This is a genomic window from Pseudarthrobacter sp. H2, from assembly GCF_050157045.1.
In the GTDB taxonomy this organism is placed as follows: Bacteria; Actinomycetota; Actinomycetes; order Actinomycetales; family Micrococcaceae; genus Arthrobacter.
In genome coordinates this window covers 56,620-114,153 of sequence record NZ_CP189594.1, presented here as the reverse complement: position 1 = coordinate 114,153, position 57,534 = coordinate 56,620, and the positions used below count along the sequence as shown (strand labels likewise).

Below are 57,534 nucleotides of genomic sequence, written 5' to 3'. Positions count from 1 at the left end.
GGGATCGTGCCAAAACGGTCCTCCTCCTCCTCCTGCACATCCTGCGCAGGAGGACCGCGTCGGAGTCGAAGAAGTCCGGTAAGGCATTCGAGACGCGCTCCGGCCTGTTTCAGTCGCCGCTGCCACCGCCGTGGCCACCGCTGCCCTCGCGTGGCCCGGACGCCTTCCGAAGCGCGCCCTAGTCGTCACCTGGTCGTTGCGGCGTGGTGCGAAGCGCGCTTTTGCCGGCCTCTATCCCGCCGTTATCGCCCGGATCATGCGAACCGAAGGGCGACCGGCAGGTCGGAATGCTGGTGGGACGGCCCGGCGGACGGAGGGTTTTGGCCGCCGGGCCGCCGGTCCAATTCAGGGCCAGGCAGGCGTCGAGTCGACCTTGTTTCCGGTCGCGGCCGCGGTCCTCGTGCTGAGAACTGTGATCTTGATGGGGTGCGGGGTTGACACTCAGGGGTGGTCGCCTGCCACACGATCGGGGGCGGTTTCGGCGTCGCGGAGTCCCGGTCGACGGTCTGTGCCGGACAGCCGTCCACTGGTCGTTTCAACCGTTGTTCTCTCATGACAATTCCTTCGCTAAATTCTGCGCCGAATACTCTCAGAAGGCCCTGACCTGGTCGATAAAGGTGTTGGGCTAAGGTTCCCCATTTGCCGCGGAACATGCCATGGGACCTTGGTCCTACGACGTCAAAGCCGTTATAGGCGACCTTGGTCCTACGCGACGGAGGATCCATTTCGACGTTGGTCCTAGGACTGCCCGCGGCCGGTCGGGTGCGCTCAATGCCCCCGCACACCGGCCCCAGTGTGCTGCTGCCCACCGGCGCGGAGCGGGCAGTCCCTGCAAGTGCTGCTGGGCTCCTAGGTTTGCACAGGGTCGCTGATGAACCCTGTGAGAGACGAAGTCAGGTATTTGACTGGAGGGTCTGCGATGGCAAGTTCGCGTGGGGAGGCTCGACGCTCCGTCCGTGGAACTGATGCCGGTGCCCGTCGACGAGCCCTGAGTCGGCCGTCCCTGCCTCTGGCCAGACCTCGCGGTCGAAGGAGTACGTGGTGAACGCGCCATTGCAGGTTCCAGCCCGTACGGAGTGTCTGCGGAGCGTGTCTGTGGCGAAGGCTGTTTCGGCGTTCCTGGTTGCCGGCCTGGTCGTGCTCACCGCCGTCGGCTTCGTGTTGGCGCTGGCCCTGCGGCAGACCGCAACCGCAGAGGCCATCGAGCAGGCTCGCCAGTTGACCAGTTTGTCCGGAACGTAAGCAATGACAGAGTCGGGATGCTCGCCGGCGGCGTGCAGTGTTAGCGGATGCTTCTGCTGGTATGCAGGAGTTGCCGGGCGAGGACGCCGTTGGGTGGGTACGAGTGAACTACCACCAACGCGCGGTTGAGACGCCGTGCCAACGGCGCTTCCTCTCTCATTTTAGCATTGTCCGCTGACCGATCTCCCTCCCGGCAGTCCCGCGGCCGGGGGCAGCACTGCTCCTTACATTTGCCTGAAGCTACGCGCGGCTACCCGTCCTGCAAACGGCTAGGCAGGTCCCACGGACGCTCATATCCCCCAGTCCTAACAACGGAGCGGGCCGAATAGCGCTGCGAAAACAGAGCCAAATACCGCTGCGATTCACATTCGACACTCCTGACGCCATGTGAAAAACGGCATGACCGTCTCAGTAATCGATCGTATTTGAGGTGCCCGGGGTGCGGGCCGGCCGTCCATACGTCTCGTCCATAGACGCCGGTTCTGATACATGGATAGCGGACTCGTGTGAATCGCAACGGCATCTGGCGCTCATCTAATAACGCCATTTGCCGCAACCAGTACTGTAGGCTCCGATGCGAACCTTGGGGGACTGATGCTGAACTACTTTCGCGAGGCGCAAGAGGCAAGATTCGCGACCTCTGCGAATCTATGGCTATGTCTCTGCTGGCTTCGTGGTTGCAGCCGGACTATGGGTGTTTGCCGGACTTGCGCCGGTATGGATTTCCTGGACGATCCTCGCCGTTTCTTGCGTTGTGGACGCTTTCCTGACCAGAAGGTGGATCAGAGACCACGCACTCAAAGCTTATCGAGGCGTCCTGCCCGGCTGACTTCGCTCCGGGCAGAGGGCTCCCGGGCAACGGGCAGTGCAAGGACAGTGGCTGCCGCGGCCGCCATGGAGACAAACGGGGGAAGCTATGAACAACCGTCCTGCAGGCCGCACGGGGAAGCCATCGGCACTGTCTGTCGTCCATCTTGTCCTCAGCCTCGGCGCCTTGGTTACAATAAGCTTCGCGGCCATACTGTGGAATCCGATCGACGAAGAATTCGTCAATCGCGCCGACGACGCGGGTTGGGATACGACTATGCTCCTACCTCACCAAATGGAACTCTCGCTATTCGTCAACGCGTCAGTTCTTGCAACTTTAGCCGTCGTCGTGACCTCTTTCTTTGGCGTGATGGCCTCACGCCGGCGGGCCAAAGTCGCCCACGGAGCAAATCCTCTGGCCACCGTCTGACCTGTCCTGCCCGCGGAGCAGTCGCTCTCTGTCCCCTGCCAACGGAGATATAGGATGGCGGCCGTCATCTGAATGCGACGGCCGTACAGGTCGAGCCCGAGTCGCTCTTCAACTTCCGCCTGGTGTTTGTGGAAGTCGGTGGCCGACCCCGTTTCGACGAATCCTGCGCGCGCATAGAAAGGCTTGTTCCAGGGGACGTCGGCGTAGCTTCAGGTTGTGCGTAAACGGTCGTTCATGCGAGGGCCGAAAGGGCACTTCTCCATGTATCGTTGACTATCGTTGTATATCGTTCACCGTTCACGGTTCAGGTTCACGGAGGAGAGCATGATGCGTAATTCATACCCGGCGGGCGGATTCGGGGGCCCCAACATCGACGGCATGTGGCAGGCCGTTGAGGAGCTGCGTTCAAGGTTTGAGAAGCGCTCGGGCACCCGCGCGGGTCGAGGCGAGGTGCGGTCGGCGATACTGGCTCTGCTCGCGGAGCGGCCAATGCACGGCTACCAGATCATCCGTGAAATCGAGGAGCGCAGCAGTGGCAGCTGGAAGCCGAGTGCCGGCTCCGTCTACCCAACGCTTCAGCTGCTGGCCGATGAGGGGTTCATCAGTGCCGAGGAATCCAACGGCCGCAAGATCTACTCGCTGACCGAAGCAGGCCGGGAAGAGGTGGCGGGTGCCGATGCGTCAGCGCCATGGGAGTCAACGGGTCCGGGGTCAGGCACAGGGTTCGCGGCGCTGCCCAAGGCTGGCATCGAGCTCGCGCAGGCCGCGTCCCAGGTGGGTCGCACAGGCTCCCCGAAGCAGGTGCAGGAGGCCGTAAAGGTGCTCGACGAGGCACGTCGTCGGCTGTACTCGATCCTCGCCCAGGACTGACGAGGGTGACGTCGGTTCGCCGGGACCGGGCAGATCCGGTAACCGGCGCCGGGAACACCCGTGCCCGTTACCGTCGCATCCTGCGTTTCGCCGCGTGGCATCTCGCGGTGACGTGGTGGTTTGAGCTGTTCCTGCCTCGCATCGGGCTGGCCGGGATTGCCGAACGCGCCCGGGCCAAGAGGATGCGGCGCTTCGCGCAGCGCTTCCATGTGCTCGCAGTGGACCTTGGCGGTCTAATGATCAAGGTTGGTCAGTTCCTGTCGTCCAGGCTCGATGTGCTCCCGCCGGAGATCACCGCTGAACTGGAAGGGCTGCAGGACGAGGCGCCCCCCGTCCCGTTCCCAGCAATCCGTGCCCTTGCCGAGGCGGAGCTGGGTGCGCCTTTGGACCGGGTGTTCGCCTCGGTGGATGAGACGCCAATCGCCGCCGCATCCCTCGGGCAGGCGCACCGGACCCAACTTCTTCGCACCGATGCCGCCGACACCGGTCTCGAAAATGTAGTGTTGAAGGTGCAGCGACCGGGCATCGACGTGATTGTCGACGTCGATCTGGCCGCGTTACGCAAAGTTGGCGGCTGGCTCAGCCGCGTGCGCCTCGTGTCCGATCGTGCTGACATTCCCGCACTGGTCGAAGAGTTTGCGCAGACCAGCCTCGAGGAAATCGACTACCTCCATGAAGCGGCGAATGCAGAGCGCTTTGCCGCTGATTTCGACGACGACGACAGAGTGATCGTGCCTGACGTCGTCTGGGAGCGGAGCAGCCGCCGCGTGCTCACCCTGGAAGATGTTACGGCGATCAAGATCACGGACTTGGCGGCCCTTGTTGCGGCTGGCATCGATCCCGTGCAGGTTGCCCCGGTCTTCGCGTCGGTGATGTTCGACCAGATATTCACGACGGGCTTCTTCCACGCCGATCCGCATCCCGGCAATATCTTTGTCACTCCGAATGCCGATTCATCCGCACAGCGCCCATGGAAGCTGACGTTCATCGACTTCGGCATGATGGGAGAGGTGCCGCCCAAGACACGCAGTGGCCTGCGGAAGCTGCTGATCGCAGCCGCCGCGCGTGACGGTAAGGGGTTGGTGACAGCGATCAGAGACGTGGGTGTGCTGGTGCCGTCGGCCGACACGGTCGAGCTTGAGCGGGCCATGACGCACCTCTTCGCCAGGTTTGGCGGGATGGGCTTCGCCGAGCTTCGTGAGGTGGACCCCCGGGAGTTCCGTGACTTTGCACTGGAGTTCGGTGACGTGGTTCGCTCGTTGCCCTTTCAGTTGCCGGAGAACTTCCTGCTCATCATCCGCGCGATGTCACTGACGTCGGGTGTGTGCAGCTCGCTGGACGCCCGGTTCAATCTGTGGGACTCGGTCGAACCCTATGCGGCGCAGCTGCTGCGCGACGAGCGCGGCAACATCGTGCAGGACGCTGTTCAGCAAGCGCTCGACGCCGCCGGCGTCGCCTTGCGTCTGCCGAAACGATTGGATGGGCTTCTCACCCGAATCGAGGACGGTTCGCTATCGGTGGCCAACCCGCGCCTCGAACGGCAGGTGGCACGGCTTAGCCGCATGGCGCAGCGGTCGGTATCGGCGCTGGTGTTCGGAGCCCTGCTCATCGCAGGTTCCCTGGTCCGAGCGGACGACACGGTGCTCGGCAGCGTGCTGATGATCGCGTCGGTGGTTCCTCTGCTGCATGGCCTGTGGGTAGGGCGCCGCGGCCTCTAAATGAGCCGGTGAGCCGAAACCCGGCTAGCCCAGCGTCAAAAACGCTCCCCCACGCCCGTTGACCAACTTTGATATCGACTTCGAGTTCAGACTGCCAGAGCCAAGTTTTCGCCCGTAGCGCCACTGTTCGGCACTCCGGCGCCCAACGACCAGCCTCTACGACCTAACTCCGTCAGCTCTGGCTAATAAGCTGCCGTCGCGCAGGACGGCACTGCAGAGCGGGCGTCCAACTCATTTTCATCGCGACCAATTCCGCCTCCGGCGACCCGGGCATAGCCAAAGCCATCAAAGACTGGAAAGCCTGTATGAACGAAACGCCATACTCCTCTTACAGGCCTCCGATGCAGGAAAAGCCGCGGGGGCAGGAGGAGTTTAGGATCGCCGTGACCGACGCTGTCTGCCGGGACAGGACCGGGTTCCACCCCGCGCTCGACAAAATCCTGGAAAGATACCTGACGCGCATGCAGCAACTTGCACCGGAAATCGAGAAGGTCCAAGAGATCCGGCGCAACGCCGCCGCAAACGCGTCAGCACTCGGCGCCGCCGCATCCAAATAGCGCGCTGCGGCGAAATACCGACGGCGTCCTGTCAGATTGGGGTGACAAGACGCCGTCCGGCCGAGAGCTGGGTCGCTGCACCCCCCAACCTGCAGCGCATAGCGTTTGAGGTCGACGATCTGATCCGGGTGGAGACCCAGGCGCAATCGATGCGATGCGCCGTCATATGGACCTTCTCCCTTCTCAAAACCCGATTCAGGACCCTCGGTCGACTGCACCTATTCGAGAACCATTTGTGAGAGTCATGAAGCATGGTGTTTTTCCATGAGCCGCATGGCTGTGAATCGCGACGGTAAATGGCGTCGTTTTAGCTGCGGTAAATGGCATCCAGTGGCGCAGGGCCGGATGCCCGACGCTTTGCTGTCGATCGAAACACCGCGACCGCTTGTTGGGCGGCTGGGCTGAGCCTGCGGTTGGCGAGGTTGGCAAGCAGGATCCTGCGCTTGGGGGAGCCGGCGAGGGGGACGGCAACGACGTCGGCGCGGAGCGCGCTCAGTGCCAACTGCGGGGCTAAGGCGATACCGATGCCGATGCCGGCGGCAACCATGCCCTGCGTCTCCTGGTAGTCGTTAGCAGCGAAAGCGATGCGCGGCTCGAAGCCGGCGTCATGGCAGACGCGGCGGAGGACATCCGCCACAGGGTGTTCGTCGCGCACTACCCATTCCTGGTCCCTCAAGGTATCGATCCGTACGGATTGCCGCTTCGCAATGGGGTGATCGCGTTGCACGAGCAGCACTGTGGGGTCGTACATCAGCCTGACCAGGGTCAAATTTTCATCCTCGATCTGTTGCCAGGGGTAGTCCCACAGCAGTGTCAGTTCGATGTCCCGCCGGTACAGCCGGTCCAGCAGGCCGTCCCGACGGGCACTGATGAAGGCCGGAGGGGCGAAGTCAGAGGAACGGTGTGCCGCTCACCGTTCCGCAAACGGAACCGCAGAACCGCCATTTCAGGCTGCGATTTAACCGCCAAACGAAGTTAACAGTCACAACGGTATGCCGCTCACCGTTCCGCAAACGGAACCGCAGAACCGCCATTTCAGGCTGCGATTTAACCGCCAAACGAAGTTAACAGTCACAACGCCACCCTTTACATGACTTAGAATAAATCACGGGTTAAGTGACATCTTCAGTTTCCAGCGGGATTCGGAATCACGCTGTCACTTAAACGAACGTATAAATAACAGAGGAGAACTCCTGTGCTCGTCGGATACATGCGCGTCTCGAAGGCCGACGGGTCCCAGACCACGGACCTGCAGCGCGACGCACTCCTCGCCGCCGGGACCGATCCGGAGGCCATGTACGAAGACAGGGCCTCCGGGAAGAAGGATGACCGGCCGCAGCTGGCCGCCTGCCTCAAAGCCCTGCGGCACGGCGATTCCCTGGTCGTCTGGAAACTCGACCGGCTCGGCCGGGACCTTCGCCACCTGGTCAACATCGTCCACGACCTGACCGAACGTGGCATCGGGCTCAAGGTCCTCACCGGCCAGGGCGCAGCTATCGACACCACCACCGCCTCCGGCAAACTCGTCTTCGGAATCTTCGCCGCCCTCGCCGAGTTCGAACGCGAACTCATCTCCGAACGCACCCTCGCGGGCCTCGCCTCCGCCCGGGCCCGCGGCCGGAACGGCGGCCGCCCGTTCAAGATGACCGCGGCCAAGGTCCGGCTCGCCATGGCCTCCATGGGCCAGTCCGGTACCAAAGTCAGCGACCTCTGTCAGGAGCTGGGAATCACACGCCAGACCCTATACCGGCACGTATCACCCACCGGGGAACTGCGCCCGGACGGCGCAAAGCTGCTCTCCAAAAACTGAGCTGCCCTGGTGAAAAAGAAGGATCGGCGGGCGCTCTATCGGACTGAGTGAAAACGATTCGGTGCCCGGGTACGGCCGCCCAGCCGGGACTTCTGACGTGCGGGGCTAATTCTGAATCCGAGATCAGGAGTTCTCCTGCTACCTGATGTTGTGTTCTCCGGGGTTCGATAACCAAGGAGCTGAGACGACTGGTCTGGTTCTCGGGGAGCGGCGTTGCGGGCGGCCTGGCGTTCGGGATCTTGCGCTGCCCTGATCGGTCCCACGTTCCCGGGGACCACTGGCTCGGCCGTGCACTTCATCGACTATTCACCGGGTCCGGGGGGCGGTCGCTATGGGGCGTCGGAGTGGCCCGGCCGGTGAGGCGCGAGCGGTGCGATGTGCACCGTACAGTTGGCTGCGATTGCTTCTCTGTCCGCGGCGGGCACGTCGTCGGTGAGGATGACGTCTGTGAAATCGCTGACGGGGGCGAAGTGGTGCAGGGAGGTGCGGCCCACTTTGCTGCCGTCCATCATCAGAATCCGTCGCGTGCCGGCTTTGAGCATGGCGCGCTTCATGAAGACAATGTCCTGTTCCTGGTGGTAGGTCATCTCGGAGCCCATGGTCGAGGTTGACTGGAACACTATGTCCACGGCGTAGGAGTTCACCGAACTGTCGGTAGGCAGCCCGATAAACGAGTCGTGTGTCCGTGAGTACTGGCCGCCGATGACAATAAGACGGATGTCGTTGTTTTCTCGCAGTGCCTCGAGGGCCTGTCGGTAGTTCGTGAGGACAGTCAGGGGGCCGGTCTTGTTCAGCAGGCGCGCCAGCGCGAGAACGGTTGTGGAGTCGTCGAGCATGACGGACATGCCGGCCTCTACGAACTCCAGCGCCTTGTGGGCCAGCGCGGTCTTGGCCTGGGCCTGCATCTGCATGCGTATTTCGGAGCTGGCTTCGAACACCGTTGACGGCAGCGCGGAAACTCCTCCATGGACTTTACGCAGAACTCCGCGCCCGGCCAGGTCGTCGATGTCGCGGTGAACGGTCATGAGGCTGACGCCGGCGAGGGTTGCCAGTTCGGCGGCAGTGGCGAACCCCGCTCCGACCACGTGCTCGACGAGTTTCTGCTGGCGGCGTGCCCGGGGCTTCTTCAAAGCAGTCGTCTCGTTCATCGGCTCGCCTTCGCCTTGGATATCGTTCCCGGCCCCTGTCGGGGTTCATTGCGGCTGGGCATCCATTCAGGATATCCTGTCCGCCGCTGTGAAAAGCATACAGCTTTAGTGATCAAATTCACATTCTTTCTGTTACTCTTGTCACATCGCCAGCGGTCCGGGATGGTCGGCCGCCTCACAGCTCACCCCGAGAAAGGGAATTCAATGAAGAACTTCTACACCCGAGCCGCCGCCGTTGCTTTGGCGGCCATGGCAACCGTGGCGGCCCTGGCGGGCTGTTCCACACCCCAGGGCACGGGCGGCGCCGGCGGTGACGCCTCCAGCGCCAAGATCGCGTTCCTGATGCCGGACATCGCCTCGACCCGTTACGAACTGTTCGACAAGCCGCTGTTCGAGGCGAAGGTCAAGTCGCTGTGTTCGGGTTGTTCGGTCATCTATTCCAATGCCAATGCCAGCGCCGCGAAGCAGCAGGAGCAGGCGAACTCCGCCCTGGCCCAGGGGGTAAAGGCGATCGTGATCGACCCTGTTGACTCGGCGGCGGCGGCCACCATCGTCAACACCGCGAAGGCACAGAACGTCCCGGTCATCGCCTATGACAGGCCGATCCCTTCGGTTCCGGCCAGCTACTACGTGTCCTTTGACAACGAGAAGATCGGTTCCCTGATCGCCCAGTCCCTGGTGGACCACTTGAAGAAGACCAATGCCACGGGCGGGCTGCTTCAGGTCAACGGTTCCCCCACGGATGCGGCCGCAGGGTTGATCAAGAAGGGCATCCACACCGCGGTGGACGCCAGCGGTTTCAAGCTGCTGGCCGAATTTGACACCCCGGGCTGGGAACCTACCAAGGCGCAGGACTGGGTCAGCGGCCAGATCACCCAGTTCCCGGGAAAGATCGCCGGCGTTGTGGCTGCCAATGACGGTACCGGCGGCGGCGCGATTGCCGCGTTCAAGGCCGCCGGGCTCAACCCGGTACCGCCCGTGACGGGCAACGACGCCGAGCTTGCAGCGGCCCAGCGGATCATCGCCGGGGATCAGTACAACACCATCTCCAAGCCGATCAAGATCGTTGCCGAAGCGGCCGCGGACATCGCCTACAAGTTTGCCAAGGGTGAAAAGCCCGAGGGCAAGGCCACGTTGTTTGACACCCCGTCGGAGCTGTTCGTCCCGACCGTGGTCACGATCGACAACCTCAACGAGGCCCTGGTGACCAGCGGCATCCTGAAGGTCTCCGACCTCTGCACGCCGACCTACGCTGCAGCCTGCGCCAAGGCCGGCATCAAATAACAGGGAAATGGTGCCCCGCCCGTTCGGCGGGGCACCCATCCGCCGAACGCACCACGATTACTGCTTAGAGGATCACATGTCTTCAACACCCACCACACCCGGCGACGGGGCCGGAACGCCGCTTCTGTCTTTGCGCGGCATCAACAAATCCTTCGGCGCCGTCGCCGCGCTCATGGAAATCGATCTGGACGTGGCCGCAGGGGAGGTCGTCGCCATCGTCGGGGACAACGGTGCCGGCAAATCAACGCTGGTCAAAGTGCTCTCCGGAGTGCATGCCCCCGACTCCGGGACCATCGCCTTCGAGGGCAACGACGTAACCATCCCCACCCCGATGGCCGCCCTGCACCTGGGCATCGCCACCGTCTTCCAGGACCTTGCCCTCTGCGACAACCTCACCGTCGTCGACAACCTCTTCCTTGGCCGCGAAATCTCACCGCTGCGGCTGAACGAAGTCGAAATGGAAACCCGGTCCTGGGAACTGCTGAAGCAGCTCTCCGCCAAGATTCCCTCGCTGCGCACGCAGGTCGCCTCCCTCTCGGGCGGGCAACGCCAGACCGTGGCCATCGCACGGTCCCTGCTCGGGGAGCCCAAAATCGTCATTCTGGACGAACCCACCGCCGCCCTCGGCGTAGCCCAGACCGCTGAAGTGCTGAACCTGGTGGAGCGGCTGCGCGAAAGAGGGCACGGCGTCATCATGATCAGTCACAACATGGCCGATGTGCAGGCCGTCGCCGACCGCGTCGCCGTGCTCAGGCTTGGCCGCAACAACGGCGTCTTCAACGTCAGTGACGTCTCAGCGGAAGACCTCATCGCCGCCATTACCGGGGCGACGGACAACGTCGTTTCCCGCCGGTCCGCCACACGCGGGGCACCCGGAACTTCCACACCCAGCGAGGAGAACCTGGCACAATGAACAGCAAAACCGCACCCACGCCCCAGATCCGGCCGCTGGACCTGCAGGACGAACGGCTTCAGGACCGCACCGGACTCAAGGGACAACTCAAGGCCTTCGTGGACAGAACCCGCTCCGGCGACCTCGGCGTCCTGCCCGTCGTGGCGGGGCTCATCGTTATCTGGGCCGTCCTTCAAAGCCTGAACCCCATCTTCCTCTCCAGTGCCAACCTCGTGAACCTCGCCATGGAAAGCTCCGCGGTCGGAATCATCGCCCTCGGCATCGTCGGCGTCCTCCTCGTCGCGCAGATCGACCTGTCCGTCGGTTCCGTCAGCGGCCTGTCCGCGGCCGTCGTCGCCGTGACCGTCGTCAACCTGGGCTGGCCCGTCTGGCTCTCCGTCCTGGCCACGGTGGCCCTGGGCGCGGTCATCGGCTGGGTCTACGGACAGATCTTCAACCGCTTCGGTGTGCCCAGCTTCGTCATCACCCTCGCCGGCCTGCTGGGATTCCTTGGCCTGCAGCTGTACGTTCTCGGAGCCAAGGGCTCCATCAACCTTCCCTTCGATTCGGCCCTGGTCTACTTCGCCCAGCTCGCCTTCGTGCCGCCGTGGCTTTCCTATATCCTCGTCCTCGCCGCAGCCGGCGGACTGTTCGCCACCGACTACCTCCACGCCCGGGCCCGCCGCACCGCAGGGCTGTCATCCATGTCACTGCAGAGCATGATCCCCCGCAGCGTCCTGTTGCTGCTGGTCCTGGGCTTGGTCGTCTGGTACCTGAACCAGACCCGCGGCGTGGGCTGGATGTTCGTCTTCTTTATCGCCCTGATACTGGCCATGAACTACCTGCTGAAGCGGACCAAATGGGGCCGGTCCGTCTACGCGGTCGGAGGCAACGCCGAAGCGGCCCGCCGTGCCGGCATCAACGTCAAAGCCGTGTACACCTCGGTCTTCGTCACCTGCTCCACCCTGGCCGCGGTCGGCGGACTGCTGGCCGCCGCACGCCTGGCCGCGGCCAACCAGGGCAGCGGCGGCGGAGACGTCAACCTGAACGCCATCGCCGCCGCCGTCATCGGCGGCACCAGCCTCTTCGGCGGCCGGGGAAGCGCCTTCTCCGCCCTCCTGGGCATCGTCGTCATCCAGTCAATCTCCAGCGGACTGACCCTGCTGAACCTGGACTCCTCGTTCCGGTTCATGGTCACCGGCGTCGTGCTGCTGCTGGCCGTCATGCTCGACTCCGTCTCCCGCCGCTCCCGCACCTCGCACGGCAGGGCGTGACCCCGCAATCCGCGGGCAACACATCGACAGCACGAAGGAAGGTTCGGACATGGCGGTCATCTGCGTTGACGCCGGTACCACGATGATCAAAGCCGTCGGGTACGACGAGGACGGGACCGAGGTCGTGGTCCTCCGCCAGGCCACAGCCTTGGCCCGCCCCCGGCCCGGGTGGGCGGAGCAGGACATGCTTTCGGTCTGGGACGCCGTGGTCTTCACCGTCCGCGGCGTCGCCGCCCGGCTCCAGTCCGAGGTCGACTATCTGGCCATCACCGCCCAGGGCGACGGCGCGTGGCTCGTCGACTCCCACGGGGCGCCCACCGGTCCGGCCATCCTGTGGAACGACGGCCGCGGCGTGGACATCCTCTCCGCCTGGACACATGCCGGGGTCCTTGAGCGGGCCTTCCCCATCAACGGCTCGCTGACATCCTCGGGAATGCCCAACGTCATCCTCAGCTGGCTGCGGCAAAACGATCCGGACAGGCTCGACCGCTCGCACGCGTCCCTGACCTGCGGAGGATGGGTCTTCGCCCAAATGACCGGCGAATTCGCGGTCGACGAGTCCGACGCGGCCGCCCCCTTCATGGACATCCGCACCCGCCAGTACTCCCCGGAGCTGCTGCGCCTCTACGACATGGAATGGGCACAGGCGTTGCTGCCGCCCATCCGCGACGACCGCCACCGGGTGGCGGAGCTCACCGCTCACGCCGGGGCCCTTCTCGGTCTTCCGGCCGGGCTGCCGGTCGTGATGTCCTCATATGACATAGCCTCCACCGCTATCGGCGTCGGCGCCGTCACTCCCGGCCAGGCCTGCTGCATCCTGGGCACAACACTGTGCACCGAAATCATCACCGACCAGCTCCGGATCAGCGACCCGGCCGCCGGCCTGAACATTGCCCCGGGACTGCCGGGACTGATCCTGCGCTCCTTCCCCACACTCGCCGGCGGCGAGGTCATCCAGTGGGCCTGTGAGCTGCTGGGAATCGAGGACCCTGACGCGCTCACGCACCTCGCCTCGACGTGCGGGCCCGGCGCGGGGGGTCTGATGTTCCTGCCGTACTTTTCCCCCGCGGGTGAGCGGGCGCCGTTCCTGGATCCGCTGGCGCGCGGGACGTTCCTGGGGATGTCCTTCGAGCACCGGCGCGAACACATCGCCAGGGCTGTTCTGGAAGGACTCACCCTGGTCATCCGGGACTGCCTCACCGCCTCCGGAGACTCCCCCACGGAACTGCGGGTCTGCGGCGGAGGAGCAGCCAGCGCGCTGTGGCTGCAGATGATCGCCGACGTCACCGGCATCCCGGTGCTGCGGTCCACGGACACCGAGGTCGGAGCCAAAGGAGCATTCCTGATCGGACTCGTCGCCACCGGCCGCGCCGGCAGCGTGCAGGAAGCAGCCCCCTCGTATATACGGATCCGGGACACTTTCGCACCGGACCCGTCCCGGGCGGCCTTCTACAGCGGACTCTACGAAGACTTCCTGGCCCTGCGGCACGTGACCAGGCAGGCCTGGCCCCGCCTGGCCATGATGCGGCAGCACTCCACGGAAAACAGCCGGCCGGACACGGTCCCGGCCCACAACCCAGCGCCAGCTGCCGACGCCCCGGGTGGCCCGCCGTCTCCCGGCGCCGCGCCGCGAACCAGCCACGGGCCAGAGAGAAGCATATGAACGACCAGCCAAACTCCATCGACGACGTGTGGGTGGGAATCGATCTGGGGACCCAAAGCGTCCGCGTCCTTGCTGTCACCGGCACCGGCGAGGTGATCGGTTCCGGCAGCCGCCCGCTGACCAGCCACCGGGACGGCGCCCGCCACGAGCAGAACCCGGAACAATGGTGGGAGGCGGTCGCCGGAGCAGCCAACGACGCCCTCCGGGATGTCCCCGCCGCGGCGGTACGGGGGGTCGCCGTCGACGCGACCTCCGGCACGATCCTGCTCATGGACCGGGACGGCCGGCCCCTGACGCCGGGGCTCATGTACGACGACGGACGCGCCGCAACGGAGGCCGCCCGCGTCAACGATGCCGGGGCCGACGTCTGGGGCGAACTGGGCTACCAGCGGATGCAGCCGGCCTGGGCCCTGCCGAAGCTTCTCTGGCTGCTGCGCGAGCATCAGGACAAGGTCCCCGGCGCCCGGCTGGCCCATCAGAACGACTTCATCAACCGGCAGCTCACGGGCCATGATGTCCCCACCGACCTGAGCAATGCCCTCAAAACAGGGGCACACCTGATTCAGGAAAAGTGGCCCGAGGAACTCATGCAGGACCTCGGGGTCCCGGCAGGGGTCCTTCCGGACCTCGTCCGCATGGGCACCCGGATCGGGTCCGTCAGCAGCGCGGCCGCCGCGGCCACCGGCATCCCCGCCGGCACCCCGGTCATCGCCGGTGCCACCGACGGCTGCGCCGCCCAGCTGGGCGCCGGGGCACTGAAAGCCGGCAGCTGGAACTCCGTACTCGGCACAACACTGGTGCTCAAAGGCGTCACCCGGGACCTGATCCAGGACCCCCTGGGCGTCGTCTATTCGCATAAGGCCCCCAACGGCGACTGGCTCCCCGGCGGCGCCTCCAGCACCGGAGCCGGCGCCATCACCCGGGACTTCTCCGGCCAGGACCTGGCCCGGCTTGAGCGTCAGGCCAGAGCCTATGAACCCGCCGGCGTCCTCGCCTACCCGCTCGTGTCCCGCGGTGAACGCTTCCCTTTCCTCGCCCCCGGCGCGGAAGGATTCATCCTCGGGACCCCCGCCACCGACGGCGAACGGTACGCCGCAGTCCTGCAGGGCATCGCCTACATTGAACGGCTCTGCTTCGACTACCTCGACCTCCTGGGCGCACCCCTGCACGGCGAGCTGATCCTGACCGGCGGAGCCACCAAAAGCGAGTACTGGTGCCAGCTGCGCGCAGACATCCTGGGCCGTCCCGTGACGTTGCCGCAGAACGCGGAGCCGGCGTTGGGCATGGCCGTCCTCGCGGCCTCCCCGGGGCGGCAGACCGCCGACGTGGCCGCGGAGATGGTGCGGATGCGGCGGAGAATCGATCCCCGGGACGGATCCACCGGCAGGTACGACGCCTCCTACCTGGACCTTGTGAAGGAGCTCGAACAACGCGGCTGGCTCCCGGAAGCCGTCGCCGCACACGCACGTGAAAGGACAAACGCATGACCGATCTCATCCTCGTCCGGCACGGCGAGACCATCTGGCACGCGGAAAACCGGTACGCCGGCCGCAGCGACATCGACCTGACGCCCCGCGGCCTGGAGCAGGCATCCCAACTCGCCCGCTGGGCAGAAACCGCGGGACTGACCGGCATCTGGGCCTCGGACCTTAGCCGGTCCCGCCGGACCGCCGAAGGCTGCGCCGAGGCCACAGGCCACGAACTGAGGATCGACCCGCGGCTGCGCGAGCTCGACTTCGGCGACGGGGAGGGCCTGACCGGCGCCGAGATGGAAGCCACATTCCCCAAGGCCCGCAAAGCCTTTCAAACCGATCCCGCCGCGTCCCCGCTGCCCGGCGGCGAAGACCCTTTCAAGGCCGCTGAACGGTTCGTGCAGTGTCTGTACGACATAGCGGAGGAACAGCCGGACGGCCGTGTCCTGGTCGTCGCCCACACCACCGCCATCCGGCTCACTCTGTGCCGGCTCCTGGGTATCCCCCTCGGCGGATACCGGCGGGTTTTCCCGTCCCTCCGCAACTGCGCCCTGACCACGATCCGTCTTCAGGGCCAACAGGCCGGCCTGCTCGAATACAACGCATCCGCCGGGCCGCTGACTGAACCATCCGCAGCCGGACCGCCTGCTGCGTCCCCGGCATCCTGACCAAACCAGACCTAGGAGTTCCACATGACAACCCGCATCCTCGCCGCAGGAGACCACTTCGTCCTGAACCGCCTCCTCATCGACGCCGTAGAACGCGAAGTAGCCGACGGCGTCGAATTCACCGAAATGACGCTCCCGTGGCCGCTGACCCCGTTTGGCCGGGTCGCCGAAGTGGACGAAGCCTCCGGAACCGAAGAACAGCTGATCGAGTCGCTCCGCGGCGTCGAAATCTGCATCACGCAGATGGCGCCGCTGACCGAAACGATCCTCCAGGCCTGCCCGGACCTGAAACTGTTCTGCATCAGCCGCGGCGGACCGGTCAACGCAAACCTGGAAGCAGCCACCCGCCACGGCGTCGCCGTCACCTCCGCACCCGGACGCAACGCCGCCGCCACCGCCGAACACACCCTGGGCATGATGCTGGCAGCCATCCGCCGCATCCCCCAGACCAACGCCGACCTGTCCGCCGGAACCTGGCGGGGCGACTACTACACATACGACAACGTCGGTCCCGAGCTTGAAGGCAGCACGATCGGCCTCGTTGGCTACGGTGCCATCGGCAGCCGCGTAGCGCGCATGCTCAAAGGATTCGGCGCTGAGGTCCTGGTCCACGACCCCTACGTCACCGCCGACCTTCTGGCAGGAAACGCCGAAAAGGTGGGACTGGACGAACTGCTCTCCCGCAGCCTGGTGGTAAGCCTGCACGCCCGCGTGACCCCGGAGACCACCAAAATGATCGGCGCCGCACAGATCGCCGCCATGCCCGCAGGATCCATCATCATCAACTGTGCCCGCGGGGCGCTGCTGGACTACGACGCCCTGTGCGACGCCCTCGACTCGGGCCACCTGTTCGGGGCCGCATTCGACGTATTTCCCGAAGAGCCCATCCCCGCAGGCTCGCGCCTCCTCACCACCCCCAACATCGTCATGACCCCCCACCTGGCCGGCGCCAGTAAACAAACGGCTGCCAAAGCCGCAACGATCATCGCCGGAGACGTCGGACGGTACCTCCGCGGGGAACCCCTGGCCCACTGCGCCAACCCCGACGCCCTCCGCCCAGCTAACAAATAACCGTCGTCGGCAGCGAGCCCGAGCACGCAGACGCTTTACAGCCGCAGCCGTCCGCACCAGGGCCGGCCTGGCCCTGGGCTGGAGGGAATTCGTCGGCGACGCCGGCCGCTCCGTCTCCCTCGAGCACTTCGGCGCCTCGGCGGACTACAAGCGCCTCTTCAAGGAATTCGGCATCACCGCGGAGGCAGTCGCCGCCGCCAAGGAATCCCTCGCCAGCCTCCCATCCTGATCCACCCGCGGGTCCACGTACCCCCTGTTCACGGACCCAGACTTCCAGGAGTTATGACATGACTACCACCCCCAGCTCTTCCCCCACTCAAAAGCTGTCCGACGCCGGCGTCTCCATCTGGCTCGATGACCTCTCCCGCAACCGCCTGAACACCGGCAGCCTGCGCAGGCTGATCGAAGAGAAGAACGTCGTGGGTGTCACCACGAACCCGAGCATCTTCCACGCCGCCATCACCACCGGCCACGACTACGACGCCAAGATCACGGAACTGGCAGCAGCCGGCGCCGACGTCGAGACGGCCGTCTTCGCGATCACCACGGCCGACGTCGCCGATGCCTGCGATCTCTTCGCCCCGGTGGCCGCCGCCACGAAGGGCGTCGACGGACGCGTTTCCATCGAGGTGGACCCCCGCCTCGCCTGGGACACCGAGGCCACCATTGCGGAGGCCAAGGAACTCCACGGCCAGGTCAACAAGGAAAACGTCCACATCAAGATCCCCGCCACCCTGGAAGGCCTGGGCGCCATCACCGCGACCCTGTCGGCCGGCATCAGCGTGAACGTCACCCTGATCTTCTCCCTTGAGCGGTACCGCGCCGTCATCAACGCCTTCCAGTCCGGCCTGGAGCAGGCCAAGGAAAACGGCCACGACCTCTCCCGGATCCACTCGGTGGCGTCCTTCTTCGTCTCCCGCGTGGACTCCGAAATCGACAAGCGCCTCGACGCGATCGGCACCGACGAGGCCCGGGCCCTGAAGGGCAAGGCCGGCGTCGCCAACGCCCGCCTGGCCTACCAGGTCTACGAGGAACAGTTCTCCACCGAGCGCTGGGCGCTCCTGGCCGACGCCGGCGCGCTCCCGCAGCGCCCGCTGTGGGCCTCGACCGGCGTGAAGGACCCGGCCTACCCGGACACCCTGTACGTCACCGAACTCGTGGCCCCCGGCGTCGTGAACACCATGCCGGAGAAGACCCTCGACGCGACGTTCGACCACGGTGTGGTCACGGGCGACACCGTCACCCGAGGCTACGACAACGCCAACGCCACACTCAACGCCCTCGACGCACTCGGCATCTCCTACAACGACGTTGTCGCGGTGCTGGAGGCCGAGGGCCTGGACAAGTTTGTGGCCAGCTGGAAGGAACTGCTGGGTGACGTCGAGACGGCACTCAATCAGGCCACGGCCGATGACTAAACCACGCAAGGCATCAGAAACTTCACTCGCCGGTGGCAGATGACAGCAGACCCAGCACATCTGTCCTGACAGATATGGCTGACAAACAAGCAACCTGGCGGCCGCCTCTGTGTTTTCGACACGGGCTATGCACTCATACCTAAGACGATCCTCTGTTCCATCACCTAGTGGAACACCGGGTGGTATTCACTCTCGTTGGCGACATCGCCGGCGGTGCAGAGGACTTTGGACATCCGTGCAGTCGACTTCGGAAAATGACATCGCCTTGTCTCGGGTCAACGTCTTGCAACCCTCATGTTGAAAGACCAGTGGGAGCAGATGCGGCGACCACTCCCTCGACGGCCCTTCGGACCAGGTTCGAGGCTTTCAGGTTCTGCCGACGAGGCTTCTGTCGTGTGGCGGCGGAGCTGCGCTGGGGTCGCCATCGATCGTGTACACGACCTTGGAGGTGTCGGTGAACTGGTCGATGTCTTCCAATGTGATGTTCAGGGCCGCGGAGCGGTTCCGCAGATGCTGGACAAGTTCCTTCTGGGGCCAGAACAGCTGGTCGATGTAGGAACCGAAGGTCCGCCCGCTGGCTTTCGTGTACTCCCTGATTGCTTTGGGGTCGGTGATGCGTCTTCCGTAGCTGAGTTCGACGTCGACATCTCCCAGCGGGTCGATGTCTTGTTGGAGGTAGCTGCCGAAGATGCGGATCTGGGCAATGAACAGTGGCTTGCTGCCGTCGGCGTTGTATTCGCTTGCGCGGTCGACCAGTCCGGCGACCAGGCGGTCGGCGGTCTTCCTGCTGATCGGCTTTCCGAAGCTGGCCATGGCCAAGGCATTTCCAAGGATGGTCGCCTCCCACCAGACGTAGCCGTGGTCATCAACCTGGACTTTTGCAAGGTAGCCGGCCTGCTCCAGCCGGGCGAAGACATTTTCGCCGTCTTCGATGCCGCTCTTGCGAAGCAGACTGTCAGCGACGTTCTCGACGAAGGTGCCACCGTGGAAGAGGCGGACGAGACTGCGGGCCACTTCGGCGGGCAAGCCGGCAATGGTGTCAGACTTGGCGACTCTCATGGAGAAAGCCTAAACTCCTGCATCCAGACCAGGTCCTGATTGGTCGGGGTTAATCGGTGTCCGTTTGGCCTGCTTCAGGTTCTGCCCATTCGAGCGCGGCGACGAGATGCCCTTCGTTGGGGAGGGCCTGTTGCTCGGCAGCGGGGAGCTTGTCGTAGGTGTAGGAGGCAACGGCCATGGGTGAGGTGGAGCGGCCCAGGCTGTAGCGGACGCTCCGGTCGTTCTTCGTCCCGCAGATCAGGATGCCGACGGTTTCATTGTGTTGCTCGCGCCGCAGCATGTCGTCGACGAGGGCAACGTAGAAGTTGAGTTTGCCGGCGTATTCGGGCTGGAACTTGCCCGTCTTCAGCTCGATGACCACATACCGGAGCTGTTCAATGTGGAAGAACAGCAGATCAACGTAGTAGTCGTCACCATCGACATCAAAATGGACCTGCCTGCCCACGAAGGAGAAGCCCGGACCCAGTTCCTGGAGGGTTTCGGTGATTCTGCCGGTGAGGGCATTCTCCAGGTCTCGTTCGGCGACTTCACCGGATAGGCCCAGGAATTCAAAGTTGTAGGGGTCTTTCGCCATTTGCTGGGCCAGTTCGGAATCCGGAGCAGCCAGCTGGCGGGTGAAGTTCGACGGTGCAGCGCCGGTGCGCTCCATCGAGCGGTTCATCATCATGTTCAGCAGCACGTTCCGGGACCACCCGTACTGGACTGCCGCGGCGGCGTACCAGTCCCGCTCCTCGCCGGTTGCCGCCTTGTCCAGAATGGTTCTGATGTGGCCCCACGGCAAATGTGCCACAACCTGTGGCACATTTTCATCCGTGCCCCAGGCCCGCACCATCGCCGTCATGTACTGCAGGTTCCGGGCGGACAGGCCCTTCATGTCCGGGAATGCGGACCGCAGGTCGTTGGCCAGCCGGTTAATGACGCCGCTCCCCCAGCCTTGCGTGTTCTGGCGGGCGAGAATGTCCTTGCCCAGGGACCAGTAGAGCTCGATGAGCAGGGCGTTGACGGTCCGTTGCGCCTGGATCCTTGCATTCGTGACGCGTGTCTTCAGGGCGTCCAGCAGGTCCGCGTAGTCTGCCGGCAGGGCGATATCTGAAGAGGTCATGCCTCAACCCTACCGATCCGGAATTGTGCCACAGACTGTGGCACAAATAAGCAGCAGGTCCCGGATCTGCTAGCGTTCGAGTCCGCCGCGTTCCAGTGTTTTTCCCTTGCCGGTCTGCTTGGCCATTTTCGATGTCCTGGCCAAGGAGGGCTTCTGCGCCACGGCCGCCGTCGCCGGCGCGCCCTGGTGTTTGTCCGCCAGGAGGCGGGAGTTGACCGCCTCGCGGTCACCTTTTCCTTCGAGGCTTTCGGCCAGCTGCTGACGCCGCTCCGGGGAGTCGTAGGCCGGTCCGGCCTGGCCATCTCGGGCGGCATCCTGCCTGTTGGCGCCGGCAACCGCAGCGCCGGCCACTGCCTCATCGGTGCGCGCAGCTGAGGCTTTGGTCCGTTCGCTTTCGGCCTCAACGCGGGCCTGCTGTGCCCGGGCGAGAGCTGCGGAAACGAAGGCCTCGTCGGCGCCGGTGTTGTTCACGTCGATGCCGTAACGGGCCTGCACCTGGACGCGGATCCGCTCTGACGCCTGGGCGGCCTCGGGGTCGTAGGCTTTCCATGCCGTGGCGCTCTCGTGGACACGTTCAATCATTTCCGGAGTTGCTTTGTCCCACCAGTCATCCCTGGCCACAGGTGCCAGCTGTGCACGGGCTGCGGCGCGCTGGGCGTCAAAGCGCTCCTGCAGTTGCCGGGCCCGGTGTTCCTCGGCTGCGGCGATGGTTCGCTGCTCTTCTTCCCGCATTCTGGCCAGCTGTTCGCCGATGCGGCTGGCAACCATCAGCCCGGTACGCATCGCACCGTCTACTGCATCGTCAATTCCGTCTGCTTCGCTCATGCTTTTCCCCTATCGCTCGATGCCTGGATTCGGATGCTGGTCCCGGTTGGGGTCTTGGGGTCGGCTGGCCCCGGCCTGCTGCAGTGTCTTCTCGGGGCGGGTGAGTGTCGTGGGGATGGGCGAGCCGCCCCGTGACCGTTCGGCGATGAGCCGTGCCCGGAGGGCTTCTTCACTGGCTTCCGGGTGCTGTCCGCGCAATGCTTCCATCGTCATCGGGTGTGCCGTGATGGTGTGTGATGTGGCGCTGGCTTCCACGGCCTTGCTGGCAGCGATAACAGCTGCTGCGAGGCCCCGGACTCGGCGGAGGTCGTCAGTGGCGTTGTGCATGTCGTGGATGGCGCGGGCGGTCTGGGCGAGCTGCCGGAACATCAGAGCATAGGCCGCGCGGTCGCTCTTGGACGTCGCGGCCAGGAGAATCATGGTGGCGCCGCGTGCCGACGGCAGAGCCACCACGGGCCGCTTCGGGTAGCGGCGGAGCTGGGCTGATTTCGCCAGCTCCCGCGCGGCGTCCGCCAGCGGTCCGGGGGTGGGTTCGATGCGTTTGGACCAGGCGCCGAAGGCGGCCGATGTTTCGCGGGCCGCCTGTGCCCAGGCAGCGTGGTCACCGTACGGAGTGGTGGCGAGTTTCTCGCGCAGTGCGTGGACGTCGTTGGCGTATTTGTTCCACAGTTCGGCCGAGGGCTGCTGCGTCTCCCTGCCGGGACTTACCGGTCTGCGGTGGCGGGCCGCGGCGTTCCATTCCGCGACGGCGGCAGTCGCGGATTCGGGGGTGCTCTCCCACTCGGCCCGGAGCTTGGGCAGTGCCAGGTCACGGCCCAGGGAGTTCCCGCCGAACCAGACGGCACGCTCACCCTTCCTCGGGCGTTCTGCCACGGAGTATCCAGTCACGACGTCGGTACGGCCGGCCGCGTACCGGGGGCGGACCAGCAGGCCTTCCTGGCGTGCCCGGCGGACGAACTCAGCTTCGTCGGTGGAGGCTGCCGCGCAGGTGCGGACCTTCCGGGTGAGGCTGTGGCGCTCCATCTCGGGCAGGCCCTGGCGGGCGGCCTTAGCCTGTTCCGCGGGAGTGAATCCGCGCTCGGCGCGGACCGCATCGAGCTGGTTGAGGCCGTACTTTTTCTCCAGTGCCCGAGCGACCTGCTGGGACTTGTATTTGCTCTTCCAGCCGTTCCATTTGGTGCCGTCGTCACGGACCATGCTGGCCACGATGTGGATGTGGTCGTTGCCGTTCTTGCTCAGTCCGTGCCGGACGGCAACCCACCGGGCCGGGGCCTTTCCGCCGTCCTCGGTGAAGTCCATGTCCTTCACGAAGTCATTCGCGATGGCATCCCACTGGCCGTCGGTGAGCTGGCCTTCTTCCGCGGCCAGGCTCAGGGAGCAGTGGAAGACGTGTCCGCCGTCCACCTCGGTCTTGAAGAACTGCTTAGCGCGGTCCAGGGCGTTGGCGATGTCCAGGGCCGCGTCCCGATTCAGTTCGTTGTCGTCATGCCAGGCCATGAACGAAGGGTCGCCGGCAACAAGGTGCGGTTCCTCGTGTTCGTTCGCGCGTCCCGGGCCTGCGAGGTACAGCATCAGGCCCGCCATGCGGTCGCCCTGGGTGATGTTCGGAATCACTCTTCGATCACCGGCCGGCCATGTCGGCGAGCTGCCGGTCGATCCGGATGATGACGCTCTTCGCATGGGCGATCGTTGCTGCGGCTTCCGGTGGCACTTCCCCTGTTGAGTTGGCGTGCCGTGCGATCTGGTTGATGTTGTTCGCCACGCTCCCGACGAGGCGCTGCAGGTTGGAAAGCTGCATGAACTGATCGCGCCGCTCCGAGGGGCTTTCGCTGTCTTCGTTGAGCGCCGCTTCGATCAGAAGCCGCGGGATCGTGACACGGTGCTTCTCCGCCAGGGCGAGAAGCCGGGCCTCCTCTTCGGGGCTTTAACCTTGATCCACCGATGTTGGTCGGGGCGCCGACGGCGGTTTAAACCGAGAATGCCCGTCTTTTCAAGGAAAATGGAGCTTGTCTAGAACCCTTTGACCACCGAAAAGAGAGGCATCTCGTAAGTGGAAGTTTCCCATAAACCGTCCGCGGTGTCAGTTTCCTTTGACGAGCCGAATCTCGTGTCGGCGGCAGGGCTGTTGCCGGTCATGACGTTGGCCCGGGACGCCGGGCTGCATGAGTTGGCCGATGAATGGCTGTCGGTCCCGACGGACAAGGGTGCGAACGCCGGGCTGAAGGTCGCGTCCCTGGTCGCCGGGATGGTCGCCGGCGCGGACAGCATCGATGACATGGCCCTGCTGCGCCACGGCGGAATGAAGCGGCTTTTCAAGGCCTGCTACGCGCCCTCGACGCTGGGTTCGTTTCTTCGGTCCTTCACGTTCGGTCACGTGCGGCAACTGGACGCTGTCGCGTCCCGTTTCCTGGCCAACCTGGGGACCCGGGCCCCGCTGCTCGGGCGTCCCGGGGTGGAGGACTTCGTGTTCGTCGATGTCGATGACACGATCATCGAGGTCCACGGCTACGCCAAGCAGGGCTCCGGCTACGGATACTCGGGAGTCCGCGGGCTGAACGCCCTGCTGGCCACGGTCTCCACCAAGGACACCGCCCCCGTGGTCGCCGCCCAGCGGCTGCGCAAGGGCGCGGCGAACTCGGCCCGCGGAGCCAAACGCCTGATCACCGACGCCCTGTCCACGCTCAAGCGCGTCCACACCGGCGGGCGGGTGCTCTGCCGTTTCGATTCGGCCTTCTACGGCCATGCCGCGGTGTCCGCAGCGCTGGCCGGCGGGGCGGAGGTCTCGGTGACCGCGCGCATGGACCCGGCCCGTCAAACGCGCCATCGCCGGGATCCCGGAGACGGCGTGGGAAACAATCGAATACACCGACGCGGTCTTCGACGAGACCACCAACACCTGGGTCTCGAAGGCCGAGGTCGCCGAGACCGTGTTCACCGCGTTCAGCTCCCGCAAAAAGGACGAGCAGATCACCGGCCGCCTGGTCGTGCGCCGCATCCCGGAACTGAACCGCAAAGCCGACGAGGGGCAGGAAACCCTGTTCCAAACTCACCGGCACCACGGGTTCTTCACCACCGTGGACGCCGGGGTCCTGGACACCGTCGCGGCGGACAAGACCCACCGGAAACACGCCATTATCGAGCAGGTCAATGCAGACCTGAAGGACAGTGCGCTGGCGCACCTGCCCTCCAGCGTTTTTGCCGCGAACTCGGCATGGCTCGTTGCCGCGGTCATGGCCTACAACCTCACCCGCGCCGCCGGGATCCTCGCCTCCGGGCCCTTCGGCAAGGCCCGTACCGGCACGATCCGCCGCAAACTCATCCACGTCCCGGCCCGCATCGCCACCAGCGCCCGACGCATCCGTCTTCACCTCCCCGAAGCCTGGCCCTGGCAAACATCATGGCAGGACCTGTTCGACCAGCTCTACCCGCCGCCGCAAGCCGCCTGAACCCGTCCACCCAGCCGCACGGCGCAACCAGGAAACCCGTGGAACACCCAGGGCAGCGAGGCCCGGCACCCCGGCATACCCTCAGGCCGCACAACGAGCCGAAACCGGATACAGACCATCCACCCAGGCGGATCGGTGGATCAAGGTTTAACGCCAAAGGAAAATCCAGCCTTGAATCTCCCTGCCAAATCGATCACCGCAATGTCCATTTGCCTGCTTGCATTCTCCATCTCAGGCTGCACCACCGCATCTGTTGACGGCGGAAAATCCGCCGGAACAGGGCCCTCCGTTGCCGTGGCCCCCGCAGCCATAAAGGAATTGAGCACTAACCCGGGGTTTTCATCAATGTTGGGCTGAGGGGTGTGTTTAAGAGACGAAAAGGTGCTCTGACAAGGGAAAATAGGGGTGTCTACGCCGTTATTTCCGTGTCTTGAAGGAGCACCTTTTCGATGCACCAGCCTACCAAGGTTTTCCCGTCCGTCCCGGTCACTTTCACCGGCCAGTCTCTGGTCTCCCATGCCGGAGGACGGATCCTGACGTCATTCATCGACGCCCTCGGGTTCCGGGATCTGTGCGAGGACCGGCTCGGGCAGTTCGTGCCCGCGATGGCCTCGCACCGGCCCGGGAGGCTGCTCGGGTCGCTGGCGGTGATGCTCGCCGCCGGCGGCGAGCATGCCTCCGACCTGGACATCCTGCGCTCCCAGCCCGGCGTGTTCGGCCAGGTGCCCTCGAACGCGACAGTCTCGCGGTTCTTCGAACGCACCGTGAAGAACCCGGACGTCTTCGATTACGGCTTTTCGACCCTGGCCAAGGAACTGCGGACCCGGGCCTGGGAAGCCGCAGGGGACCGCAGCCCCGCGGTGAAGGCGACGGCCGCGGACCCGCTGCTCATCGACCTCGACGCCACACTGGTGACCTCGCACTCGGAAAAGGAACAAGCCACCGGAAACTACAAGGGCGGGTTTGGATTCGCCCCGTTCACCGCCAGCATTGATTATGGTGCCGGCAGCGGCACCGGGGAGGAACTCGCGGTGCTGCTGCGCCACGGCGGGGCAACCGCGAACAACGCCGAGGACCACATCCGCATCTTCGAGGCCGCCATCGCCGTCCTGCCCGACGCCCTCTACGGTGAGGACGAGGAACTGGACGGGGAGAAGATCCTGGTCCGCACCGACAGCGCCGGCGCGTCCCGGAAGTTCCTCTGGTACCTGCATTCGCGCGGCGTGCAGTTCTCCGCCTCGTACCCGGTTCCGGTCGGCAAGGCCCACATGATCGACTGGATCAACGACAAGAAATACTGGCAGCCGGCCCTGGACCAGGACGGGGTCGAACGCGACAACGCCTGGGTCATCAACGCCACCCAGGTGATCCCGCTCCAGGACTACCCGCCCGGGACGAAGATCTTCCTGCGCGCCGAACCGCTGCACCCCGGCGCGACACCGACCCTGCTCGACATCGACGGTCACCGTGTGACAGCGTTCCTGACGAATGCCCCGCGCTGGCACGGACCTTTTCTGGATGCCCGGCACCGGGCCCGCGGCCGGGCCGAGAACCGCATCAAAACCCTAAAGAACACCGGGCTCGGAAAGCTCCCGTTCTTCGATTTCGCCGCCAACCAGGCCTGGGCCAACCTCGCGGTCCTGGCCGCGAACCTGGTCTCCTGGCTCCAGCTCACCGCCCTGCCCGACGGCCACAAGGCACGGGGCTGGGACATCAAACGCTGGCGCTACCGGCTCTTCGCCACCGCCGGGAAGATCATCACCCGCGCCCGCCGGAACCACCTGCTGCTGCCCGCCGCCGCGCCGGAGCAACCCCTCATCGCCGCCCTGCTCGAAGCCATCAGCCGGATCGCCGCGGCCGCGAACCGCCCCGCACCCCTGCTGCGGACCTGACACCACAGCCCCCCGGACAATCACGAGCAGGAAAGAAGAACACCAACGGGATCAGTGGAAACCCGCGCACCGCCCGGCGCCCCCGGGCCTTCAGCCACGCCCGAAATCCGATTCAGCCCGCCGGGACGGCAAAAACCAGGCCCGGCGCCCCGACCGCCATCCGATGAAAAATCCGGGCTAACGAGCAGATCCGGGCCCTTCTACCCGAAAGCATCCGGAAGGCTGGCGTGCTGACGATCGCCTCGGATCCCACCTACCCGCCGTTCGAGCAATATGAAGGAAACCAGAAAATCGTGGGCTGGGATATCGACATGGCTGATGCCATCGCTCAGACTCTGGGGCTTGAAACAAAGCACGTGGCTGCAACATTCGACACCATCCTGCCCGGCCTGAATTCGGGCAAGTACGACCTGGGAATGTCAGCTTTTTCCATGACGACTGAACGGCAAGAAACCATGGACATGGTCCAATACCTCTCCTCAGGAACCGGACTCGCCGTCGTTGCAGGAAACCCGAAGGGCTTGTCCACCAATGCGGCTAGCCTTTGCGGTTTCCCCATTGGCGCGCAGAAGGGAACCAGCCAGGCACTGGAGATCCTGCCCGAGCTGTCCAAGGAATGCGTTGAAGCCGGCAAGCCGGCCATCGATGTAAAGCAGTTTCCGGCCCAGAGTGATGCCAACTTGGCACTGCTTTCCGGGCGCGTTGACGGAGTTCTTGCCGGAGCCCCATCCTTGTCGTACCAAGGCAAGCTGGCAGACAACAAGTTCGAGTTGGCTAACCTCGGTCTTTCATGAGGGAGTGGCTGGAACGCGTGTTTAAAGCCTGAAAGGTGCCCTGACGTGGGAAAATGTAGTTACCACACAACATTTTTCATGACACATCAGGAGCACCCTGCAGGTGAGTTACTTTACCGGCTTTTACCCGTCTGTCCGTGTTGATTCTTCCGGGGACGGGGTGGTGTCGCAGGCTGGCGGGGTGATCCTGACGTCGATGGTGAAGGGGGCTGGTCTTGGCGCTGGTTTGTCGGAGGCTTTGGAGCCGTGGCGCAAGCCCTTTGCCACGCACGACCCGGGCAAAATCCTCACCGACCTCGCCCTGTCGTTGGCCACGGGCGGCGACAGTGTGTCTGACATTGACCGGCTTCGCAACCAGCCCGAGGTGTACGGGCTCGTGGCCTCGGATCCGACGATCAGCCGGCTGTTCAAGATCCTGGCAACAGTAAAGCCTGCCAGGGCGCTGGCGGCCATCAACGGCGCCCGCGCCAAGGCTCGGGCCCATGTGTGGGCGCAAGCCGGGAAGGATTCACCCCTGCACGCGGTGAGCGCCGGGAATCCGCTGGTCATCGACCTCGACGCGTCCCTCCTGAATTCCCATTCAGAGAAGGAAGACGCCCGTCCAACGTGGAAGAAGGGCTTCGGATTCCACCCGCTGTGTTCCTTCCTTGACCACGGGATTCTGGGCACCGGTGAGCCGCTGGTGACCCTGCTGCGGCCCGGCAATGCCGGCTCCAACACGGTCAGTGATCACATCCAGGTCGTGAAGGACTCTGTCAAACAACTCCCGAAAGGGTACCGGTCGGGGAGGAAGATTATGATCCGCACCGATTCCGCCGGCGGCACGCACGGGTTCCTGGACTGGCTGACTGCCAAGGGTCGCAACTTCTCCTACTCCGTGGGGTTCCCGATCCACGGTGCGGTGGCCGCTGTCCTGCCCCTGGTCGCCAAAGACGGGTGGACCAAGGCGTACGACAGCGACGGGGTTGAGCGTGACGGCGCCTGGGTCGCCGACATCACCGGCATGCTGGACCTGTCCTCATGGCCTGCCGGGATGCGGGTCATCGTCCGCAAGGAAATCCCGCACGTCGGCGCCCAGCTGCGGATCACCGACATCGACGGGCACCGGTACACGGCCATCGCGACGAACCAGGAAAAGGGCCATCTGGCCACGTTGGAGGTCCGCCACCGGCTCCGGGCACGCTGCGAGGACAGGATCCGCAACGCCAAAGACACCGGCCTGGCCAACCTGCCCTTCCACGCCTTTACCGGCAATGAACTCTGGTGCCACGTGGTCATGCTCGCCGCTGAGATCATGGCCTGGACCCAAATGATTGCCTTCACCGGCACAAAGGCCAGACGCTGGGAGCCTAAGAAACTCCGCGCCAGGCTGTTCGAAATCGGCGGCAAAATCGCCAGCCACGCCCGCCAAACCACCTTGCACCTGGCCGCGACAGCACCGGACGTGACGCTGCTGCTCAAAGGAATGAAACGCCTCGCAGTACTGAGCCCGCCATAACCTGGACCGCCAACCGTCCGCCGCTCATCCAGAAAGCACCAGCATCACTGACCGGTGTGGAACCTGTCACCGACAACCGCCATCAGGCCAGCGGTCCAAATGTCACACCCAAATGCCACCATAGGAACCGTCAGGCAGCCGGTAAGCCCAGACCCACTGGAAACCACGCCTCATGAAAGATCGAGGCTAAAGGCGAGGCACTTCGAAAGCGGCCTATTGGCATTGCCTTGCCCAAAAACTCACCATTGACCCCCGCCATCACGGCTGCGTTCAAGAAGGTGCTGGCCAGCGACACATATGCACAAGTGAATGCAAAGTGGGATATGCCAGAAAGTTCCGTCCTGGATCCGGCATCAATGACTGCAACAAAATAGTCCCTCAGAGCGAATCATGACAATGACTCAACTAAGGGAAGACTCAACAAAGACCACGGCAACGACGGATGATTTCAGCATCGTCAAGGCCCGGCACCCGGGGCGCTGGCTGTCGGCTGCCGCCATCATGTTCCTGGGGCTGCTGTTGCTGCGCTCAGTGGTCTCCAACCCGAATTTTGGGTGGGAGACCGTCGGAATGTACATCCGCGACGTGTCCATCGTGCGCGGCATCGGCATCACCCTGGAACTCACCGCCATCTGCATGCTGATCGGCATTGTGCTGGGCGTGGTGCTGGCCGTCATGCGGATCTCGGCGAACCCGGTGGTGCGCACGGCGTCCTTTGCCTACGTGAGTTTCTTCCGCGGCACCCCGGTGCTGGTCCAGCTGTTGTTTTGGTACAACCTGGCCGCGCTCTACCCGTCCATCAGCTTCGGGATCCCGGGGGTGGACCTGGACGCGAACGAAATCATCACCCCGCTGCTGGCGGCCATCCTGGGGCTAGGGCTGAACCAGGCGGCCTACATGTCCGAGATTGTCCGGGCCGGCATCCTCTCGGTGGAGCACGGCCAGTCCGAGGCGGCCGGGGCGCTGGGGATCAACCGGCTCCAGACCATGCGGCGGATCATCCTGCCGCAGGCGATGCGCGTGATCATCCCGCCCACGGGCAACGAGACCATCGGCATGCTCAAGACCACGGCCCTGGTCTCGGTCATCTCGGTGCCCGAGCTGCTGTATTCCGCGCAGGTCATTTACGCCCGCAACTTCGAGACGATCCCGCTGCTGATGGTGGCCAGCATCTGGTACATCGTGGTCACCTCCATCCTGAGCATCGCGCAGTTTTACCTCGAGCGCCACTACGCCAAGGGCGGCCAGCGCAGCCTGCCGCCGACCCCATGGCAACAACTCAAACGCTTCGCGCGGGTCCACGATCCGCTCACCCGGAAGGGAACCAAACCATGACTGCCACCACGCTGGAAACCACCGGCACGGCACTGGAACCGATGATCAAGGCGGATTCGATCCGCAAGAGCTACGGGCGGCTGGAGGTCCTCAAGAGGATCGACCTGCAGGTGGCCCGCGGGGAGGTGGTGTGCCTGATCGGCCCCTCCGGGTCGGGCAAGTCGACGCTGCTGCGCTGCATCAACCACCTGGAAACCATTGACGCGGGGCGCATGTGGGTCGACGGCGCGGTGATGGGCTACGACCTCAAGGGCACCAGGCTGCATGAGCAGTCACACGCACGAATCTGCCGCAGCCGCGTCGAAATCGGCATGGTGTTCCAGCACTTCAACCTCTTCCCGCACATGAGCGTGCTGGAAAACCTGGTCGAGGCCCCGCGCCTGGTGCTGAAGGAGAAGCGCGCGCAATCCACGGCGCGGGCGCTGGCCCTGCTGGACTCGGTGGGACTGGCCGACAAGGCCAAGGCCTACCCGCGCCAGCTCTCCGGCGGCCAGCAGCAGCGCGTGGCCATTGCCCGGGCTCTGTGCATGCGCCCGAAGGTCATGCTCTTTGACGAGCCGACCTCCGCACTGGACCCCGAGCTGGTCGGCGAGGTACTCAAGGTCATGAAGGACCTGGCGGCCACCGGCATGACCATGGTCGTGGTGACCCACGAAATGAACTTCGCCCGAGACGTCGCGGACCGGGTGGTGTTCATGGACGACGGCCACGTCGTGGAGCAGGGGCCGGCCGCCCAGGTCATCGGCAATCCGCAGCACGAACGCACCCGCGCCTTCCTGGCCTCGGTGCTCTGACCCACACCTATGCGAGTGTTCCTTCGGCACGGGTGGTTTCCTGCTATTAGGGTTGCAAGAATGTCAGAAAAGCACGATTTTCCGACTCGCTTCGATTCCTCAGAAAACAGCAGAACCCCTGACACGGCCAGCGGCAACGGCCACCATCCAAATCGACAATGAACGTTCGTTTCACCAAATGGCGCATTGCGCCGGGGACGGAAACCGGCTGACACGTCCACTCGACCGACTATGTCGTGGTTCCCATGACCATCGGCGAGCTGGGCTTGGAAACCCGGGACGGAACGACCCTCGATTCACTGACAGCCGGAGTTTCCTACACGCGCCTCGCCGGCAACGAGCACAACGTCTTCAGCGATGCGGACACGGAGTTCGTGTTCGTGGAAATTGAGCTCAATTAACGCCATTCTGTAGGCGTGCTGTGTAGGGACCGAAAGTCCTTGTTTCCGCGTCTTTCAACTTCCATCATAGGATGCCCGATAAAAACGATCACCTCACTGTTTATCGCCGCAACATGCCCGACGAATATGAGGATTAGAACCACGCCGGGGCCAGCGAATGAGGTCAGCGGCCTCAGCGATTCCCACAGGGTCGGCTCGAACCGTAAATGCGACCCGGTCATCCTCGGGACGCCAGTGGAATCGCCCTTGTAGCGTGAACGACGCCTCGAGCCCGAGTACCGGGTTCAGCCAGGGCAGCTACCCTGTTCGGGCATCGTTGGGGTCGTGGCAGAAACGAAGCACCTCCGTCACCGTGTCCGCGTCGTGGATCTTCAGCGCCTCGAGGATACGCCGGTGGTCCCGGGCCATGTTCTGCTGGTGCTCCGGGCCCTGGCGGTAGGTCATCGTGATCCGTCGCTGGATTGGGTGATCCCACATCGCCGCGAGGGTCGTCCGCAGGTACTGGTTCGGGCACGGTTCGATGAGGGCAGCATGGAACTGTCGTCCCGTTTCAAACAGCCCGGCCGCGTCATAAGGATCAAGAGTCTCAAATTCATCGATCATGGACCGAAGCCGGATCAGCTGTGTCGCAGTATGTCTGCCGCAGGCCTGCCGCGCGGCCAGTGCCTCCAACGTGTACCGGACCTCGTAGACATCTTTCACATCCCGGGCTGTGAGGTCATTGACGATGTATCCCTGCCCCGGCACTAGAGTGGCCAGGCCCTCCAGCGTGAGCTGCGTCAGCGCATCGCGGACCGGGGTGCGCGATACGCCGTACTGCGCCGCCACCTGCTCTTGGACGAGGGCCGATCCCGGGGCGATTTTGCCATCGATGATGTCGGAGCTGATCTGCTCATAGACGCGCACTGCCAATGGGCGGCGGTCCCCCGTCTTGGCGGTGTGGGGCATTGAAATCATTGGCGGTCTCCGTTGTCATGGGCGGATTCAACAGTCTATTACGCACCATATTGCCGCGCCCCGGGAGGGAAAGGGCCGGCTTGGGAATGAGTTCCGAAAAAATCGTTGACCGTCAGTCAAGCGCCGTATACAGTGTATACGAATCGAGCAAGGAGGCTTGAAATGTACGTTTTGAACACTTGGTATGTTGCAGCGTGGTCCACCGAGGTGACCCGCAAACCTGTACGCCGGATGATTTGCGAACAGGCGATCGTGCTGTTCCGCACGCAGGACAACGAGACCGTGGCACTGGCGGACAGGTGCGCCCACCGCGCCTTTCCGCTGTCCGAAGGCCGTACAGTCGGTGACTCTGTCGAGTGCGGCTATCACGGCTTCGCCTACGGGCCCGATGGCGTCTGCACCAGGGTGCCGGCCCAGACCACGATTCCGGAGCGGGCCCGGGTCCGGAAGTACCCGGTTGTAGAGAAGGACGGCTGGATCTGGGTCTGGACCGGCGATCCCGAGCTGGCTTCTTCCACAGAGGTGCCGGACACGCATTGGATGGTGGATCCGGAGTGGGCGACCGTCACCCATTCCGTCCATTTCAAGTGCCGCGCCGACCTGATCCACGACAACCTGCTCGACCTGACCCACGAGTCGTTCCTGCATAAGACGACGGTCGGGGACGACTACATCTACGAGCACGGCATCACCGTCGAAGTGGACAGCAACGTAGTCAGCGTGGACCGGCTCATGCCTTCGGTGGCGGCCCCGCCCCTCTACGCGGAAACCATGAACGCCCGCGGGCTCTTTGACCGGTTCCACTGCACGGAGTTTTTCGTGCCGAACCTCCACGTGCTGCATTCGGGGATCACCGGCGAGGCCCGCCCCCGGGAGGAGGGGTACCTGATCAAGGTCCTCAACGGCATCACTCCCATCGATGAGCACAACTCCTGGTACTACTACGCGTTCAGCCGCAATTTTGCGGTCGCCGACGCCGGCGCCACGGAAGATCTCCGCGTCGGCCTGGCCACTGTCTTGGAGGAGGACGCAGCGGCGCTTGAGGCGCAGGAAATCGGCATGCAGACCCGCCCCCGTGGGGAGTTCGATGTCCTGATCGCCCAGGACGGCGGCGTGGCGAAGGCCCGGCGCATCATGGCTGCTCTGCTGAAATCCGAGGAGAGGGCAGCGGCTCCGGCCGCGCCCAAGCTCGCTGCTCCCGTGACGGCTTAGGGGGCGGCATGTGGATGCTTGTTAGGGCAAATGCCCTCGGCTCGGAGTCACCGGACGGCTCCGGGTCACGGACCTTGGCCGCCTGTCCCGACTCCCCCGAGCGCGGGGATCCTTGGCGCTGGACAATCTCCCGGAATGATTCCACCGGCCAGTTGGGCCTGGACATCAGCTCCGAGCCTGACCACATCTGGGTGCAGACCCGCCAGTACGCCGACGGCTACACGGGCCCCCTGCACCGGGCCGCGGGCACTCAATTAGTGATCGCATCGCTTCGGGGCGAGGCATTAGTCGCAGCAGCCAGCGGTCCCTGGGAACGCTGGCTGCGCCCGGGCGATATTTTCGTCGTCGAGGGGGAGGAGGATGAAGACCTGCGGCTTTCGCTTCCAGAGGGCGACTCCTGCGTCGAAGTCGTATCCTTGGCCCCCCGCCTTACGCACGCTCTCCGGTGGGTGCCGTGACACTAGTGGCTGCCGCGGAAGCGGAGCTGCCGCTGACCGGCATCGACTTTTCCTGCAATGGGCATCAGCTGGGCTACGGCAGGGTACAGCACTCCGACAACGTCTATGACGGATCCGTCATCCCGGTCCCGATTGCGGTGATCAGCTCCGGCACCGGACCAACAGTACTGCTCGTAGCGGGAACCCATGGGGACGAATACGAGGGACAGATACTGCTCCACGAACTGGCGCGGACCCTCACCCCCGACCGCGTCCGGGGAACGTTGATCCTCGTCCCGTCCGCCAACCCTGCCGCCGTGTCGGCAGGAACCCGTGTCTCTCCCATTGACAACGGGAACCTGAACCGCAGCTATCCAGGCGAATCAGACGGATCCCCCACCGGTCAGGTTGCCCACTTGATCGGACGTGGCCTCCTGCCGCGTGCGGACGTTGTCGTTGACCTTCACTCCGGGGGGAGCAACTCCACATATGTTCCCTGCATGTTCCTTTACCGCGGCCCGACGCCGGCACTCTGGGCCCGCAAGGTGGCAGCGGCACGGAACATGGCGTTGCCCTACACCTTGGTTGTTCCGCCCCGACTCGAGGCCGGATCCCTGAGCACCGCTGGCGACGACGCCGGGATCCTGACGCTGTCCACGGAGCTGGGCGGCGGTGGCACCGTGGACCGGTCCGTGCTCACTCGGGCACGGACCGGGCTGGCAGCGCTCCTGGCCAGCACCGGTGTGTTGGTTGAAGCATCCGGTTCCGCAGAACGAATCTCGGGTGGGCCGGAGACGGTCTGGATCGAACTTGTGGACGGCTCCGCAGTCACCACCACTGTCGGCGGCCTGTTTGAACCACTGGTCGACCTGGGCCAATTCGTCCGGGCCGGGGAACCGGTGGGTAAAGTGCACTTCCTGGACGAGCTGGACCGGCCACCACGGGAATTCGCGGCCGCCGTCGACGGCGTTGCCGCGATCATCCGCCGTCCCACTCTGGTACGCCCGGGCTGCCATCTGGTGCATGTGGCACCTCTGCTCGGGGATCTTCAGGACTGCAGTCCTTATCAACCCATGTTCAACGATGATCATGAAAGGCAACACAATGCGTAAAGCCCAAAAAGTGATACTCCTTCTGACTGCGGGAGCGACAGTACTGGCAGCCGCCGGCTGCACAACAGCTTCAGTAGACACCACGGGAAAGGAACAGCCCGCTGCGGCAACGACTTCCCTCGGCGTAAATGACCAGGCCCGGGCGCTCTTGCCCGATGCGGTTAGGGACAAAGGCACTCTGGTGATCGGATCCGACCCCACGTATGCACCCTTCGAATACTTCGATGTAGACAATAAGACCATGATCGGGTGGGACGTCGACATGGGAGACGCGCTGGCGCAGGCCCTGGGTCTGAAGGCCCAGCACGTGGCTGCGACGTTTGACACCATCCTGCCAGGGTTGGCCTCTCACAAATATGACCTGGGCATGTCCTCGTTCTCCATCACCGAAGAGCGGCAGAAAGCGGTGGACTTTGTTGCCTACCTCAACGGCGGTTCCGGCCTCGCCGTGCTCCCCGGCAACCCTGCAAAGCTCTCGGTCAACGCCGAGACGCTGTGCGGCAAGAAGATTGCGGCGCAAAAGGGTTCAAGCCAATCTTTGGACGCGCTGCCGACGCTGTCCAAGGAATGCACCGATGCCGGGAGCTCTGCCATCGACGCCCAGATCTTCCCCGCCCAGACCGACGCAAACCTGGCGCTGACCGCCGGACGGGTGGACGGCGTTCTCGCCGACAGCATCTCACTCTCCTACCAGGGCAAGCTGGCGGGCAACAAATTCGAGCTGGCCGAGGGAAAGGATTACCACCCCGAACGGACGGGAATCGCCCTGCCGAAGAATTCAGATCTGAGGCCGGCCATCGAAGCTGCCATGAAGGCGATTGTGGGCAGCCCGACATACACGGACATCAACAAGAAATGGTCCATTCCATCCAGCGCCGCCCTCAGTGTTGACGACGTCGTCACCAAGTAGCGGACCACAGACGCGGGAGATTTGCATGAATACTCAAATAACAAGGGCCCTCGAAACACCGGAGAGGGTCCGGGACCACTACACGATCGTGAAGGCAAGACATCCGGGGCAGTGGGGGTCCGCCCTGGTGATCATTGCACTGTTTACGGTCTTGCTGCAGTCGGTGTTGACCAATCCGAGGTTTGGTTGGACGACGGTCGGGATGTATCTGCGTGATGTTTCCATCGTCAACGGTATCGGCCTGACCCTGATACTGACGGTGATCTGCATGGCCATCGGTATTGTCTTAGGGGTTGTCCTAGCGATCATGAGGCTTTCGCTTAATCCTGTCATCCGGACGGCCGCGTTCGGCTACGTGAACTTCTTCCGCGGAACCCCCGTACTGGTGCAGCTGCTTTTCTGGTACAACCTTGCCGCCCTGTACCCGTCCATCAGCTTCGGAATCCCCGGCGTGGACCTGGATGCTAACCAGATCATCACACCCCTCCTCGCGGCTGTGCTCGGACTTGGCTTGAACCAGGGAGCCTACATGTCGGAAATCGTGCGCGCAGGGATCCTCTCCGTTGACCACGGCCAGGTCGAGGCCGCCGGGGCGCTGGGCATCAACCGGCTGCACACAATGCGCCGCATTGTCCTGCCGCAGGCCATGAGGGTGATCATTCCGCCCACGGGAAACGAAACGATCGGCATGCTCAAAACCACGGCGCTCGTCAGCGTCATCTCCGTGCCGGAAGTGCTCTACTCCGCCCAGATCATCTCCGCCCGCACGTTCGAGACCATCCCGCTGCTGATCGTGGCGAGCCTTTGGTACATCGTGGTGACGTCCGTTCTGAGCGTCGGCCAGTACTACCTCGAACGAAGGTTCGCTAAGGGCGGGCAGCGGAACCTTCCACTGACCCCATTACAGAAGGTGCGGTTCTACTTCAACACCCATGACCGGCTGAGCCGGAAAGGCGGAAAACTGTGACGGCCCTGACATCCCCAATGCTGCCGGGCCGGCCCATGGTGCGGGCAGACGGAATCGAGAAGAACTATGGCAAACTTCAGGTCCTCAAGGGCCTGGATCTTGAGGTCCAAGCCGGCGAAGTGGTCTGTCTCATCGGCCCATCCGGATCAGGTAAGAGCACACTCCTGCGCTGCATCAACCATCTGGAAGGCATTGACGGTGGCCGGATGTGGGTCGACGGAAAAGTAATCGGCTACGACATCAAGGGCACCCGGCTGCACGAACAGAAGGACAAGGAAATCTGCCGGAACCGGACCGACATCGGCATGGTCTTCCAGCACTTCAACCTGTTCCCACACATGACCGTACTGGAGAACCTGGTGGAGGCGCCGCGGCTGGTTCTCAAGGAGAACCGCAAGATCGTCACCGAACGGGCCCGGGAACTTCTGACCATGGTGGGCTTGGCGGAGAAGGCAGAGGCCTATCCGCGCCAACTTTCCGGCGGCCAGCAACAGAGAGTCGCCATCGCCCGCGCTCTGTGCATGAGGCCAAAACTCATGCTTTTCGACGAGCCGACCTCCGCCCTCGACCCGGAGCTGGTGGGAGAAGTCTTGAAAGTGATGAAGGACCTCGCCCAGTCGGGGATGACCATGGTGGTCGTCACCCACGAAATGAACTTCGCCCGCGACGTCGCCGACAGGGTCGTTTTCATGGCCGACGGGCAAATCGTTGAACAGGGACCCGCACGGGATATCATCACCAATCCGCAGCACGAGAGGACCCGGAGCTTCCTCGCCTCCGTCCTGTAAAGCCCCTAGATCCCGCCCCCGGGTGGTCCGGCGATAGCCCGGGGGCGGTTCCACACCACTGAACAAGTCCGCCCGCGGCCACGGAAAACCCTAGCCGGTGTGAAGGAAGCAAGAACCATGAATACAACAGAATTCTTCGACGTCACCGTCGACACGATCGTTCGGGAAGCCGATGGCGTGCTGTCACTGGCCTTGAGTCACCCCCCGGGCCGGGCGCTGCCCAGCTGGGAGCCTGGGGCGCACATCGACCTGTTGCTTCCGACAGGGACGCTTCGCCAGTACTCTCTGTGTTCCACACCGGGCTCGCCCCGATGGCGCGTAGCCGTACTGAGGGAGCGTGCTGGGCGCGGCGGCTCCGCCTTCATCCATGACGAATTACAGCCCGGGACGAAGGTCCAGGTCCGGGAACCACGCAACAACTTCGCCCTCGCGCCGGCCCCCGAATACCTCTTCATCGCCGGCGGCATCGGTATCACACCCATTCTTCCGATGCTGCGCCAAGCGACAGAGGCCGGACGCCCTTGGCGGCTCCTGTATCTGGGACGGAGCCGGAAGAGTATGGCATTCCTGGAAGAACTCAGCGTCCACGGAAACCGTGTCCACCTCCATGCCTCCGACGAGAGCGGACGCTTCTGTCTGGCGGATCTTCTCAGCCAGTCCGATGGGACTTTCCACCTGTACGCATGCGGACCCGGCCCCCTTCTGGCGGCGATAGGTCTACTGACCGCTGCATGGGAGGACCCGTCGCGGTCGCATTTCGAAAGATTCGCGGCAGACCCGGCGGAGACCGCTGGCGCCGCCGCCGATAGGGAAGGGGACAGCCCCTTCATCCTCGAGCTCGCCGACGGAACCGAAGTGACGGTAGCCAGCGATTGCAGCGCCCTGGAAGCCTTGGAAAACGCCGGCGTTCCCGTCGTCAGTTCGTGTCGTGAAGGCATCTGCGGCACCTGTGAGACCCCGGTCCTCGCCGGAGACATCGATCACCGCGACAGTCTGCTGTCAGATTCCGAAAAAGCGTCCATGGACACGATGATGATCTGCGTCTCCCGCGGACGAAGTCGACTCACCCTTGGTATCTGATCCCACGGCTCAACGCATCACGGCTGGCCATGCGCGGCGGGGGCCATCACCCGGCTAACGGATGTTCGGTGGCCTGACTGCCGCCATCCGTAGTCGATGAAACATCTTTAGGCCACCGCCTTGCTCCGTGGCACGAAACACACAGCAGGCCTGCGTGCACGCCGGCCAAGAACATGAGAGAGAAGAAGACCGTGGACACCACTTCCAGGCAGGTCTCCGATTGGAGCGGGCTCGCGGGCCAAACGGTGCTGGTCAAGCATCAGGGCGAGACAGTCAGAACGGGCCGCGTCGAGGTCGTTGCACGAGACGCTGCAATGCTTTGGCTGGAAAAAGCGCGTGTTTTGGAGAGAAAGCTCTATTCGAAGGCGGAAGGATATGTCATGGTCCGGGTGGACCTTGTGCCATAGGTGACTGGGCGGCTGGGACGAGCGGGGGTGATTAATCCGCTTGCGGTGAGCCGTTCGGGTCGAGGATGAGGACTTCCCACCAGATTTTCGCAGTCAAAGTCTCCTCGGGAGCTAAGGCCCGATCGATCCCCGGCCCGGGCCGCCGGGGTCCCGGTATTCGTTGCTCGATTCGGTATTGAAGATTAGGAAACACATGTCAGCTACGAGTGCGGAAGTGAAGAGGCCGGCCTCAAAAGTTCCGGCAGCCGAGAACACCCTGAGGATCCTCAAGCTGCTGGCGTCAAGAAGAGGCCCGATGCCCGCCGGGAGCATCGCTCAAGTTCTGGGGGTCCCCCGGTCAAGCGTTTACGATCTGCTCGGCGTGATGGAAGCGAACGGTTTCGTGCTGCACTTGCCGGAGGAACAGCGGTACGGTCTAGGCATCCGCGCTTTCGAAGTCAGCTCCGCGTATTCCCGTCAGGAACCGTTATCCAGGGTGGGCCGTCCCTTATTGGCAGCACTCGTAGACACGATCGGTGAAAGCGCCCACCTCGCGGTGCTGCATGGCCGCGACGTACTCTACATCGTGGAGGAGCGGGCGAAGAACCGCCCTTCTCTCGTGACTGACGTCGGCGTCCGCCTGCCAAGCCATCTGACCGCAAGCGGTCGTGCTATCCTCGCCGCGGCACCGAAGGCACAGGTGCGGGCGCTGTACCCGAACGCCGCCGCTTTCAGCGCCAGGCACACGACCGAATCCCCGATCCTGAAGTACTCCGCACTGTCGTCACACCTGGACCGTGTCCGCCAGCGCGGCTACGCCACGGAATACGGCGAGGTAACACCCGGCTTCGGGTCGATTGCAGCCGCCGTCACCGACCACCTGGGCTGGCCGACCGCGGCGGTCGCCGTGACCTTCCTCGAGCACAAGCTGCCAGCGGACCGGTGGCCTGCCCTGGCCAGGACAGTGCAGAAGGTCGCGGACGAACTCTCCGTCCGGATCCACGGGCGCCCGGCACCCCTTTAAGTATCTCGCCCTAACACGACACCCAACCCTGCGCGAACCGTTTTTTCAGACAGTCGCCTGACACAAAAGGACTCCCGATCGAACCCGCAACCTCATCGATTTGTCCCCTGGAGCAAAGGGGCCAATAGCCACGGCCAGAGGACGCTCGACGGACACCGTGCGTCGGCCCGACGTCATCCTTGACCTCCACTCCGGTGGCACCAATTCCACCTACGTTCCAAGTATGTTCCTGTACCGCGGTCCGGCCCCGGGCCTGTGAGCGCGGTCGCTGCAGCCCGGCGCATGGCCATGCCTACACGCTCGTTGTTACGCCTCTCAGCGCGGTGGGCGGTGACTCCGGGATCCTGACCCTGTCCACCGAACTGGGCGGCGGGGGGACCGTGCACGGGGCGGTGTTGGCGCGGGCACGGACCGGGCCGTCCGGGCCGGTGGGCGGCGCGGACGTCCGACTCCAGACCAACTCAATCGCGGCCGGACCGGGAGAGGTCCGAAACGGTCTGGATAGATCTAGTTGACGGCTACGCCGTCACCGCAACCGCGGGAGGTTCGTTTGAGTCTCTGGTTGACCGGGCCAATCCCGTAGGCTGGTCCGCTTCCCGGACGATCTGAACCGGCCGGCCCAAGTTTCCCGCGCTGCGGTCAGCGGCATCGCCGCGGTCATCCGTCGCCAACCCGGTGCGCCCCGGCGGCCCTCTGGTGCACGTGGGGCTCCCCTGCTTGAGGTCGCGCCGAACTACAGCGTCTCAGATGATACTGCTATCGTTTCGACGGATCTGGCGGTCCTTAAGGAATGTGTCAACAGCCGCCAGCACCGCCAGGGACGCGCCGCGGCTGCCGATACTCACCCGCACGCCCTCGCCGTCGAAGGCCCGCACCGAAACACCGTGGCGTATGCATTCCTTTTCCAGGCCCTTGGCCTGCTCCGCCTCGATCCACACGAAGTTCCCGCCGCTCTCCGGCACGCGGAAGCCACGGCTGCCCAGACCGGCGGCCAGGAAAGCGCGCTCTGCGACCACCGCAGCGACATTCGCTTTCATCAAGTCCTGCTCGCCCCACGCGGCAACCGCCCCGGCTTCCGCCACGCTGCTGAGTCCGAAGGGTGGCGCTGAAGCCCTTAAATTGCCGATGATCTCCGGCGCGGCAAGCAGGTAACCGACACGTGCACCGGCGAGTCCATAGGCCTTGGAAAAGGTGCGCAGGACCACTACGTTCGGGAACGTGGCAAGCAGAGCCACTTCGTCATGTTCCTGCGCCGTATATTCGCGGTACGCCTCGTCCAGCACGACCAGGACGTTGCCGGGTACCTGGCCAAGGAATCGCATCAGATCATCGTGCCGGATCATCGTGCCGGTGGGGTTGTTCGGGTTGCAGATGATCACGACTTTGGTGCGGTCCGTGATCGCGCCGACCATGGCATCCAGCTGGTGGCGGAGCTCCGCGTCGAGGCCCACGCGGAGACCGGCAGACCCGGCCACGCCCACCAGGATCGGATAGGCCTCGTAGCTGCGCCATGCATGCACCACCTCTGTTCCGGATCCGGCGTAAGCCACCAACATGTGCTGCAGCAGCGACAGCGAACCGGCCCCTACCATCACTTGGTCCGGCGGGACCTTCAGCCGCTCCGCGATCGCGGCCACCAGCTGGTCGCCGAAGAGGCTCGGGTAACGGTTCAAGCTTGCCGCAGCGGCAGCCATGGCATTCTGGACAGCTGGCGAGGGCGCCACCGGCGATTCGTTCGACGACGCCACCCACGTCACCTTATCCAGGCCCGACGCACGGGAGTACCGCGGCAACGCTTCGATTTCGGCCCGAGGTGCCGGCCTCGCGTGCGTCGGCGAATCATCCATTCTCCCGGGGCCTGCCGTCATGGTGTTGCCTTTCGCATCATCGTGGTGAAACTGCCGGGCTATGGCGCCCGCTGGCCAACACTGAGGGGCCGTGTTCGGATGGCTTCGGCCACGCTGACCATCCCGAGCAATTGCATTGTGCGGTGGAACTGGTTGACCAACAGACCCGCCGGATGGTCAGCGCCGGACCCACCGGCGGCGGTGAGGGCCCAGATATAGGCCGGCCGATTAGGGCGGCATCGGCGCCAGCGCTACCGCCGTCGCGATGTCAGCTCCATGCCGGACTCCTGAATCCACCAGAATCGTAAATTCCGTCCGACAGCGTCGGTCACCGGTCGGATCAGTTGACACGGTCGACAGTCCCCGCCCTGTCAGGGGCATTTTGCCGCCTTCAACCGGGTCCCGGCGCCGCTCGGCGGTACGGCCAGGCCTTGTTCCCACAGATCCGCACCGCAGTGGCGACATCTTCCGTGGAGGCCGGACGCACGACGGCGACCGGCGTCCCGCGGACAGATGCGGGCAGTCATGGGAACGGGAGGTGCGGGTGCGGACGTCGATGACCACCTTGCCGCCGAGCGCACGCCGGAGCTCCCGACGCATGACTGCGCAGCGGTTGGGTTTTGCGAGAATGTGGCCGCCACGGGCCAATCCCTCATGCAAGAACTTTCGACAGAAACGCCTGGGTGCGTGCCTCGCGCGGGTTTTCGAGGACCTGGTGCGGGTCACCGCTCTCGACAAGCTGGCCATCTGCCATGAAGTGCACCACGTTTCCGACTTCCTTGGCGAAGCCCATCTCGTGCGTGACCACGATCATCGTCATGCCGGAGTCCGCCAACGAACGCATCACATCCAGGACCTCGCCCACCAGTTCAGGGTCCAGCGCCGATGTTGGCTCGTCGAACAGCATGACGGAAGGCTTGAGCGCGAGCGAGCGGGCGATCGCCACGCGCTGCTGCTGGCCGCCGGAGAGCTGTCCGGGGTAGTGGTCGGCTTTGTCCGACAGTCCGACGCGGGCCAGCAGTTGCCGGCCTTCCTCGATGGCCTGCTCCTTCCGCATGCGCTGGACGACTGTGGGCCCCTCGATCACGTTTTCCAGTGCTGTGCGGTGCGGAAAGAGATTGAACTGCTGGAACACCATGCCGACCGAGGCCCGCTGGCGGGCGGTTTCGTGCTCTTTGAGCTCGTGCAGCTTGTTGCCGGAACGTCGGTAACCGATCCGCTCGCCCTGCACCCACAACTGGCCGCGGTCGAGCTTTTCGAGGTGGTTGATACAGCGCAGGAAGGTGCTCTTTCCCGAGCCTGAGGGCCCCAGCAGGCACGCAACTTCGCCGGCGTAGATGTCCAGGTTGATGCCCTTGAGTACCTCCAAGTGGCCGAAGGACTTGCGGACATCGCGGGCCCGAACGATTGGTTCCCTCATTTGACGTTCTCCAGTTCTGTTACGGCACCGCTGGCCAGCGTCGCGGTGGAGTTGGCCCCCGGGAGGGGGCCGCCGCGGCCTGTGCGGAACGGTTTAGCTGCAGGCTTCGGTCCCTTCAGCGGTGCGAAGCCGCGTTCGAAATGACGCTCAACGTAGTACTGCCCCACGGACAGCACCGCCGTAACCGTCAGGTACCAGAGGGCGGCCACGATCAGCAGCGGAATGGTCTGAAACGTCCTCGAGTAGATGATCGAGACAGAAGTCAGCAGTTCGCTGTAGCCGATCACGATCACGAGCGAGGTGTACTTGAGCATGCCGATGGTCTCGTTGCCGGTAGGCGGGATGATCACCCGCATTGCCTGCGGCAGGATGACCCGGCGCATCGTCTGCAGCCGGGACATGCCCATGGCCTTGGCGGCCTCGGTCTGTCCCACCGGGGTAGCCCGGATGCCGGAACGGACAATCTCGCCCATGTACGCGCCTTCGTTCAGGCTCAGGCCCAGGATGGCGGCGGTGAAGGGTGAAATCAGCGTGTTGGTGGAGATCTCCAAGAAACTCGGGCCGAACGGGACACCCAGCACCAGCTTGGGGACCAGTGCCGCCATGAAGAACCAGAACAGCAGCTGGACCATGAGAGGTGTGCCCCTGAAGAACCAGGAATACGCCCAGGCCGCGGTGGACAGGATGGGGTTTGGCGACAGACGGCACACTGCCACCAGGATTCCCAGGACGATGCCGATGGCCATCGACACCGCCGTAAGCAGCAGCGTATTGGCCAGACCGGACAGCACGGGTGCAGCGAAGAGGTACTCCCTTACCGTGCCCCACTGGAACCGTTGGTTGGTGAACATGCCGTAGACCATGAGAGCCGCGCCCAGCACCACCACCCCGGCCACGACCCACCGCCCGGTGTAGCGGGCGGGGACGATCGAGAGGTTTTGCTCGTCTTCGGTGGCTGCGTACAGGGTCACTTGGTGGATCCGTTTACAGTGAATTGCTCGATGGTGTGGTCCTGCATCTTGTACTTGGAGAGGATCGACTCGTATGTGCCGTCGGTCTTGATCGATTCCAGTGCCTTCTGGACTGCTGCCATCAGCTCGGTGCTCTCCTTGGGGAACACGATGCCGAAGGAGAGCTTTTGGTACGCCTTACCCATGGCCAGCTCGCCGTTGCTGTCGGCCGCGACTACCGAGCCCGACGTCGAGTCCACAAGGAAGGCGTCCACGCGCTCACTCTGCAAAGCCAGCACGGCCTGGTTCTGGCCGGCATAGATGGTAACCGCGAGCGGCTCGTTCCCGGCGGCCTGGCACTTGGCGGACTGCTCCGCTGCATCGGCGTCCTCAGTGGTGCCCTTAACAATGCCGACCTTGGTCCCGCAAAGGTCGGTCAGGGACTTCAGCTTCTCAACGTTGGCCTTGGTCGTCATGATGCCACCGCCCGCCTGGAAATAATCCAAAAAGCTGACCTGCTTCTGTCGTTCAGCGGTGTCGGACATGGCGGACATGGCCATGTCATAGCGGCCCGAGGCGAGGCCAGGGATGATTGCATCGAAGGCGATGTTGTCGAAAGTCAGGGTGACGCCCAGCTTCTTCTCCAGAGCGTCCGCGATTTCACGGTCAATGCCGATGATGGTCTTCCCGTCCGTATCGAACGACTCAAACGGCGGGTATTCGACGTTGCTTGCTACTTTTACGGTGCCCGCACCCTGTATCTCCTTGGGCAGCTGGCTGAAGAGCGGCGTCTTTGCCGCATCAGATGCCGCACCCGTTGGGTCGGAGGCTGCCGTAACTGAACCGCCACAAGCGGTGAGACCGACGACGGCGGACAGTGCCAGCGCCGCTAAGGCGTGATGGCGAAAGCGAAATACAGAAATGCTCAATTTGTACTCCTCGGGGTTAATGCGGCTTTATGCGAATTGGGGGGCTTCCTGGGGATTCCTATGAATGAAGACCGCCTGGGACCAGCATAGACATGGTTTCCACACGCCACAATAGCTATTTGCAGGGATTTCTAAAGACAAATGCCGCACCCAAAGGATTCGGCATACCGCATTTGAAAGACGGCATGAAAAAATGCTAAATAATAAAATTTACTAACGCAAGGGGGCAGGCAGTCCAGACCAAGGGCCGTCGACCCCCTTGGTCTGGTGGATCAGTAGGCTTTCAGCACTTGGCGGCCTAGAGGTCCAGCACCAGCCTCTCGCCTCGGCAGCGGGAAACACAAATCATTATTGTTTCATTTGCCGCACGTTCTTCATGGCTCAGAATTTCGTCGCGGTGGTCTGGAATTCCAGCCACTACCGCCGTCTCACAGGTTCCACAGGTGCCTTTCCTGCAGGAATTCAGCGCGGGGACTCCGGCACGCTCAAGCGCTTCCAGAATTGTTTCATTTTCCCCGACGTCGATTTGTGTTCCGTCAGCGGTTTCCACCAGGAAAGGGGCATCGTCGTCAGCCGGGCCACCGCCTGGGCCGCCGCCGAAGTCCTCAAACAGCAGGTGAGGCACTAGACCGTCCGTGTGTGCCGCGCGGAGCTCGGCGAGCATCCGTTCCGGGCCGCACGTAAAGACAGTGGCATCCCCAGTCAGCCCCGCCCCGCGCAGATACTCCGTCAGGTCCGTGCGGCCGGATTTCTCCCGGGCACGGATGCAGACCTTGTCTCCGGCAGGGTCAAGGACGGCCAGCTCCTCCACGAAAGCCATGGAACGCAGGCTGGACCCGAGGTACAGCAGCCGCCAGGACTCCCCCTTCTGGTACGCCGCCCGGATCATCGGCAGCAGCGGCGTGATTCCGATGCCGCCGGCAATGAACACCTTCTCCCCGGAGCCCGGTGTGCCACGGAAGTTGTTCTGCGGGCCGCGGATGTCGAGGACATCACCCGCCTTCAGCGACTCGTGGATGTAGCGTGAGCCGCCGCGGCCGGGCAACTCACGCAGCACCGCGATGCGCCAATATGACCGTTCTGCCGGATCGGAGCACAGCGAGTACTGACGCAGGATGCCATTGCCGAAGAGGACATCGATGTGGGCGCCGGGCTCCCACGGCGGAAGCACACCCCCCGTGGGAGCCTTCAAAAACACTGAAACGATGTTGTCTGCTTCCCGCCGGAGCTCGCTGACGGCGAGGCTGGCGAAGCTCTTCCCAACCGGCGCAGGCCCGCTGAGCACCGGAGCGTCAGCGGACTGGAGCGTCATCGCTGCCTCCACAGAGCACAGCGTTCACGGCGGTGACCACCGCTCCGTCGTGGACCAGTTCGCCGGCCTTGCGCAGCCGCGGGTACAGGACCACATCCTGCTTGAGGTGGTCAATGGGGCGGCCATCGGCGGCGGCCGTGGAGCGCAGCAAAGCCAGGGCGGCCAGGCTCGCGGCCCCCGGCATGGCGCCGGTTGTGGCAGGAAGGCGCATGCGTAATTCCAAGGCCTGCGCGGCCATGAGGAGTTCGACTGCCACCACGGTCTCGATGTTGGTGACGATCTGACGTGCGTGCCGGCCGGCGTTGTTGGCCATGGACACATGATCTTCCTGGTTCGCGCAGGTGGGGATGGAGTCCACGCTGTCCGGATGGGCGAGCGTCTTACAGTCGGAGACCAGGGCAGCCGCGAGGTACTGCGGCAGCATGTACCCGCAGTCCATCCCGATCTGTTCGCTGGCCACCAGCATGTCCGGCAGGCCGCGGTTCAGGGTGCCGTCGTCGAGCCGGAAAAGCCGGCGCTCGGTGATGTTGCCGATTTCCGTGACCACAATCGAAATGAAGTCCGCTACGAAGGCGACATATTCGGCGTGGAAGTTGCCGCCGGAGACGGCTTTAAGCGTGCGGGTGGACGGCAGCGATGGGAAGATCAGCGGGTTGTCGGTGGCGGCGTTGATCTCGTTGTCGATGATCCCGGCGGCGAACGCCAGCGTGTCCTTGACCGGGCCGAAGACCTGCGGGATGCAGCGCAGTGAGTAGGCGTCCTGGGGCGGCTGCCGCACGGGGTCTGTGCCGGCGTCGCCGTCCACCAGCCCGCTTCCGGCGAGGAGTTCGCGGAGCCGTGCAGCGACCTCGATCTGGCCCCGCTGGCCGCGGGCCTGGTGGAGTTCATCGATAAAGGCATCGCCAAAACCCATGAGGGCCTCGATCGTCATAGCCGCGGTGATCTGCGCGGTTTCCAGGAGGTTCTGCGCGTCGTAGAGTGCAAGGGCCGTCTGGGCGCAGGAGAAAGACGTGCCGTTCAGGAGTGCCAGTCCGTCCTTGGCGCCGAGCGGAAGGCGTGCTATCCCCGCGTTGGCCATGGCGGCGATGCCGGAGACCACTGCTCCGTCCACGAAGGCCTCACCGGAATCCAGTTCCTCGTCCTCACCGGCATGGGAGCGGGACATAACGATCGCCACGTGGGCCAACGGGATGAGGTCACCGGAGGCGCCGAGGGAACCGTATTCCGGGATGGCGGGGTACACGCCCCGGTTAAGCATCTGCGTCAGCGTCGTCACAATATCCGCCCGAACGCCCGAATGGCCCTGGGTAAGGCTGACGACGCGGATGAACATGGTTGCCCGCACCACTTCCTCATCGACATACCGGCCCACGCCGGCCGCATTGGAAAGAACCAGCCGCCGGGACAGCTCGGCGGCGTCGGATGGATCGTTGAAAGCCTTTCGGCCGGCAAGGGAACCGAAACCGGTGTTGATGCTGTAAATGGCGGCGGTCTCTTTACCGGCCGCCATGCCGTCCATGACACCGTCCAACCACTCCTGGCTGGGCTTCATCCGTGCCAACGCCTGCTCATCCACCACCACGGGACGCCGGTGGCGGGCCACGTCGATCAGATCCTGCAACGTTGTGCGGTCCGTCCCCAGGACTACCGGCGCGGTATCAAGCAGAGTTTCGAGCGTCATCTCTTACCTCTCGGGTTGTTCTATGGCTAGCGAGGGAACCCAGCGACGCCGCCAGGTTCTCCGCTGCCTCATTCATTGTTTCTAAAGTCGAGTTCAGCCAGGCACGGGAGCCGCAGCGGCCCTCCGGACCTGCCACGTTAAGGGCACACACAGCTTCGCCGTCGAGCATTACCGGCACAGCCACGGAGATGGCCCCGGGATCGAGTTCCCCGCGGGATACGACCCAACCGCTTGTCCGGATCTGCGCGAGGCTGAGTTGGATCTGCTCCGCCGACGGCGTGTTGTCGGTGAAGCGCGGCAGGTCCCCGTCCAACACCTGACGCACGACGTCGGACGGCGCCCACGCGAGCATGGTCCGGGGGCCGGCTCCGGCCGTCAGCGGCAGGAGCTCATTGACCGCGAACGTGAACTTGAAGGCCTTGTCCGGTTCCGCGCGGCGCAGGCAAAGGGCCTGTGTGCCGACCCGGATGATCAGGACGGCAGTCTCCCCCACGGCGTCCACGACGCTCCTAAGCACCGCCGTGCCGACTTCCGCCAGATGGCTCTGCGTCAGGTGCCGGCCCGACAGCGCCAGCAGGGCGCGCCCCGGTCGGTAGATGCCCGCGTCCTCCTGGACGAAGCCATGTTCGCGGAGCTGATGGAAGTAGCGGTAGGTGGTGCTGATAGGAATTCCGAGCTTCAGGGCCACACGCTCCACGGTGGTATCGCCCGCCTCGGCGACTTCGGACAGGATCAGGAGCCCGCGCTCAAAAGATGTATGTGTCGGCACCGCTTTACCTCCTGCCCGGTTCAATCCCCCTGTGGGGCCTGTCACGAAACGATAGTGCAGGGCCACTGGGCGGCCGTACAAAAACCATTCCCGCAGAGTGAGAACGGCATTTATCCGCCGCTCTCACTCATCGGTACTTTGATGCCACGAATTGGTTGCTCCGCAGCGAAACAGTCGACAGTAACGAGGCCCACGATGTCAGTAAGCATTCCCCCGCAGACAGTTCCGGTTTTCTCGGATGATCCCTACAGTGACCGCCATCTCACCAATCCGTATCCGTTGTTCGAGCGGATGAGAGCCGCCGGTCCCGCAGTGTGGCTGGCGAAGTATGGCGTCCTGGCCTTTGCCGGGTTCGAAGAATGCAAAGAGATCCTGGAAGACTATGACACGTTCATCTCCGGCGCCGGCGTCGGCCCCAAGAACCTCCATCACGAGCCCGCGTGGCGTCCGCAAGGGATCCTGGAATCGGACCCACCCGTCCACGGCCCCATGCGCGCCGCGATGGCCGGGGTCATCTCCCCCCGCGGTGTCCGGTCCCTGCGGCTGCAATTCGAGGTGTTTGCCGATGAACTCGTGGATCAACTCATCTCCCGGGGAACGTTCGACGGTGTCACGGACCTCGCCGAGCTGTTCCCTATCCGCGTCTTCGGCGACGCAGTCGGAATCCCCCGCGAAGGCCGCGAAGCCAACCTGCTACCCCACGGCGCCATGAATTTCAGCTCCTTCGGCCCTGACGATGAACGCTCCCGCGAATTCTTTGAAAAGGGCGAGCCTACGCACGAATGGGTCATGAACAATTGCGCCCGCGAAAACCTGTCCGTAGACGGTATGGGCGCCCAGATCTGGGAGTACGCCGACCGCGGCGAAATCAGCGCTGAGCAGGCCGCATTGCTGGTCAGGGCCATGCTGTCCGCAGGCCTCGACACCACCGTTTTCTCTATCGGCAATACCCTTCAGGCACTGGCCTCCCATCCCCAGGAGTGGGCCACGCTTCACGCCAATCCACGGCTGGCCAAGTTCGCCATTGATGAAGCACTCCGCTACGAGTCACCGTTCCAGTCATTCTTCCGGACCGTTACGACTGACACGGTTTTTCGGGGCATCCCGCTGTCGGCCGGTTCAAAGGTGCTGTTGTTCATCGGTTCGGCCAACCGCGACGCCAGCTACTGGGGACCGACCGCGGACGAGTTCATGATCGGCCGGAACGCCGGGGGACATCTGGCCTTTGGCATGGGCATCCACCAGTGCGTGGGCCAGCCTATATCCCGGCTTGAGATGGACGTCCTCTTCACAGCCCTGGCCAAGCGCATCAAAAGCCTCGAGCTGGTAGGCGAGCCCGTGCCGTACCTGCACAATACCCTCCGCGGCTGGCGCTCCATCCCGCTCAAAATCGTGGTCGCCTAGCCTGTGCTTTCCGTAAGGAGATATTGTCCAGCTTCGTTTCGCTCCCCCGTGTTGACCAGTTCCAGCCGAGTTCGTCGACCCTGCCCAGAACAGCACCGGGCTCCCAAAGGTCATGGCGAATACATCATTCCTGATCAACCGCGTTAACCGGCAAATGACACCGCTCAGGTCTGGGTTGCCGCCCCGCAGCCTGGCTGCGTGACTGTTTCATTGATTTTGGCGTCCAAGTCTGTTCAGTTACCGGTCATTGCGCCGGCGTGCCGGTCAAAAAGACTTTGGTCTGGTTCCTCGGCACATTCAGGTGATATAATCCATTCGCTAATGCGGTCATTGTGTTCGCCAAGCTTGGGTGCGGGCCGTGGCTGTACGGAACCGGTCAGCCGGATCGGTGACGCCAGGGTGGCGAATCCGTCGGATTCGATGGCGACGAGGCCGCGTGTGCGGGCATGTTCATTGGTGAGGGCATCTTTGACGGAATACACCTCGGAGACTGGTACCTGGTGTGCCTGAAGCAGGGTGACTACTTCGGCCGTAGTGAGCGTGCTCAGGGCCGTCTCCAGTGCCGCGCGGAATTCTGCGGGGTGGGTGTTCCTGCGCGTCTGTTCTTTGAATCTTTCATCGGCGAGCCATTCGCTCCGCCCGAGCGCTTCGGTAAGCCGGGGGAACAGCCGGTCGCCGGCTATGGCGATGGCGACGGTTCCGTCTTTGGTCTGGTAGGTGCTGAAGGGGGTTGACATGGCGTGATCGTTGCCGCACGCGGCGGGTTCTTCCCCGTGCAGGGCGCGCATTCCTACTGATTCCAGGATGGAGACGAGGCTGTCGAGCATGGCGATGTCGATGTGCTGGCCTTTTCCGGTCAGATGACGTTCCTGGAGGGCCGCCAGGGCCGCGGTGGCGCCGTAGAGCCCGGGAATGATGTCTCCGAGGCTTACGCCCACGCGGGTGGGCTGGCCTCCCGGCCATCCGGTTACGGACATCAGCCCGCTCATCGCTTGGGCGATCAGGTCATAGGCGGGGGCGTTGCGAAGGGGGCCGTCCTGCCCGAATCCGCTGATGCTGACCACCACGAGGCGGGGATTGATTTCAAGGAGCGTGCCGGCAGCGATACCTAGCCTGTCCATCACCCCAGGCCTGAAGTTTTCGATGATGACGTCCGAATTCCTGACCAGGTCCAGGAGCTTGCTGCGGTCCCGGGTGTCTTTCAGGTTCAGCGTGATCCCGAACTTGCTGCGGTTGAACAGTCGGTAGTAGCCCGACTCGCCCTTCACCGTGGGGCCGAAGTGACGCGAGTCGTCACCTTCAGGACTCTCAACTTTGATGACCTCGGCCCCGAGGTCGGCCAGGATCATCGCGCAGAAGGGTCCCGCGAGCACCCGGGAAAGGTCCAACACCCGGATCCCCTGGAGGGAACCCCTTCGGGGCGGGGACATCTCTTCCGCAGCGGCTTCATCTGCAATGGAGGTAGTTGCGGGGGGAGTCGGCAATGTGGACATTTGGAGTTCCTCTTCGTGAGACGCCGTGACTGTCCGCCAGCGGCCGTTTTCGTACTTCCATCCCACCACCCGTCCTCCGAACCGACCATGGGAACCCCTGCCAAAACGTCCGGGATGCCGGACAAAGCGGCGCGTATTCTTGGAACATGAATAGTCCCTTACTGCGTCCCAAGGCCCCCGCTGCGGCGCAGGTTCTGGCGGTTCTGCGGTTCGTCGCCGGACAGGCCAACCCGGTTGGAGCGTCGGTCATTGCCCGTGACGTAGGGCTGCCCCGATCCACTACGTATCAGTTGATCGCGGCCCTCATTGAGGACGGCTTTCTGGTCCATCTGCCCGAGGAACGCAAGTACGCCCTCGGGGTGACGGCCCATGAGCTGGGGACGGGCTATTCGCGGCAGGTTCCGCTTCAGCGCATTGCCCGTTTCCCTCTGGCCCGGTTGGTAAGCCGTACGCGGCGTACCGCGCATCTTGCCGTGATGCACGGCAGGGACGTCATTTACGTCATCGTGGAACGCGCACCACGGCAGCGGCCCTTGGTGACAGATACCGGCATCCGGCTTCCGGCCCATCTGACGGCCAGCGGCCGGGCCATGATGGCGCAGATGGATCCCGCCCAGGTAGCTGCACTGTTTCCGGGCCCGGAGGCCTTCACTGTCCGCAATGCCAACGGGCCGCAGTCGTTGCCGGCCCTGCAGGATCTTCTCTCGCGGACCCGGACCCTCGGTTATGCGTGGGAACAGGACGAAATCACGGAGGGCTTCTCATCTGTTGCCGTCGCCGTCCTCGACCGGGCGCGCTATCCGGTGGCCAGTGTGACGCTGACCGTTACCAACCGTGCATTTCCGGCCGTAGGTGCCCGGCGCCGGGCCAGGGATGCAGAGACAGCCGAGGAACGGGCGACGCGGATTGAAGACGTGGCCAAGGAGTGGATTCCCGAGGTGAACCGCTGCGCCCGGGAGATATCGCGTCGGCTTGGCATCCACACGTGATGGCCGGCCGCGCTGACGAAATCAGTCCCGGCCACAGATGTGGCCGGGACTGACTTGTTCAACTTCTTTGCTTTTCCAGGGGCGGCGGAATCGGCTTAATTTGGTGCCGCTGCGATCTAGACGGCAGGCATATTGGGCACACGGTTCGAGAGCGGTTGAAGTACCTCGGGATCGCTTCCGGCAGGGTAGATCATGTGGGACGGCGCATTGGAATTCCTCTTCGCCAGCGGGTAGAACACCAGGGCCGTGACCACGAGCCCCACCAGCCAGGAAATGTCTGCCCCGCCCAGCAGCTCCGTCATGGGCCCGGTGTAGAGGGATTGGGCCAGGAACGGAATCTGCACGATGATGCCGACTGCATAGGTGAGCAGTGCGGTTTTGTTCCATCGTCCGTACCGGCCGTCCAGATCGTACAGCGCCGGAATGTCGACTTTTTCTTTCGAGATCAGGTAGTAATCAACCAGGTTGATGGAGCTCCAGGGGATGAAAACCATGAGCAGCAGCAGCACAAAGTTCTTGAAGTTCGCGATGAAGTCGGGGGATGCCATGACGGCGATGAGCACCGAGAGGCCGATGAAGCCGACGACGTAGGCGAACCGCGTCCAGGTCGCCACGCCGGTTTTGCGCGTGAAGGCCGTAACAGAGGTCAGCATGGTCATGTAGCCGCCATAGGCATTGAGGGTGTTGACCGTGAGCTTTCCAGTCACGACGACGAGGTAGATGATCACCGCGATCAGTCCCCCACCGCTCATGTTGCCGAGGAAGGCGACCTGGCCGTCCAGGAACCTCTCACCCTTAGGCAGAGCGAGAGCCGCGAAGAGAGCACCGAGAGTCATGGACCACTGGGAACCGATCACGGTGCCCAAGTAAGAGGCAAGGAAGGTCTTGCGGGCCGGGGTCTTGGACGGAAGGTAGCGGGAGTAGTCGGCCACGTACGGGCCGTAGGTCAGCTGCCATCCGGCACTGAGGGAGATGGCGAGCAGAAACGTGGGGAATTCGAAATTCCCGGATCCGAGCAGCGCCCCAACATCGTGGCTGGTAAATAGCCGGATGCCCAGGTAGGTGAAGCCCAGGATCCCGACGATGGTCGCTATGCGGCCCATCATGTGAATGTATTTGTAGCCCAGGGTCGCAACGAGGATGGTCAGGGCGCCGAAGATGGCCATGCCAATGGCGGGGGTGCCGGTGTGCAGGATCTGGTCAACCGCCTGTCCTGCCAGGACGGTTCCGGTCGCGGCGAAACCCAGGTACATGATGACGACCAGCACCAGCGGAATGACCGCCCCGAGTATTCCGAACTGTGCGCGGCTGGAGATCATCTGCGGCAGACCCAGCTTCGGTCCTTGAGCCGCGTGCAGCGCCATGACAGCCCCGCCCAGAATGTTGCCGATCAGCAGACCGATGATTGCCCACAGGGCGTCTGCTCCGAACAGCACCGCAAGGGCACCGTCGACGATGGCTGTGATCTGCATGTTCGCTCCGAACCACAGCGTGAACTGCTGTGCCGGCGAACCGTGACGTTCATTTTCCGGGACGAAGTCGATGGAGCGGCGCTCCACGCGCGGCCCGCCTGATCCCCTGTTTGTTGTGGACTGCATGCTGTTCCTCACTTTGGCAACTGGATTCGGAGGTCCCCCACCCTGTGGATCAATCTGAGCATGCGCTGTGAGTGGCATCACTGGAAGCCCCGACGTTTCGTCCGGGGTCTCGGACGATAAGGGGAAAACTGTGATCCACCTCATTCACCGCCGCGGTCTTCGGATAACTTCGAATAACCCCCGCAACACAGCCGGACGAGTCCGCGCACGGGGGCTAGGAAACCTTTCCCTTCCCTGACAGCACCGGAGCCCAAGATGAGCACGAACACACCCCTGACACATGATCTGCCCTACCCCACCGGGGACTTTTTCAACTTCGAAGGGCTCCTGCCCGCCCACGAACGCGAACGGCTGCACGAAGTCAGAAGCTGGCTGGACACCGAAGTGCGTCCCATCGCCACCGATTACTGGAACCGCAGCGAATTCCCGATGGAGCTGATCCCGAAGATCGCGGCGCTGGATATCATCAGCCCTGTCCGCAGGCAGGGCCACTCGCATCTCTTTGCCGGCCTCCTCACCGCTGAAATCCACCGGGCCGATGCCTCGGTGGGAACCTTCATGAGCGGACAGGACGGCCTCTTCACCGGCTCCATCGAGCTACTGGCGTCGGAAGAGCAGAAGGCGGCATGGCTGCCGGACATCTACGCCCTCAAGAAGACAGGAGTCTTCGCGATCACCGAACCGCTCGCCGGTTCAGACGTGGCCGGCGGCACCCGCACCACCGCCCGGCGGGAGGGCGATAAATGGGTGCTTAACGGCGAAAAGCGGTGGATCGGCAACTCCACGTTCTCCGACTACGTGATCATCTGGGCCAAGGATGTCGAGGACGAGCAGGTCAAGGGCTTCCTGGTCGACACGAAGACACCGGGGTTCTCCGCGACGCTCATCCAAAACAGGATTTCGCTGCGCAGCGTTCAGAACGCCGATATCAAGCTCACCGATTTGCGCATTTCCGATGAGTTCCGCCTCGCCGGCGCCAACAGCTTCCGGGACACCAACAAAGTCCTCAAATCGACCAGGGCAACCGTCGGCTGGCAGGCCGTCGGACTCCAGATGGCTGCCTTCGACGTCGCGCGCAAATATGCTATCGAACGCCACCAGTTCGGCAAACCTTTGGCGGCGTTCCAGCTGATCCAGGAACAGCTCGTGACCATGCTTAGCAACTCCATGAGTTCCATGGGGATGATGGTCCGGCTCGCGCAGCTCGAAGATGCCGGAGAATCCAAAAACGAACACTCCGCCATGGCGAAGGCCTTCGCCACCAAGCGCATGCGCGAAACCGTCGCGCTCGGCCGCAGCATCCTGGGCGGCAACGGCATCGTCACCGACTACGAGATGGCAAAAATCTTCTGCGACGCCGAAGCCATTTACACCTACGAAGGCACCTACGAAATCAACACACTTGTGGCCGGACGAGCCATCACGGGCGTCGCAGCATTCGTCTAAGCAGGCCCACGCCCGTCCGCGATACCGGACAATAACCCGCCCGCTCCCCTACCTGGGGCAAGGAAAATCCAGCCTACTTAGATCAGCACTTCAAACGGACTGGACCGGCCATTGCGGCCGAGCACCACCCCATCTAAACAAGACGTGGACCGAGCTGGTCTGCAATACCAACGAAGGAGCCCCTCATGGCATCCGCCGATTTCACCACCGGAGCCCGCCCGGTCAAAGCAGCCCGCGGCACCACGCTCACGGCGAAGAGCTGGCAGACGGAAGCGCCGCTGCGCATGCTGATGAACAACCTGGACCCCGAGGTCGCCGAACGCCCCGATGACCTCGTGGTCTACGGCGGCACCGGCCGGGCCGTCCGGTCCTGGGCCGCGTTCGACGCCATCACCCGCACCCTCGAGACCATGGAAAACGACGAGACCCTGCTGGTCCAGTCCGGCAAGCCGGTGGGCGTCTTCCGCACCAACGAATGGGCGCCGCGGGTGCTCCTGGCCAACTCCAACCTCGTCGGCGACTGGGCCACCTGGCCCGAATTCCGCCGGCTCGAGGCCGAGGGCCTGATGATGTACGGCCAGATGACCGCCGGGTCCTGGATCTACATCGGCACCCAGGGCATCCTGCAGGGCACCTTCGAGACTTTCGCCGCGATCGCCCGCAAACTCACCGGGGACCCGGACGGCACCCTCGCCGGGACCCTGACCCTCACCGGCGGCTGCGGCGGCATGGGGGGCGCCCAGCCGCTCGCCGTCACCCTGAACGACGGCGCCTGCCTGATCGTCGACGTCGACGAGTCCCACCTGCGCCGCCGCGCCGGCAAGCGCTACCTCGACGAGGTGGAAACGGACCTCGACGCCGCGATCGCCAAGGTCCTGGCCGCCAAGGAGGAGCGCCGCGGCTGGTCCGTGGGCTACGTCGGCAACGCCGCCGAGGTCTTCCCCGAGATCCTGCGCCGCCACAACGCCGGCGAGCTCACGGTCGACATCGTCACGGACCAGACCTCCGCCCACGACCCGCTGTCCTACCTGCCCGAAGGCATCAGCGTGGCCGAATGGCACGCCGAGGCCGCCGCGGACCCGGAAGGCTTCACCAAGAAGGCCCAGGCCTCGATGGCCCGGCACGTCCAGGCCATGGTGGAGTTCCAGGACGCCGGCGCCGAGGTGTTCGACTACGGCAACTCCATCCGCGACGAGGCCCGCAAGGGCGGCTACACCCGCGCCTTCGAATTCCCCGGCTTCGTCCCGGCCTACATCCGCCCGCTGTTCTGCGAGGGCCTGGGCCCGTTCCGCTGGGTCGCGCTCTCCGGCGACCCGGAGGACATCGCGGTCACCGACGCGGCCATCAAGGAGC

50 protein-coding genes and 2 pseudogenes (1 of these 52 only partly in view) are annotated in these 57,534 nt (G+C 63.9%); 35 read left to right on the top strand and 17 right to left on the bottom strand.

Annotated elements, in window-relative coordinates; translation table 11 throughout:
- The first annotated feature begins 1,095 nt into the window (after positions 1-1,095).
- The 5 genes from ACQCSZ_RS00530 to ACQCSZ_RS00510 all read left to right on the top strand — a co-directional run bounded on the left by ACQCSZ_RS00530 (position 1,096) and on the right by ACQCSZ_RS00510 (position 5,624).
- Complete coding sequence (locus ACQCSZ_RS00530; protein ID WP_427006218.1) at positions 1,096-1,242, top strand: hypothetical protein; 147 nt, start codon at positions 1,096-1,098, stop codon at positions 1,240-1,242.
- A gap of 916 nt (positions 1,243-2,158) precedes the next feature.
- Positions 2,159-2,479: a hypothetical protein gene (locus tag ACQCSZ_RS00525; protein ID WP_427006217.1), complete on the top strand. Its 321-nt coding sequence runs from the start codon at positions 2,159-2,161 to the stop codon at positions 2,477-2,479.
- A gap of 327 nt (positions 2,480-2,806) precedes the next feature.
- Entirely contained in the window at positions 2,807-3,349 is a 543-nt protein-coding gene (locus ACQCSZ_RS00520) for a PadR family transcriptional regulator (RefSeq protein WP_427008453.1), read from the top strand.
- A gap of 5 nt (positions 3,350-3,354) precedes the next feature.
- A complete protein-coding gene (locus ACQCSZ_RS00515) occupies positions 3,355-5,067 on the top strand; it encodes an ABC1 kinase family protein (RefSeq protein ID WP_427006216.1) in 1,713 nt (570 codons plus the stop codon).
- Between the two features lie 305 nt (positions 5,068-5,372).
- Positions 5,373-5,624 (top strand): hypothetical protein, encoded by a 252-nt coding sequence (locus ACQCSZ_RS00510; RefSeq protein WP_427006215.1) that lies wholly within the window; start codon positions 5,373-5,375, stop codon positions 5,622-5,624.
- A 307-nt stretch (positions 5,625-5,931) separates the two neighbouring features.
- On the opposite strand, the gene ACQCSZ_RS00505 is transcribed toward ACQCSZ_RS00510, so the two are convergent.
- Positions 5,932-6,471 (bottom strand): LysR substrate-binding domain-containing protein, encoded by a 540-nt coding sequence (locus ACQCSZ_RS00505; RefSeq protein WP_427008452.1) that lies wholly within the window; start codon positions 6,469-6,471, stop codon positions 5,932-5,934.
- Between the two features lie 348 nt (positions 6,472-6,819).
- Here ACQCSZ_RS00505 and ACQCSZ_RS00500 point away from each other — a divergent pair, with 348 nt between their 5' ends.
- The gene (locus ACQCSZ_RS00500; protein ID WP_427006214.1) at positions 6,820-7,434 is read left to right on the top strand and encodes a recombinase family protein; all 615 of its coding nucleotides are present in this window, start codon (positions 6,820-6,822) and stop codon (positions 7,432-7,434) included.
- 329 nt (positions 7,435-7,763) lie between these two features.
- On the opposite strand, the gene ACQCSZ_RS00495 is transcribed toward ACQCSZ_RS00500, so the two are convergent.
- Positions 7,764-8,582, bottom strand: coding sequence for a DeoR/GlpR family DNA-binding transcription regulator (locus tag ACQCSZ_RS00495; RefSeq protein ID WP_427006213.1), 819 nt, complete (start codon positions 8,580-8,582; stop codon positions 7,764-7,766).
- A gap of 204 nt (positions 8,583-8,786) precedes the next feature.
- Here ACQCSZ_RS00495 and ACQCSZ_RS00490 point away from each other — a divergent pair, with 204 nt between their 5' ends.
- From ACQCSZ_RS00490 to tal, 9 genes and pseudogenes are all read left to right on the top strand, one after another.
- On the top strand, positions 8,787-9,866 hold the full coding sequence (locus tag ACQCSZ_RS00490; protein WP_427006212.1) for a sugar ABC transporter substrate-binding protein: 1,080 nt from the start codon (positions 8,787-8,789) through the stop codon (positions 9,864-9,866).
- 76 nt (positions 9,867-9,942) lie between these two features.
- A complete protein-coding gene (locus tag ACQCSZ_RS00485) occupies positions 9,943-10,779 on the top strand; it encodes an ATP-binding cassette domain-containing protein (RefSeq protein ID WP_427006211.1) in 837 nt (278 codons plus the stop codon).
- Entirely contained in the window at positions 10,776-12,032 is a 1,257-nt protein-coding gene (locus tag ACQCSZ_RS00480) for a sugar ABC transporter permease (protein WP_427006210.1), read from the top strand. The genes ACQCSZ_RS00485 and ACQCSZ_RS00480 overlap by 4 nt, the downstream gene beginning before the upstream one ends.
- Before the next feature lie 49 nt (positions 12,033-12,081).
- Entirely contained in the window at positions 12,082-13,695 is a 1,614-nt protein-coding gene (locus ACQCSZ_RS00475) for an FGGY family carbohydrate kinase (protein WP_427006209.1), read from the top strand.
- Complete coding sequence (locus ACQCSZ_RS00470; RefSeq protein ID WP_427006208.1) at positions 13,692-15,182, top strand: FGGY-family carbohydrate kinase; 1,491 nt, start codon at positions 13,692-13,694, stop codon at positions 15,180-15,182. The genes ACQCSZ_RS00475 and ACQCSZ_RS00470 overlap by 4 nt, the downstream gene beginning before the upstream one ends.
- A complete protein-coding gene (locus ACQCSZ_RS00465; RefSeq protein ID WP_427006207.1) occupies positions 15,179-15,835 on the top strand; it encodes a histidine phosphatase family protein in 657 nt (218 codons plus the stop codon). Before ACQCSZ_RS00470 ends, ACQCSZ_RS00465 begins: the two co-directional genes overlap by 4 nt.
- A 24-nt stretch (positions 15,836-15,859) precedes the next feature.
- A complete protein-coding gene (locus tag ACQCSZ_RS00460; RefSeq protein ID WP_427006206.1) occupies positions 15,860-16,906 on the top strand; it encodes a 2-hydroxyacid dehydrogenase in 1,047 nt (348 codons plus the stop codon).
- Positions 16,907-16,949: 43 nt separating this feature from the next.
- A pseudogene (locus ACQCSZ_RS00455) lies at positions 16,950-17,135 on the top strand (transketolase-like TK C-terminal-containing protein); the annotation flags it as partial.
- 58 nt (positions 17,136-17,193) lie between these two features.
- A complete protein-coding gene (tal, locus tag ACQCSZ_RS00450; RefSeq protein WP_427006205.1) occupies positions 17,194-18,324 on the top strand; it encodes a transaldolase in 1,131 nt (376 codons plus the stop codon).
- Between the two features lie 366 nt (positions 18,325-18,690).
- Here the strand turns inward: tal and ACQCSZ_RS00445 are convergent, their stop codons facing one another.
- The 5 genes from ACQCSZ_RS00445 to mobC form a co-directional block, all read right to left on the bottom strand.
- Positions 18,691-19,383, bottom strand: a complete 693-nt coding sequence (locus ACQCSZ_RS00445) for a hypothetical protein (protein ID WP_427006204.1) — start codon at positions 19,381-19,383, stop codon at positions 18,691-18,693.
- A gap of 49 nt (positions 19,384-19,432) precedes the next feature.
- Positions 19,433-20,485 (bottom strand): PDDEXK nuclease domain-containing protein, encoded by a 1,053-nt coding sequence (locus ACQCSZ_RS00440; RefSeq protein ID WP_427006203.1) that lies wholly within the window; start codon positions 20,483-20,485, stop codon positions 19,433-19,435.
- A gap of 69 nt (positions 20,486-20,554) precedes the next feature.
- A complete protein-coding gene (locus ACQCSZ_RS00435; RefSeq protein WP_427006202.1) occupies positions 20,555-21,310 on the bottom strand; it encodes a hypothetical protein in 756 nt (251 codons plus the stop codon).
- A gap of 9 nt (positions 21,311-21,319) precedes the next feature.
- Positions 21,320-22,924 carry a relaxase/mobilization nuclease domain-containing protein gene (locus tag ACQCSZ_RS00430; RefSeq protein ID WP_427006201.1) on the bottom strand — a complete coding sequence of 535 codons (1,605 nt, stop codon included), beginning with the start codon at positions 22,922-22,924 and terminating at the stop codon, positions 21,320-21,322.
- Between the two features lie 7 nt (positions 22,925-22,931).
- On the bottom strand, positions 22,932-23,108 hold the full coding sequence (gene mobC / locus ACQCSZ_RS00425; RefSeq protein WP_427006200.1) for a plasmid mobilization relaxosome protein MobC: 177 nt from the start codon (positions 23,106-23,108) through the stop codon (positions 22,932-22,934).
- Positions 23,109-23,360: 252 nt separating this feature from the next.
- On the opposite strand from mobC, the pseudogene ACQCSZ_RS00420 reads away from it, so the two are divergent.
- The 7 genes and pseudogenes from ACQCSZ_RS00420 to ACQCSZ_RS00390 all read left to right on the top strand — a co-directional run bounded on the left by ACQCSZ_RS00420 (position 23,361) and on the right by ACQCSZ_RS00390 (position 31,470).
- A pseudogene (locus ACQCSZ_RS00420) lies at positions 23,361-24,756 on the top strand (IS1380 family transposase).
- 449 nt (positions 24,757-25,205) lie between these two features.
- Positions 25,206-26,648: an IS1380 family transposase gene (locus tag ACQCSZ_RS00415; RefSeq protein ID WP_427006199.1), complete on the top strand. Its 1,443-nt coding sequence runs from the start codon at positions 25,206-25,208 to the stop codon at positions 26,646-26,648.
- A gap of 227 nt (positions 26,649-26,875) precedes the next feature.
- Positions 26,876-27,442, top strand: a complete 567-nt coding sequence (locus ACQCSZ_RS00410; protein ID WP_427006198.1) for an ABC transporter substrate-binding protein — start codon at positions 26,876-26,878, stop codon at positions 27,440-27,442.
- A 103-nt stretch (positions 27,443-27,545) separates the two neighbouring features.
- Positions 27,546-28,940, top strand: a complete 1,395-nt coding sequence (locus ACQCSZ_RS00405) for an IS1380 family transposase (RefSeq protein WP_427006197.1) — start codon at positions 27,546-27,548, stop codon at positions 28,938-28,940.
- A gap of 396 nt (positions 28,941-29,336) precedes the next feature.
- On the top strand, positions 29,337-30,275 hold the full coding sequence (locus ACQCSZ_RS00400; protein WP_427006196.1) for an amino acid ABC transporter permease: 939 nt from the start codon (positions 29,337-29,339) through the stop codon (positions 30,273-30,275).
- Positions 30,272-31,069 (top strand): amino acid ABC transporter ATP-binding protein, encoded by a 798-nt coding sequence (locus tag ACQCSZ_RS00395; protein WP_427006195.1) that lies wholly within the window; start codon positions 30,272-30,274, stop codon positions 31,067-31,069. The genes ACQCSZ_RS00400 and ACQCSZ_RS00395 overlap by 4 nt, the downstream gene beginning before the upstream one ends.
- 245 nt (positions 31,070-31,314) lie before the next feature.
- Positions 31,315-31,470 (top strand): hypothetical protein, encoded by a 156-nt coding sequence (locus ACQCSZ_RS00390; protein ID WP_427006194.1) that lies wholly within the window; start codon positions 31,315-31,317, stop codon positions 31,468-31,470.
- Between the two features lie 297 nt (positions 31,471-31,767).
- Here the strand turns inward: ACQCSZ_RS00390 and ACQCSZ_RS00385 are convergent, their stop codons facing one another.
- Positions 31,768-32,427 (bottom strand): GntR family transcriptional regulator, encoded by a 660-nt coding sequence (locus tag ACQCSZ_RS00385; RefSeq protein WP_427006193.1) that lies wholly within the window; start codon positions 32,425-32,427, stop codon positions 31,768-31,770.
- A 162-nt stretch (positions 32,428-32,589) separates the two neighbouring features.
- On the opposite strand from ACQCSZ_RS00385, the gene ACQCSZ_RS00380 reads away from it, so the two are divergent.
- The 9 genes from ACQCSZ_RS00380 to ACQCSZ_RS00340 all read left to right on the top strand — a co-directional run bounded on the left by ACQCSZ_RS00380 (position 32,590) and on the right by ACQCSZ_RS00340 (position 40,343).
- Positions 32,590-33,639: a Rieske 2Fe-2S domain-containing protein gene (locus tag ACQCSZ_RS00380; RefSeq protein WP_427006192.1), complete on the top strand. Its 1,050-nt coding sequence runs from the start codon at positions 32,590-32,592 to the stop codon at positions 33,637-33,639.
- A gap of 8 nt (positions 33,640-33,647) precedes the next feature.
- Positions 33,648-34,097 carry a hypothetical protein gene (locus tag ACQCSZ_RS00375; protein WP_427006191.1) on the top strand — a complete coding sequence of 150 codons (450 nt, stop codon included), beginning with the start codon at positions 33,648-33,650 and terminating at the stop codon, positions 34,095-34,097.
- The gene (locus ACQCSZ_RS00370; RefSeq protein ID WP_427006190.1) at positions 34,094-35,188 is read left to right on the top strand and encodes a succinylglutamate desuccinylase/aspartoacylase family protein; all 1,095 of its coding nucleotides are present in this window, start codon (positions 34,094-34,096) and stop codon (positions 35,186-35,188) included. The genes ACQCSZ_RS00375 and ACQCSZ_RS00370 overlap by 4 nt, the downstream gene beginning before the upstream one ends.
- Before the next feature lie 181 nt (positions 35,189-35,369).
- Positions 35,370-36,098 (top strand): ABC transporter substrate-binding protein, encoded by a 729-nt coding sequence (locus tag ACQCSZ_RS00365; protein WP_427006189.1) that lies wholly within the window; start codon positions 35,370-35,372, stop codon positions 36,096-36,098.
- A 25-nt stretch (positions 36,099-36,123) separates the two neighbouring features.
- Positions 36,124-37,065 (top strand): amino acid ABC transporter permease, encoded by a 942-nt coding sequence (locus ACQCSZ_RS00360; protein WP_427006188.1) that lies wholly within the window; start codon positions 36,124-36,126, stop codon positions 37,063-37,065.
- 17 nt (positions 37,066-37,082) lie between these two features.
- Positions 37,083-37,853: an amino acid ABC transporter ATP-binding protein gene (locus ACQCSZ_RS00355; RefSeq protein ID WP_427008451.1), complete on the top strand. Its 771-nt coding sequence runs from the start codon at positions 37,083-37,085 to the stop codon at positions 37,851-37,853.
- 117 nt (positions 37,854-37,970) lie between these two features.
- A complete protein-coding gene (locus ACQCSZ_RS00350) occupies positions 37,971-38,933 on the top strand; it encodes a PDR/VanB family oxidoreductase (protein WP_427006187.1) in 963 nt (320 codons plus the stop codon).
- 173 nt (positions 38,934-39,106) lie between these two features.
- Complete coding sequence (locus ACQCSZ_RS00345) at positions 39,107-39,340, top strand: hypothetical protein (RefSeq protein ID WP_427006186.1); 234 nt, start codon at positions 39,107-39,109, stop codon at positions 39,338-39,340.
- A gap of 193 nt (positions 39,341-39,533) precedes the next feature.
- A complete protein-coding gene (locus ACQCSZ_RS00340) occupies positions 39,534-40,343 on the top strand; it encodes an IclR family transcriptional regulator (protein WP_427006185.1) in 810 nt (269 codons plus the stop codon).
- A gap of 743 nt (positions 40,344-41,086) precedes the next feature.
- On the opposite strand, the gene ACQCSZ_RS00335 is transcribed toward ACQCSZ_RS00340, so the two are convergent.
- The 7 genes from ACQCSZ_RS00335 to ACQCSZ_RS00305 all read right to left on the bottom strand — a co-directional run bounded on the left by ACQCSZ_RS00335 (position 41,087) and on the right by ACQCSZ_RS00305 (position 49,251).
- Positions 41,087-42,190 carry a histidinol-phosphate transaminase gene (locus ACQCSZ_RS00335; protein ID WP_427006184.1) on the bottom strand — a complete coding sequence of 368 codons (1,104 nt, stop codon included), beginning with the start codon at positions 42,188-42,190 and terminating at the stop codon, positions 41,087-41,089.
- Positions 42,191-42,842: 652 nt separating this feature from the next.
- On the bottom strand, positions 42,843-43,610 hold the full coding sequence (locus ACQCSZ_RS00330) for an amino acid ABC transporter ATP-binding protein (RefSeq protein ID WP_427006183.1): 768 nt from the start codon (positions 43,608-43,610) through the stop codon (positions 42,843-42,845).
- Positions 43,607-44,581 carry an amino acid ABC transporter permease gene (locus tag ACQCSZ_RS00325; protein WP_427006182.1) on the bottom strand — a complete coding sequence of 325 codons (975 nt, stop codon included), beginning with the start codon at positions 44,579-44,581 and terminating at the stop codon, positions 43,607-43,609. The genes ACQCSZ_RS00330 and ACQCSZ_RS00325 overlap by 4 nt, the downstream gene beginning before the upstream one ends.
- Entirely contained in the window at positions 44,578-45,489 is a 912-nt protein-coding gene (locus ACQCSZ_RS00320) for an ABC transporter substrate-binding protein (protein WP_427006181.1), read from the bottom strand. Before ACQCSZ_RS00320 ends, ACQCSZ_RS00325 begins: the two co-directional genes overlap by 4 nt.
- 298 nt (positions 45,490-45,787) lie before the next feature.
- The gene (locus ACQCSZ_RS00315; RefSeq protein ID WP_427006180.1) at positions 45,788-46,801 is read right to left on the bottom strand and encodes a PDR/VanB family oxidoreductase; all 1,014 of its coding nucleotides are present in this window, start codon (positions 46,799-46,801) and stop codon (positions 45,788-45,790) included.
- Complete coding sequence (locus tag ACQCSZ_RS00310) at positions 46,782-48,482, bottom strand: HAL/PAL/TAL family ammonia-lyase (protein WP_427006179.1); 1,701 nt, start codon at positions 48,480-48,482, stop codon at positions 46,782-46,784. Before ACQCSZ_RS00310 ends, ACQCSZ_RS00315 begins: the two co-directional genes overlap by 20 nt.
- Positions 48,460-49,251: an IclR family transcriptional regulator gene (locus ACQCSZ_RS00305; RefSeq protein WP_427006178.1), complete on the bottom strand. Its 792-nt coding sequence runs from the start codon at positions 49,249-49,251 to the stop codon at positions 48,460-48,462. The genes ACQCSZ_RS00310 and ACQCSZ_RS00305 overlap by 23 nt, the downstream gene beginning before the upstream one ends.
- Before the next feature lie 195 nt (positions 49,252-49,446).
- Between ACQCSZ_RS00305 and ACQCSZ_RS00300 the strand changes: the two genes are divergently transcribed.
- Positions 49,447-50,655: a cytochrome P450 gene (locus tag ACQCSZ_RS00300; protein WP_427006177.1), complete on the top strand. Its 1,209-nt coding sequence runs from the start codon at positions 49,447-49,449 to the stop codon at positions 50,653-50,655.
- A gap of 233 nt (positions 50,656-50,888) precedes the next feature.
- Here ACQCSZ_RS00300 and ACQCSZ_RS00295 read toward each other — a convergent pair whose 3' ends face one another.
- Entirely contained in the window at positions 50,889-52,085 is a 1,197-nt protein-coding gene (locus tag ACQCSZ_RS00295) for a CaiB/BaiF CoA transferase family protein (protein ID WP_427008450.1), read from the bottom strand.
- A 209-nt stretch (positions 52,086-52,294) separates the two neighbouring features.
- Here ACQCSZ_RS00295 and ACQCSZ_RS00290 point away from each other — a divergent pair, with 209 nt between their 5' ends.
- Positions 52,295-53,137: an IclR family transcriptional regulator gene (locus ACQCSZ_RS00290; protein ID WP_427006176.1), complete on the top strand. Its 843-nt coding sequence runs from the start codon at positions 52,295-52,297 to the stop codon at positions 53,135-53,137.
- Between the two features lie 116 nt (positions 53,138-53,253).
- On the opposite strand, the gene ACQCSZ_RS00285 is transcribed toward ACQCSZ_RS00290, so the two are convergent.
- A complete protein-coding gene (locus tag ACQCSZ_RS00285; protein ID WP_427006175.1) occupies positions 53,254-54,735 on the bottom strand; it encodes a purine-cytosine permease family protein in 1,482 nt (493 codons plus the stop codon).
- 255 nt (positions 54,736-54,990) lie between these two features.
- Here ACQCSZ_RS00285 and ACQCSZ_RS00280 point away from each other — a divergent pair, with 255 nt between their 5' ends.
- Positions 54,991-56,181, top strand: coding sequence for an acyl-CoA dehydrogenase family protein (locus ACQCSZ_RS00280; protein ID WP_427006174.1), 1,191 nt, complete (start codon positions 54,991-54,993; stop codon positions 56,179-56,181).
- 185 nt (positions 56,182-56,366) lie between these two features.
- Positions 56,367-57,534, top strand: partial view of a urocanate hydratase gene (locus ACQCSZ_RS00275; RefSeq protein ID WP_427006173.1) — the 5' portion only. Its footprint extends 530 nt past the window's final position; 1,168 of the gene's 1,698 nt are visible here — the first part of the coding sequence; the start codon lies at positions 56,367-56,369; its stop codon lies off the right edge, out of view.

Excerpts from the sequence above, each read along its gene's own strand:
- ACQCSZ_RS00525 (WP_427006217.1), top strand. The coding sequence starts at position 2,159 with ATGAACAACCGTCCTGCAGGCCGCACGGGGAAGCCATCGGCACTGTCT.
- ACQCSZ_RS00520 (WP_427008453.1), top strand. The coding sequence starts at position 2,807 with ATGCGTAATTCATACCCGGCGGGCGGATTCGGGGGCCCCAACATCGAC.
- ACQCSZ_RS00510 (WP_427006215.1), top strand. The coding sequence starts at position 5,373 with ATGAACGAAACGCCATACTCCTCTTACAGGCCTCCGATGCAGGAAAAG.
- ACQCSZ_RS00495 (WP_427006213.1), bottom strand. The coding sequence starts at position 8,582 with ATGAACGAGACGACTGCTTTGAAGAAGCCCCGGGCACGCCGCCAGCAG.
- ACQCSZ_RS00490 (WP_427006212.1), top strand. The coding sequence starts at position 8,787 with ATGAAGAACTTCTACACCCGAGCCGCCGCCGTTGCTTTGGCGGCCATG.
- ACQCSZ_RS00485 (WP_427006211.1), top strand. The coding sequence starts at position 9,943 with ATGTCTTCAACACCCACCACACCCGGCGACGGGGCCGGAACGCCGCTT.
- ACQCSZ_RS00480 (WP_427006210.1), top strand. The coding sequence starts at position 10,776 with ATGAACAGCAAAACCGCACCCACGCCCCAGATCCGGCCGCTGGACCTG.
- ACQCSZ_RS00475 (WP_427006209.1), top strand. The coding sequence starts at position 12,082 with ATGGCGGTCATCTGCGTTGACGCCGGTACCACGATGATCAAAGCCGTC.
- ACQCSZ_RS00470 (WP_427006208.1), top strand. The coding sequence starts at position 13,692 with ATGAACGACCAGCCAAACTCCATCGACGACGTGTGGGTGGGAATCGAT.
- ACQCSZ_RS00465 (WP_427006207.1), top strand. The coding sequence starts at position 15,179 with ATGACCGATCTCATCCTCGTCCGGCACGGCGAGACCATCTGGCACGCG.
- ACQCSZ_RS00460 (WP_427006206.1), top strand. The coding sequence starts at position 15,860 with ATGACAACCCGCATCCTCGCCGCAGGAGACCACTTCGTCCTGAACCGC.
- tal (WP_427006205.1), top strand. The coding sequence starts at position 17,194 with ATGACTACCACCCCCAGCTCTTCCCCCACTCAAAAGCTGTCCGACGCC.
- ACQCSZ_RS00445 (WP_427006204.1), bottom strand. The coding sequence starts at position 19,383 with ATGAGAGTCGCCAAGTCTGACACCATTGCCGGCTTGCCCGCCGAAGTG.
- ACQCSZ_RS00440 (WP_427006203.1), bottom strand. The coding sequence starts at position 20,485 with ATGACCTCTTCAGATATCGCCCTGCCGGCAGACTACGCGGACCTGCTG.
- ACQCSZ_RS00435 (WP_427006202.1), bottom strand. The coding sequence starts at position 21,310 with ATGAGCGAAGCAGACGGAATTGACGATGCAGTAGACGGTGCGATGCGT.
- mobC (WP_427006200.1), bottom strand. The coding sequence starts at position 23,108 with ATGCAGCTTTCCAACCTGCAGCGCCTCGTCGGGAGCGTGGCGAACAAC.
- ACQCSZ_RS00415 (WP_427006199.1), top strand. The coding sequence starts at position 25,206 with ATGCACCAGCCTACCAAGGTTTTCCCGTCCGTCCCGGTCACTTTCACC.
- ACQCSZ_RS00400 (WP_427006196.1), top strand. The coding sequence starts at position 29,337 with ATGACTCAACTAAGGGAAGACTCAACAAAGACCACGGCAACGACGGAT.
- ACQCSZ_RS00395 (WP_427006195.1), top strand. The coding sequence starts at position 30,272 with ATGACTGCCACCACGCTGGAAACCACCGGCACGGCACTGGAACCGATG.
- ACQCSZ_RS00390 (WP_427006194.1), top strand. The coding sequence starts at position 31,315 with ATGACCATCGGCGAGCTGGGCTTGGAAACCCGGGACGGAACGACCCTC.
- ACQCSZ_RS00385 (WP_427006193.1), bottom strand. The coding sequence starts at position 32,427 with ATGATTTCAATGCCCCACACCGCCAAGACGGGGGACCGCCGCCCATTG.
- ACQCSZ_RS00380 (WP_427006192.1), top strand. The coding sequence starts at position 32,590 with ATGTACGTTTTGAACACTTGGTATGTTGCAGCGTGGTCCACCGAGGTG.
- ACQCSZ_RS00375 (WP_427006191.1), top strand. The coding sequence starts at position 33,648 with ATGTGGATGCTTGTTAGGGCAAATGCCCTCGGCTCGGAGTCACCGGAC.
- ACQCSZ_RS00360 (WP_427006188.1), top strand. The coding sequence starts at position 36,124 with ATGAATACTCAAATAACAAGGGCCCTCGAAACACCGGAGAGGGTCCGG.
- ACQCSZ_RS00355 (WP_427008451.1), top strand. The coding sequence starts at position 37,083 with ATGCTGCCGGGCCGGCCCATGGTGCGGGCAGACGGAATCGAGAAGAAC.
- ACQCSZ_RS00350 (WP_427006187.1), top strand. The coding sequence starts at position 37,971 with ATGAATACAACAGAATTCTTCGACGTCACCGTCGACACGATCGTTCGG.
- ACQCSZ_RS00345 (WP_427006186.1), top strand. The coding sequence starts at position 39,107 with ATGAGAGAGAAGAAGACCGTGGACACCACTTCCAGGCAGGTCTCCGAT.
- ACQCSZ_RS00340 (WP_427006185.1), top strand. The coding sequence starts at position 39,534 with ATGTCAGCTACGAGTGCGGAAGTGAAGAGGCCGGCCTCAAAAGTTCCG.
- ACQCSZ_RS00335 (WP_427006184.1), bottom strand. The coding sequence starts at position 42,190 with ATGGATGATTCGCCGACGCACGCGAGGCCGGCACCTCGGGCCGAAATC.
- ACQCSZ_RS00330 (WP_427006183.1), bottom strand. The coding sequence starts at position 43,610 with ATGAGGGAACCAATCGTTCGGGCCCGCGATGTCCGCAAGTCCTTCGGC.
- ACQCSZ_RS00315 (WP_427006180.1), bottom strand. The coding sequence starts at position 46,801 with ATGACGCTCCAGTCCGCTGACGCTCCGGTGCTCAGCGGGCCTGCGCCG.
- ACQCSZ_RS00310 (WP_427006179.1), bottom strand. The coding sequence starts at position 48,482 with ATGACGCTCGAAACTCTGCTTGATACCGCGCCGGTAGTCCTGGGGACG.
- ACQCSZ_RS00300 (WP_427006177.1), top strand. The coding sequence starts at position 49,447 with ATGTCAGTAAGCATTCCCCCGCAGACAGTTCCGGTTTTCTCGGATGAT.
- ACQCSZ_RS00295 (WP_427008450.1), bottom strand. The coding sequence starts at position 52,085 with ATGTCCCCGCCCCGAAGGGGTTCCCTCCAGGGGATCCGGGTGTTGGAC.
- ACQCSZ_RS00290 (WP_427006176.1), top strand. The coding sequence starts at position 52,295 with ATGAATAGTCCCTTACTGCGTCCCAAGGCCCCCGCTGCGGCGCAGGTT.
- ACQCSZ_RS00285 (WP_427006175.1), bottom strand. The coding sequence starts at position 54,735 with ATGCAGTCCACAACAAACAGGGGATCAGGCGGGCCGCGCGTGGAGCGC.
- ACQCSZ_RS00280 (WP_427006174.1), top strand. The coding sequence starts at position 54,991 with ATGAGCACGAACACACCCCTGACACATGATCTGCCCTACCCCACCGGG.